Origin of the sequence: Streptomyces sp. NPDC012466, assembly GCF_042955215.1 — a bacterium.
Lineage (GTDB): Bacteria > Actinomycetota > Actinomycetes > Streptomycetales > Streptomycetaceae > Streptomyces.
Genome location: NZ_JBIBEQ010000001.1, coordinates 278,224 through 334,713, shown reverse-complemented (window position 1 = coordinate 334,713; position 56,490 = coordinate 278,224). Strand labels below are relative to the sequence as shown.

Annotated in this window: 50 protein-coding genes and 6 pseudogenes (1 of these 56 only partly in view); 35 read left to right on the top strand and 21 right to left on the bottom strand. The window is 72.0% G+C overall.

Going from position 1 to position 56,490, the window contains the following annotated elements; translation table 11 throughout:
* Nucleotides 1–291: 291 nt before the first annotated feature.
* Nucleotides 292–888: a transposase gene (locus tag ACFY9E_RS01580; RefSeq protein ID WP_390978263.1), complete on the bottom strand. Its 597-nt coding sequence runs from the start codon at nt 886–888 to the stop codon at nt 292–294.
* 109 nt (nt 889–997) lie between these two features.
* Between ACFY9E_RS01580 and ACFY9E_RS01575 the strand changes: the two genes are divergently transcribed.
* The 3 genes from ACFY9E_RS01575 to ACFY9E_RS01565 all read left to right on the top strand — a co-directional run bounded on the left by ACFY9E_RS01575 (nt 998) and on the right by ACFY9E_RS01565 (nt 2,971).
* A complete protein-coding gene (locus ACFY9E_RS01575) occupies nt 998–1,402 on the top strand; it encodes a type II toxin-antitoxin system PemK/MazF family toxin (RefSeq protein ID WP_390978261.1) in 405 nt (134 codons plus the stop codon).
* A 764-nt stretch (nt 1,403–2,166) separates the two neighbouring features.
* Nucleotides 2,167–2,586: an aspartate 1-decarboxylase gene (gene panD, locus ACFY9E_RS01570; protein ID WP_390978259.1), complete on the top strand. Its 420-nt coding sequence runs from the start codon at nt 2,167–2,169 to the stop codon at nt 2,584–2,586.
* Between the two features lie 25 nt (nt 2,587–2,611).
* On the top strand, nt 2,612–2,971 hold the full coding sequence (locus tag ACFY9E_RS01565; protein ID WP_390978257.1) for a GNAT family N-acetyltransferase: 360 nt from the start codon (nt 2,612–2,614) through the stop codon (nt 2,969–2,971).
* 490 nt (nt 2,972–3,461) lie between these two features.
* Here the strand turns inward: ACFY9E_RS01565 and gndA are convergent, their stop codons facing one another.
* Nucleotides 3,462–4,901: an NADP-dependent phosphogluconate dehydrogenase gene (gndA, locus tag ACFY9E_RS01560; RefSeq protein ID WP_390978255.1), complete on the bottom strand. Its 1,440-nt coding sequence runs from the start codon at nt 4,899–4,901 to the stop codon at nt 3,462–3,464.
* A gap of 351 nt (nt 4,902–5,252) precedes the next feature.
* Here gndA and ACFY9E_RS01555 point away from each other — a divergent pair, with 351 nt between their 5' ends.
* Entirely contained in the window at nt 5,253–6,461 is a 1,209-nt protein-coding gene (locus tag ACFY9E_RS01555; RefSeq protein WP_390978253.1) for a transglycosylase family protein, read from the top strand.
* Here the strand turns inward: ACFY9E_RS01555 and ACFY9E_RS01550 are convergent.
* Entirely contained in the window at nt 6,451–7,917 is a 1,467-nt protein-coding gene (locus tag ACFY9E_RS01550; protein WP_390978251.1) for a DMT family transporter, read from the bottom strand. The genes ACFY9E_RS01555 and ACFY9E_RS01550 overlap by 11 nt on opposite strands.
* A gap of 209 nt (nt 7,918–8,126) precedes the next feature.
* Between ACFY9E_RS01550 and ACFY9E_RS01545 the strand changes: the two genes are divergently transcribed.
* From ACFY9E_RS01545 to ACFY9E_RS01505, 9 genes are all read left to right on the top strand, one after another.
* A complete protein-coding gene (locus ACFY9E_RS01545) occupies nt 8,127–8,882 on the top strand; it encodes a (2Fe-2S)-binding protein (protein WP_390978249.1) in 756 nt (251 codons plus the stop codon).
* Between the two features lie 39 nt (nt 8,883–8,921).
* Nucleotides 8,922–10,073 (top strand): glycogen synthase, encoded by a 1,152-nt coding sequence (gene glgA / locus ACFY9E_RS01540; RefSeq protein WP_390978247.1) that lies wholly within the window; start codon nt 8,922–8,924, stop codon nt 10,071–10,073.
* Between the two features lie 51 nt (nt 10,074–10,124).
* Nucleotides 10,125–11,345 carry a glucose-1-phosphate adenylyltransferase gene (gene glgC / locus ACFY9E_RS01535; RefSeq protein ID WP_390978245.1) on the top strand — a complete coding sequence of 407 codons (1,221 nt, stop codon included), beginning with the start codon at nt 10,125–10,127 and terminating at the stop codon, nt 11,343–11,345.
* Between the two features lie 102 nt (nt 11,346–11,447).
* The gene (locus ACFY9E_RS01530) at nt 11,448–14,066 is read left to right on the top strand and encodes a PA14 domain-containing protein (RefSeq protein ID WP_390978243.1); all 2,619 of its coding nucleotides are present in this window, start codon (nt 11,448–11,450) and stop codon (nt 14,064–14,066) included.
* A 144-nt stretch (nt 14,067–14,210) separates the two neighbouring features.
* Nucleotides 14,211–15,554 (top strand): wax ester/triacylglycerol synthase family O-acyltransferase, encoded by a 1,344-nt coding sequence (locus ACFY9E_RS01525; protein WP_390978241.1) that lies wholly within the window; start codon nt 14,211–14,213, stop codon nt 15,552–15,554.
* 104 nt (nt 15,555–15,658) lie between these two features.
* Nucleotides 15,659–17,161: an SDR family NAD(P)-dependent oxidoreductase gene (locus ACFY9E_RS01520; protein WP_390978239.1), complete on the top strand. Its 1,503-nt coding sequence runs from the start codon at nt 15,659–15,661 to the stop codon at nt 17,159–17,161.
* Between the two features lie 654 nt (nt 17,162–17,815).
* Nucleotides 17,816–17,989, top strand: coding sequence for a hypothetical protein (locus ACFY9E_RS01515; protein ID WP_102913158.1), 174 nt, complete (start codon nt 17,816–17,818; stop codon nt 17,987–17,989).
* Nucleotides 17,990–18,043: 54 nt separating this feature from the next.
* A complete protein-coding gene (locus ACFY9E_RS01510; RefSeq protein WP_390978237.1) occupies nt 18,044–18,526 on the top strand; it encodes a GNAT family N-acetyltransferase in 483 nt (160 codons plus the stop codon).
* A gap of 115 nt (nt 18,527–18,641) precedes the next feature.
* Nucleotides 18,642–19,148 carry a GNAT family N-acetyltransferase gene (locus tag ACFY9E_RS01505; RefSeq protein WP_390978235.1) on the top strand — a complete coding sequence of 169 codons (507 nt, stop codon included), beginning with the start codon at nt 18,642–18,644 and terminating at the stop codon, nt 19,146–19,148.
* Here the strand turns inward: ACFY9E_RS01505 and ACFY9E_RS01500 are convergent.
* The 3 genes from ACFY9E_RS01500 to ACFY9E_RS01490 form a co-directional block, all read right to left on the bottom strand.
* Nucleotides 19,120–19,539, bottom strand: a complete 420-nt coding sequence (locus tag ACFY9E_RS01500; RefSeq protein WP_390978233.1) for a VOC family protein — start codon at nt 19,537–19,539, stop codon at nt 19,120–19,122. The genes ACFY9E_RS01505 and ACFY9E_RS01500 overlap by 29 nt on opposite strands.
* Nucleotides 19,540–19,755: 216 nt before the next feature.
* Nucleotides 19,756–21,099 carry an amidase family protein gene (locus ACFY9E_RS01495; protein ID WP_390978231.1) on the bottom strand — a complete coding sequence of 448 codons (1,344 nt, stop codon included), beginning with the start codon at nt 21,097–21,099 and terminating at the stop codon, nt 19,756–19,758.
* Between the two features lie 133 nt (nt 21,100–21,232).
* Entirely contained in the window at nt 21,233–22,264 is a 1,032-nt protein-coding gene (locus tag ACFY9E_RS01490) for a prolyl oligopeptidase family serine peptidase (RefSeq protein WP_390978229.1), read from the bottom strand.
* Between the two features lie 309 nt (nt 22,265–22,573).
* On the opposite strand from ACFY9E_RS01490, the gene ACFY9E_RS01485 reads away from it, so the two are divergent.
* Complete coding sequence (locus ACFY9E_RS01485; protein ID WP_390978226.1) at nt 22,574–23,047, top strand: carboxymuconolactone decarboxylase family protein; 474 nt, start codon at nt 22,574–22,576, stop codon at nt 23,045–23,047.
* Nucleotides 23,048–23,075: 28 nt separating this feature from the next.
* Here the strand turns inward: ACFY9E_RS01485 and ACFY9E_RS01480 are convergent.
* Nucleotides 23,076–23,408: pseudogene (locus tag ACFY9E_RS01480) on the bottom strand (FadR/GntR family transcriptional regulator); the annotation flags it as partial.
* On the opposite strand from ACFY9E_RS01480, the pseudogene ACFY9E_RS01475 reads away from it, so the two are divergent.
* The 5 genes and pseudogenes from ACFY9E_RS01475 to ACFY9E_RS01455 all read left to right on the top strand — a co-directional run.
* Nucleotides 23,409–23,519: pseudogene (locus ACFY9E_RS01475) on the top strand (ABC transporter permease); the annotation flags it as partial.
* A gap of 52 nt (nt 23,520–23,571) precedes the next feature.
* A pseudogene (locus tag ACFY9E_RS01470) lies at nt 23,572–23,879 on the top strand (enolase C-terminal domain-like protein); the annotation flags it as partial.
* Nucleotides 23,876–24,625 (top strand): SDR family oxidoreductase, encoded by a 750-nt coding sequence (locus ACFY9E_RS01465; RefSeq protein ID WP_390978224.1) that lies wholly within the window; start codon nt 23,876–23,878, stop codon nt 24,623–24,625. The pseudogene ACFY9E_RS01470 and the gene ACFY9E_RS01465, both read left to right, overlap by 4 nt.
* Nucleotides 24,622–25,614: an aldo/keto reductase gene (locus ACFY9E_RS01460; protein WP_390978222.1), complete on the top strand. Its 993-nt coding sequence runs from the start codon at nt 24,622–24,624 to the stop codon at nt 25,612–25,614. The genes ACFY9E_RS01465 and ACFY9E_RS01460 overlap by 4 nt, the downstream gene beginning before the upstream one ends.
* Nucleotides 25,614–25,793 (top strand): annotated as a pseudogene (locus ACFY9E_RS01455) (L-rhamnose mutarotase); the annotation flags it as partial. The gene ACFY9E_RS01460 and the pseudogene ACFY9E_RS01455, both read left to right, overlap by 1 nt.
* Here ACFY9E_RS01455 and ACFY9E_RS01450 read toward each other — a convergent pair.
* Together ACFY9E_RS01450 and ACFY9E_RS01445 are read right to left on the bottom strand one after the other, a co-directional pair.
* Nucleotides 25,792–26,001: pseudogene (locus ACFY9E_RS01450) on the bottom strand (AMP-binding protein); the annotation flags it as partial. The pseudogenes ACFY9E_RS01455 and ACFY9E_RS01450 overlap by 2 nt on opposite strands.
* A 25-nt stretch (nt 26,002–26,026) precedes the next feature.
* Nucleotides 26,027–27,448, bottom strand: a complete 1,422-nt coding sequence (locus ACFY9E_RS01445; protein WP_390978220.1) for a lipase maturation factor family protein — start codon at nt 27,446–27,448, stop codon at nt 26,027–26,029.
* A gap of 144 nt (nt 27,449–27,592) precedes the next feature.
* On the opposite strand from ACFY9E_RS01445, the gene ACFY9E_RS01440 reads away from it, so the two are divergent.
* The 3 genes from ACFY9E_RS01440 (at nt 27,593) to ACFY9E_RS01430 (ending at nt 31,786) form a co-directional block, all read left to right on the top strand.
* Complete coding sequence (locus tag ACFY9E_RS01440) at nt 27,593–28,735, top strand: DUF6777 domain-containing protein (protein WP_390978219.1); 1,143 nt, start codon at nt 27,593–27,595, stop codon at nt 28,733–28,735.
* A 77-nt stretch (nt 28,736–28,812) separates the two neighbouring features.
* Nucleotides 28,813–30,900, top strand: coding sequence for a SpoIIE family protein phosphatase (locus tag ACFY9E_RS01435; protein WP_390978217.1), 2,088 nt, complete (start codon nt 28,813–28,815; stop codon nt 30,898–30,900).
* Nucleotides 30,901–30,922: 22 nt separating this feature from the next.
* Nucleotides 30,923–31,786, top strand: coding sequence for a DNA-formamidopyrimidine glycosylase family protein (locus ACFY9E_RS01430; RefSeq protein WP_390978215.1), 864 nt, complete (start codon nt 30,923–30,925; stop codon nt 31,784–31,786).
* A gap of 12 nt (nt 31,787–31,798) precedes the next feature.
* Here the strand turns inward: ACFY9E_RS01430 and ACFY9E_RS01425 are convergent.
* The 4 genes and pseudogenes from ACFY9E_RS01425 to ACFY9E_RS01410 all read right to left on the bottom strand — a co-directional run.
* Nucleotides 31,799–32,356, bottom strand: a pseudogene (locus ACFY9E_RS01425) (PP2C family protein-serine/threonine phosphatase); the annotation flags it as partial.
* A 144-nt stretch (nt 32,357–32,500) separates the two neighbouring features.
* Nucleotides 32,501–33,154, bottom strand: a complete 654-nt coding sequence (locus tag ACFY9E_RS01420) for a zf-HC2 domain-containing protein (protein ID WP_390978213.1) — start codon at nt 33,152–33,154, stop codon at nt 32,501–32,503.
* Nucleotides 33,155–33,305: 151 nt separating this feature from the next.
* Nucleotides 33,306–33,818, bottom strand: coding sequence for a hypothetical protein (locus tag ACFY9E_RS01415; RefSeq protein ID WP_390978211.1), 513 nt, complete (start codon nt 33,816–33,818; stop codon nt 33,306–33,308).
* Nucleotides 33,819–33,970: 152 nt separating this feature from the next.
* Complete coding sequence (locus tag ACFY9E_RS01410) at nt 33,971–34,516, bottom strand: sigma-70 family RNA polymerase sigma factor (RefSeq protein WP_390978209.1); 546 nt, start codon at nt 34,514–34,516, stop codon at nt 33,971–33,973.
* A gap of 222 nt (nt 34,517–34,738) precedes the next feature.
* On the opposite strand from ACFY9E_RS01410, the gene ACFY9E_RS01405 reads away from it, so the two are divergent.
* Nucleotides 34,739–35,893 carry a CapA family protein gene (locus ACFY9E_RS01405; RefSeq protein ID WP_390978207.1) on the top strand — a complete coding sequence of 385 codons (1,155 nt, stop codon included), beginning with the start codon at nt 34,739–34,741 and terminating at the stop codon, nt 35,891–35,893.
* Nucleotides 35,894–35,896: 3 nt separating this feature from the next.
* On the opposite strand, the gene ACFY9E_RS01400 is transcribed toward ACFY9E_RS01405, so the two are convergent.
* Entirely contained in the window at nt 35,897–37,327 is a 1,431-nt protein-coding gene (locus ACFY9E_RS01400) for an amino acid permease (protein WP_390978205.1), read from the bottom strand.
* Between the two features lie 108 nt (nt 37,328–37,435).
* On the bottom strand, nt 37,436–37,897 hold the full coding sequence (locus ACFY9E_RS01395) for a universal stress protein (RefSeq protein ID WP_390978203.1): 462 nt from the start codon (nt 37,895–37,897) through the stop codon (nt 37,436–37,438).
* Between the two features lie 87 nt (nt 37,898–37,984).
* Between ACFY9E_RS01395 and lysX the strand changes: the two genes are divergently transcribed.
* Together lysX and ACFY9E_RS01385 are read left to right on the top strand one after the other, a co-directional pair.
* Complete coding sequence (gene lysX / locus ACFY9E_RS01390; RefSeq protein ID WP_390978201.1) at nt 37,985–41,275, top strand: bifunctional lysylphosphatidylglycerol synthetase/lysine--tRNA ligase LysX; 3,291 nt, start codon at nt 37,985–37,987, stop codon at nt 41,273–41,275.
* Between the two features lie 89 nt (nt 41,276–41,364).
* The gene (locus ACFY9E_RS01385) at nt 41,365–42,210 is read left to right on the top strand and encodes a polysaccharide deacetylase family protein (RefSeq protein ID WP_390978199.1); all 846 of its coding nucleotides are present in this window, start codon (nt 41,365–41,367) and stop codon (nt 42,208–42,210) included.
* Nucleotides 42,211–42,249: 39 nt separating this feature from the next.
* Here the strand turns inward: ACFY9E_RS01385 and ACFY9E_RS01380 are convergent, their stop codons facing one another.
* The gene (locus ACFY9E_RS01380; RefSeq protein ID WP_390978197.1) at nt 42,250–42,918 is read right to left on the bottom strand and encodes a class F sortase; all 669 of its coding nucleotides are present in this window, start codon (nt 42,916–42,918) and stop codon (nt 42,250–42,252) included.
* Nucleotides 42,919–43,269: 351 nt separating this feature from the next.
* Between ACFY9E_RS01380 and ACFY9E_RS01375 the strand changes: the two genes are divergently transcribed.
* Nucleotides 43,270–43,845, top strand: a complete 576-nt coding sequence (locus tag ACFY9E_RS01375) for a hypothetical protein (protein WP_390978195.1) — start codon at nt 43,270–43,272, stop codon at nt 43,843–43,845.
* Nucleotides 43,846–43,958: 113 nt separating this feature from the next.
* Here the strand turns inward: ACFY9E_RS01375 and ACFY9E_RS01370 are convergent, their stop codons facing one another.
* The 3 genes from ACFY9E_RS01370 to ACFY9E_RS01360 all read right to left on the bottom strand — a co-directional run bounded on the left by ACFY9E_RS01370 (nt 43,959) and on the right by ACFY9E_RS01360 (nt 45,641).
* The gene (locus ACFY9E_RS01370; protein ID WP_390978193.1) at nt 43,959–44,495 is read right to left on the bottom strand and encodes a hypothetical protein; all 537 of its coding nucleotides are present in this window, start codon (nt 44,493–44,495) and stop codon (nt 43,959–43,961) included.
* A 224-nt stretch (nt 44,496–44,719) separates the two neighbouring features.
* Complete coding sequence (locus ACFY9E_RS01365) at nt 44,720–45,454, bottom strand: DUF4239 domain-containing protein (protein ID WP_390980236.1); 735 nt, start codon at nt 45,452–45,454, stop codon at nt 44,720–44,722.
* Between the two features lie 55 nt (nt 45,455–45,509).
* On the bottom strand, nt 45,510–45,641 hold the full coding sequence (locus ACFY9E_RS01360; protein WP_390978191.1) for a hypothetical protein: 132 nt from the start codon (nt 45,639–45,641) through the stop codon (nt 45,510–45,512).
* Between the two features lie 184 nt (nt 45,642–45,825).
* Between ACFY9E_RS01360 and ACFY9E_RS01355 the strand changes: the two genes are divergently transcribed.
* The 4 genes from ACFY9E_RS01355 to ACFY9E_RS01340 all read left to right on the top strand — a co-directional run bounded on the left by ACFY9E_RS01355 (nt 45,826) and on the right by ACFY9E_RS01340 (nt 50,680).
* Nucleotides 45,826–46,122 (top strand): hypothetical protein, encoded by a 297-nt coding sequence (locus ACFY9E_RS01355; protein ID WP_390978189.1) that lies wholly within the window; start codon nt 45,826–45,828, stop codon nt 46,120–46,122.
* Nucleotides 46,123–46,413: 291 nt separating this feature from the next.
* On the top strand, nt 46,414–47,394 hold the full coding sequence (locus ACFY9E_RS01350; protein WP_390978187.1) for an SCO0930 family lipoprotein: 981 nt from the start codon (nt 46,414–46,416) through the stop codon (nt 47,392–47,394).
* A gap of 332 nt (nt 47,395–47,726) precedes the next feature.
* Entirely contained in the window at nt 47,727–48,539 is an 813-nt protein-coding gene (locus tag ACFY9E_RS01345; RefSeq protein ID WP_390978185.1) for an SAM-dependent methyltransferase, read from the top strand.
* A complete protein-coding gene (locus ACFY9E_RS01340; protein ID WP_390978183.1) occupies nt 48,536–50,680 on the top strand; it encodes an EAL domain-containing protein in 2,145 nt (714 codons plus the stop codon). Before ACFY9E_RS01345 ends, ACFY9E_RS01340 begins: the two co-directional genes overlap by 4 nt.
* 99 nt (nt 50,681–50,779) lie before the next feature.
* On the opposite strand, the gene ACFY9E_RS01335 is transcribed toward ACFY9E_RS01340, so the two are convergent.
* Nucleotides 50,780–51,664: a LysR substrate-binding domain-containing protein gene (locus ACFY9E_RS01335; protein WP_390978181.1), complete on the bottom strand. Its 885-nt coding sequence runs from the start codon at nt 51,662–51,664 to the stop codon at nt 50,780–50,782.
* Between the two features lie 83 nt (nt 51,665–51,747).
* On the opposite strand from ACFY9E_RS01335, the gene ACFY9E_RS01330 reads away from it, so the two are divergent.
* The 3 genes from ACFY9E_RS01330 to ACFY9E_RS01320 are packed head-to-tail and all read left to right on the top strand — an operon-like array spanning nt 51,748 to nt 55,149.
* Complete coding sequence (locus ACFY9E_RS01330) at nt 51,748–52,455, top strand: succinate dehydrogenase (protein ID WP_390978179.1); 708 nt, start codon at nt 51,748–51,750, stop codon at nt 52,453–52,455.
* Between the two features lies 1 nt (nt 52,456).
* Nucleotides 52,457–54,403: a fumarate reductase/succinate dehydrogenase flavoprotein subunit gene (locus ACFY9E_RS01325; protein ID WP_390978177.1), complete on the top strand. Its 1,947-nt coding sequence runs from the start codon at nt 52,457–52,459 to the stop codon at nt 54,401–54,403.
* Nucleotides 54,400–55,149 carry a succinate dehydrogenase/fumarate reductase iron-sulfur subunit gene (locus ACFY9E_RS01320; RefSeq protein WP_390978175.1) on the top strand — a complete coding sequence of 250 codons (750 nt, stop codon included), beginning with the start codon at nt 54,400–54,402 and terminating at the stop codon, nt 55,147–55,149. The genes ACFY9E_RS01325 and ACFY9E_RS01320 overlap by 4 nt, the downstream gene beginning before the upstream one ends.
* On the opposite strand, the gene gvpO is transcribed toward ACFY9E_RS01320, so the two are convergent.
* Nucleotides 55,094–55,399 (bottom strand): gas vesicle protein GvpO, encoded by a 306-nt coding sequence (gvpO, locus tag ACFY9E_RS01315; protein WP_390978173.1) that lies wholly within the window; start codon nt 55,397–55,399, stop codon nt 55,094–55,096. The genes ACFY9E_RS01320 and gvpO overlap by 56 nt on opposite strands.
* A 278-nt stretch (nt 55,400–55,677) precedes the next feature.
* On the opposite strand from gvpO, the gene ACFY9E_RS01310 reads away from it, so the two are divergent.
* On the top strand, nt 55,678–56,445 hold the full coding sequence (locus ACFY9E_RS01310) for a GNAT family N-acyltransferase (RefSeq protein ID WP_390978171.1): 768 nt from the start codon (nt 55,678–55,680) through the stop codon (nt 56,443–56,445).
* On the top strand, nt 56,445–56,490 hold the 5' end (the start) of the coding sequence (locus ACFY9E_RS01305; protein WP_390978169.1) for a 1-acyl-sn-glycerol-3-phosphate acyltransferase. 770 nt of this gene lie beyond the right edge of the window; the window shows 46 of its 816 coding nt (coding positions 1–46); its start codon is at nt 56,445–56,447; the stop codon falls past the right edge of the window. The genes ACFY9E_RS01310 and ACFY9E_RS01305 overlap by 1 nt, the downstream gene beginning before the upstream one ends.

The window sequence follows — 56,490 nt, the reverse complement described above, 5'->3', positions numbered from 1 at the left end:
GGGCATGCCGTCGCCGCCGGTCGGTCGCCTTGGCGAGGGCGGCCCACGTCGACTTCGCCGCCTCCCGCTACGGGTCGCAGGATCGCGTCATGGCTTCCAGCGCCGTGGCGTACCGGGCGCCCATGCGGCATGGGCAGGTCCCGATGAGCTGAGCCCTCGGGTGGAGTGCGGCGGGGGAGGCGTATGGGCTGGTTCTGGACACTTTCGCGATGCCTGGTGACGAACAGCGAGTCGTGCGCGGTTGGTCTGAATGGCCTGTATCCCTAGTGCTACAGCCGTAGATCGTGATCTTCATGCTTGAGCGGCTTGACGCCGGGTCCCAGTCGTAGAAGCGGTGGCCCTCGGCTCCGGTCCCTGCGGACAACTTCTGCCGGCCCTCTTGGGCACCTTCCTGGCCGACATGTCGGCGCGAAACCTCCCGGCGCCTGGGGTGACTTCGTGCGAGCAGGCCACCGCGAGGACGTAGCCGGTGCCGCGTTCCTCCAGCGCGGTGCGCAGGCTCGGGGTGCCGCCGTAGACCTCGTCTCCCGCGACCCAGGCGGCGCGATGGCCGGCGTCGAGGAATCGGGTGACCATGCGAGCGGCCAGCTCCGGCTTGGTCGCGCACTCCGTATCGTCACCGAGGCCGGCGGCCCGGCAGCGGTCGGGATCGGAGGTCCAGGAACCCGGAACATGGAGTTCCCGATCCCCTGCGGCGTGCCCGCGGCGGCCGACGTAGACCAGGTAGACGGCGACCTGGGCGTTCTCGAGGTCCGACAGCAGGCCGAGTACCAACTTCCGGGCCCGGCGTCGGGATTCGACCCGTGTGAAGCGTCCCGCTATCCGGCTCATCAGGCCCTCGAACGCCTCCTGCCAGCAGGCAGGGTCTACGCTGTGACCTGTGGCCACCGCATGATCGTTTGTCTTCACACGCCGATGATCAACGGTGGCCGCACCCGTCTCCACACCGCGTCAGGTCGCGCAGCGTCTGCCTGCCGTCCTGTGAATCGGAGGGCTTGTGCAACGTGGCGAAGTCTGGTGGGTCCAGTTCGACGAGCGGAGGTTGGTCGTACTGCTGTCAGGAGACGACGCGTCCGGGTTCCAGGCGATGCAGGTCGTCGCTCCGGCGGGCCTCGACATCAGCGGTCTGGGCATCGAAGTGACGGTCGGCGCCGGTGAAGGGCTGCCGCTCGAAGGCGTGCTGCGGCTCGCGTTCCCGAGTCCAGGCTTCACCCCGTGCACGTGGCTGACCACCGTGTCCCGGGACGACCTGATGGAGCGGGCGGCCGTCCTGTCCTCCGGGAAACTCAGCGAGATCGACGAAGCCCTCCGACTCGCTGAACAAGCACAGGAGCGGACCCCGGCAACGACCGCGAAGCTCAGCGAGATGAGGGACGCCCTCCGTCGCGGTGAACTCGGGTAGACGCAGAAGGAGCCGACGCCCGCGACGGCATGGGCGATCTCGGGCGAGATGATCCACGCTGGACACCTGCCGCCTCGACGCCCCTCACCATCGAGATCACGATCTACGGCCGGAGTACTAGCCGCAGGTAGATCGGAGCGTTCTGGTGAAGGCGGTTATTGGGGGATGAGTGAGAGTCTTGCCTTCTGATCAAGGAAGGTTGGAGCTCGCCGGAGGCCGGAACCTGGGGATGGCTCACCATGAGGGAATCCCTGGTGTGAGCGTTCATGGAATCCGTTCCACGGCATAGGCTCCATGCCCGCCTTTCCACGGGAACTCTCCCGCTGTGGCGGCTTGCCCTGGAGATCACCGCACGCGCCTCACTCGGGGTGAACCGGGAATTGCTGGCGTTCAGGGGCAACCCGCCCTCTTAGGGAAAGGCGCATGCCCCCGTGATACCGCAGCAGACGACCAGCCATCAGCCCCTACGACACCACGAGTTCAATCTCGGTAGCTCCTTGCTCCGGTTCCCTCGACTTGCCCGCTGAGTCATCAGGAAAGTCGGCATCCGATCAGCATCAGGCCGGGACAATCCTCCGTACCTGCTCCTGTCCGACGGCTCTGCGGCAGCTTGATTCGCGCAGACCGCGCAGGTGATAAGCCTGCTCGCCACCTGAGTGCACGATGCTGTGAAAAGTCTTCGAGTCGAAGGCATGCCGATGTACAGTGAACGACGCCCCTGACCTGCAGAAAGCCGGCGGGGAGCCGTCTTCTAGGAGTCCAAAGTGCTGCGTACTCTGTTCAAGTCCAAGATCCACCGCGCCACCGTCACCCAGGCCGACCTGCACTACGTGGGATCGGTGACCATCGACGCCGACCTGCTCGACGCCGCCGATCTGCTGCCCGGCGAGCTCGTGCACATCGTGGACGTCACCAACGGTGCCCGGCTGGAGACGTACGTCATCGAGGGCGAGCGCGGATCCGGCGTGATCGGGATCAACGGGGCCGCGGCCCATCTCGTCCACCCCGGCGATCTGGTGATCATCATCAGCTACGCGCAGGTGACGGACGCCGAGGCACGGGCACTCACCCCCCGGGTCGTGCACGTGGACCGCGACAACCGGATCGTGGCCCTGGGCGCCGACCCGTCCGAGCCGGTGCCCGGCTCGGACCAGCAGCGCAGCCCGCAGGCCGTCGGGGCCTGACCGAAGCAAGACGAGGAGCGTGTCCATGAGCGACCGGGAGACCAGTGCCCCGGAGATCCGTGACGACCGGGCTGCGGGCCGGCTGGAGGCCGTGTCCGGCGGCGAAGTCGTCGGCCGCATCGAGTACTTCGTGCTCGACAGCCCCGAGCGCGCGCTCGTGCCCGTCCACACGATCGTCGAGCCGGCCCACGAGGGCCAGGGCATCGCGGGTTCACTCGCCCGTGAGCTCTACGCCCTGGCCGGCCGCGAGGACCGCGCGGTTGCGTCTCTCTGCCCCTACGTCACCAAGTGGGCCGAACGCCATCCGGACGAGGCGAAGCCGGCCGATCAGGCCCTCCTCGCGGCGGCGAAGGACTGGCTGAGGGCCCACCCCGGCCGCTTCTGACGGCCGTTCCCGCCACCCCGGCCCCCGTTTACCCCCACCTGGTCCCGTCCCCGTCCTGCGGGGGAGTGACTGCGCAGGGGCGGGCCGGGTAGGCGGGGCAGTAGTCCAGAGCCGGAGTCGTCCCACTGGCTGGAGGACCTGATGACGAACCCGATTCCCGACCCCGTGCCGCCGGCCCCGACACCGGGACCGGACCCCCGGCGCCCGGAGCCGCACCCCGACCCCGTCCCGAACCCGCAGCCCCCGCCGGGCCCGGAGCCGACTCCGCCGCCGCCCGCGCCCACCCCGCCGCCGGGCCCGACCCCGCCGGCACCCCCGGGCCCCGACCCCGTGCCGGGCCCCGACCCCTCGCCGATCCCCCCGGGACCGGACCCCGTACCGAGCCCGGAGCCCGGCCCGCCCCTGTCCTGACAGACCCCCGTACGCGAACGGGGCGGTGGACGGCACACCTGCCGTCCACCGCCCCGCGTACCGCCCTCGGCGGCAGCGCTTACGCGGAGGTCTCCGACCGGTCCCCGCCCCACAGCGTGTGGAACGAACCGTCGCGGTCCACCCTGCGGTAGGTGTGCGCACCGAAGTAGTCCCGCTGCCCCTGCGTCAGCGCGGCCGGAAGCCGCTCCGCGCGCAGGGCGTCGTAGTAGGCGAGCGCCGCGGCGAAGCCGGGCGTCGGCACCCCCTGGCGGGTCGCGGCGACCAGCACCTCGCGCCAGTCGTCCTGGGCGTCCGCGATCTCCCGCGCGAACGTCGCGTCCGACAGCAGGCTCGGCAGGTCGGGCCGGGCGTCGTACGCGGCGCGGATCCGGTCCAGGAACGCCGCACGGATGATGCAGCCGCCCCGCCACAGCGCGGACACCGCGCCCAGGTCGATGTCCCAGCCGTACTCACCACGGGCCGCGTCGATCTCGTGGAAGCCCTGCGTGTACGACACGATCTTCGACGCGTACAGCGCCTGCTCCACCCGGTCGGCGAACGCCCGGGCCTCCGCCTCGCTCAGCGGCTGCGCCTTCGGGCCGGCCAGCCCGCGCGAGGCCTCCCGCAGCTCCGCGTGGCCCGACAGCGACCGCGCGAAGACCGCCTCGGCGATGCCGGACACCGGAACGCCCAGGTCCAACGCGATCTGCACGGTCCAGCGGCCGGTGCCCTTCTGCTCGGCCTGGTCGACCACCACGTCCACGAACGGCTTGCCCGTCTCCGCGTCCACGTGCGACAGCACCTCGGCCGTGATCTCGATCAGGTACGAGTCGAGACGGCCCTGGTTCCAGGTCCGGAAGATCTCCGCGATCTCGGCGGGGGAGTACCCGGCGACGTCCCGCAGCAGCTGGTACGCCTCGCCGATCAGCTGCATGTCCGCGTACTCGATGCCGTTGTGCACCATCTTCACGAAGTGCCCGGCACCGTCCGGACCGACATGGGAGACGCACGGCGAACCGTCGGCCGCCTTCGCCGAGATCTTCTCCAGCATCGGGCCGAGCGAGTCGTAGGACTCCTTCGGGCCGCCCGGCATGATGCTCGGCCCGTTCAGCGCGCCCTCCTCACCACCGGAGACGCCCATGCCGACGAAGTGGATGCCCTGCTCGCGCAGGTCGCGCTCCCGGCGCCGGGTGTCCGCGAAGTGCGCGTTGCCACCGTCGATGATCATGTCGCCGGGCTCAAGCAGCGGCGCGAACTCCTGGATCACCGCGTCCGTCGGCTCTCCGGCCTTCACCATCACGACCAGCCGGCGGGGCCGCTCCAGCGCCGCCACGAAGTCCTTCGCGCTCTCACACGCGACGAACTCCCCCTCGCCTCCGAACTCCTCCACCAGGGCGTGCATGCGCGAGGGCGTCCGGTTGTGCACCGCCACCGTGTAGCCGTTGCGGGCGAAGTTGCGGGCGAGGTTGCGGCCCATGACCGCGAGACCCGTGACGCCGATCTGCGCTGTACTGCTCATTCGGTTCGCTCCTAAAGACCTCGGTATCGGTGCTGCCGGTGGGTGGTGCCCAGGGGCATCCCCCGTCGACCATCCTTACGTGCCGCTACTGCGTCCGCACGCGCGGGTCGCACGGCGTGGCGCAGCCTGATACGGAACAGAGCCCCGTCGCACTCAGCCGATGTACGCGTCCCCGCGCACGGCGCACCCGCGCACCGCGTGCCGTACACGGTGCACCGCCGGGGCGCACGTCGCGCAACAGGGGCCTCATACCGGCCATTTGGACTCCCGGGCGGCTGATAGCCGTCTTGTTCTGGCCGGTTCGCTGCGCTTACTTTTGCCCCTCCAGACGCATGCCCAGGGGGGCTTTCGATGGCCGTACGGGGCCGGCACCGCCGGTATCAGCCGAACAGGATCAACCGCGCCTCACTCACCGTCACGGCGGGCGGCGCGGGTATGGCGCTGCCGTTCATGGGCACCGGCGCCGCCCAGGCGGCGGACGTGGACACCTGGAACAAGGTCGCCGCCTGCGAGTCCACCAGCAACTGGAACATCAACACCGGAAACGGCTTCTACGGCGGGCTGCAGTTCACCCAGTCCACCTGGGAGGCCTACGGCGGCCGGGCCTACGCGGCCCGCGCGGACCTGGCGAGCAAGGACCAGCAGATCGCCGTCGCGGAGAAGGTGCTCGACGGGCAGGGCCCGGGCGCCTGGCCGGTCTGCTCCGTACGGGCCGGACTGACCCGGGGCGGCGGCGAGCCCGACATCCGGCCGGCCGCCGAGCGCACGAAGCGGAAGGACGCCAAGAAGACCTCGCTCGAGGACGTACGGCCGCAGTCCACGCCGCAGTCCCGGGCGGGCAACGCCGAGATGTACACCGTGGTGCACGGCGACACGCTCTCCGGCATCGCGGACGACCAGGACGTACGGGGCGGCTGGCGGGGCCTGTACGCCGCCAACCGGTCGGCCATCGGCTCCGACCCCGATCTGATCGTGCCCGGCCAGCGCCTCGCGCTGCGCGGCGAGGGCGCCACGAAGACGCGTCCCGCGCACCGGCCGGCGCCGTCGGCCAAGCCCTCGACGAAGAAGCCCGCCCAGGACCGCGCCAAGGAGCGGCCCAAGGAGCGGACGAAGGACGAGAACAGGGAGCGCGCCGACCGGTCCACGGCCACCCGGCAGGGACTCGTCGCCCCCGTCAGCGCCTCTCTCGGGACGCCCTACCGCAAGGCGGGCTCCGCGTGGTCGAAGGGCTACCACACCGGCGTCGACTTCCCCGTCCCCACGGGCACGACCGTCAAGTCGGTCGCGGCGGGCAGCGTCGTCAGCGCGGGGTGGGGCGGCTCCTACGGCTACCAGGTCGTCATCCGGCACGGCGACGGCCGCTACAGCCAGTACGCCCACCTGTCGGCGATCTCCGTGCGGGACGGGCAGTCGGTGAGCGCCGGCCAGCGCATCGGCCGCTCCGGCTCCACCGGCAACAGCTCGGGCCCGCATCTGCACTTCGAGGTGCGGACGGGGCCCGGGTTCGGCTCGGACGTCGACCCGGTGGCGTACCTCCGGGCGGGCGGCGTCAGGATCTGACACGTACGCGGTGCCGGTCGACCATGGGCAGCGGTACGTACGGGATGCCGTAGAAGGGCACGTAGGAGAGCGGGCGCTCGTCGTCGAAGACCGACACCGACGGCTCCCCGCTCTCGCACGGGGCCTCCGCCACGGACGCCGCCACCACCGCTGCCCCTGACCCGGGCCCTGTGCCCGGCCCGGGCACGAGCACCGCTGCCTCCGGTACCGGCACCAGTACCTCCGCCGGTGCCTCCGGCCCGGGTACGAGCACCACGGCCTCCGCGCCCGGCCCGGGCACGAGCACCGCTGCCGCTGCCTCCGGTACCGGCACCAGTGCCTCCGCCGCCTCCGGCCCGGCCTTGAGTCCAGTCGCCTCCAGCCCCGGTACGAGCACCGCCGGTGTCCCCGGCCCAGGTACGAGCACGGCCGTGGCCGTCCCCCTCTCCGGCCCCGCCGCGAGCACGTCCTTCACGAGCGGTCGCCGGCCCGCGGGCAGCGCCTCGGCTCCGACGGTCACCGGCTCGGGCAGACCGCCCGAGTGCTCGGGGGCCCCGCCCGCCGGTGCGGGCAGCTCTCCGGAACCACCGTCCACGGCCTGCGACGCACGCCCCGCTGCCGACAGGGCACCCGCGGTCGACGGCTGCCCGTGTGTGAGCCGCTCCGTCGTCAGCAGGATCAGGCCACCCGCCGCCACCACGGCACAACTCAACGCGAGCGCCGTGCCCGTCGTGCCGTAGCGGAAGGTTTCCCCGAACATCGTGATGCCGACCGCGGCCGCCACCACCGGGTTCACGACCGTCAGCGTGGCCAGCGGGGCCGCGAGGCCGGCGCCCCGGTAGGAGGCCTGCGAGAGCAGCATGCCGGCCGTGGCCAGGACACCGATCACGGCGAGGGACGGCACGTCCGCCGCCGACACACCGCCGGTCCAGTCGACCGCGACGGTCTTGGTGAACACCGAGGACATGCCGAACGCGATCCCGGATGCGGTGGCCAGCAGCATGCTGCGCACCGCCGGGTGCCGGTGCGCCGCCCGCGCGGCGATCATCAGCGCCACGACCACGCCCGCGGTGACGAGGGCGACGGCCACCCGCTGCGCCGAGCTCAGCGACCGCGCGTCGGACGCGGCGACCAGGGACAGCAGACCGGCGAGCCCCACCGTCGCCATGATCGCGCCCCGCCACGCCGTGGCACCGGCCTTGCGGCCGACGAACAGCGCCGCCATCGGCAGAGCCACCACGATGGTCAACGCGCCCAGCGGCTGCACCAGGCTCAGCGGACCGTAGGCCAGCGCCACCACGTGCAGCAGCCCACCGAGGCCGTTCAGCGCGACCGCCGCCCACCAGCCCGGCCGGCGCAGCGGCGCGTACTGCTCGCCCGGCGAGGACTCCGCCACCCGCTCCTGCACGATCGCCCCGCCCGCGTAGGCGAACGCGGAGACGAGGGACAGCAGGACGGACAACGCGAGGGCGCTCATCGGCTGCTCCTCTGCGTCAGGCGGGGGCGCTCGGCCCGGCGCGGCGAAAGGTGGGCTTTCATGACCAACACCCTGCCGTGTCCAGGTCTTCCCGTCGTCGTCCCTGAGCACTCATTGGGTCCTACTGCCGATGGAGTACGAGGGGAGCCCCGTCATCCCCAGGGTGGGCGCCTCCGGTCGGGGCCACCGGGTCGCATCCCTTAGGGGCCTTGGTACTACTGCTCTTCGTGGACCTCGACCCCGACCTCGCCGCGCTCCGCCCGCTCGCCGGCTTCTTCGTGCTGCGCACAGAAGGAGCATCGGCCGGGTCTCTCCCCACTCTCGCACAGGCGTACGTCGCAACGTCACGGGATGTGTCAGGAAATCCTCTGATTTTTCGTGTGCGGAAGGTCGCGACCGCGCTGCGCGCCCCGGAGCCGCGCGTCGCCGCGTCCGTGACCCACCAGGGGCTCGCGGCCCGGCTCTGGTCGGTCGCCCTCGGCTGCGCCGCGCTGTACGGCTCCGTCCCCGACCTCGACGCCCGGCTGTTGCACTGGGACGCCGACGGCAGTGCACCCGACGACCTGTGGCTCACCGGCGTACGGCCTCTGCCCGGCACCGCGCCGACCGTCGCGGACGTCGTCCTGCACGGCCACCTCGTACCGCTGGCGGCGGCCCTGCGCGTCCACCACCGCCTGGCGCCGGGCCTGCTGCGGGGCAACGCCGCCTCCGCGCTGGCCGGCGCCGCCCGGGAGCTCGACCGCTGGGCACGGCGGCACGGCCGCACGGACGTCGCCGTCCGGGCCCGCTCCCTGACCGCGGAACTCCTCGCGCACCCCCTGCTCGCCGGCGCCGGAACCCTCACCGGATCCGCCTTCCGCCGCCGCAGTTGCTGCCTGTACTACCGGGTGCCCGGCGGGGGCGTCTGCGGTGACTGTTGCTTCACACGGCCGCCTCGCTCTTCCCCACGCGCCTCTTCTGGGTGACCATGAAAGGGAACGGCCGCTGAGAGCAGGGAGTTGCGGGTGCGCGTCGGACTGCTGACCCGGGAGTACCCGCCGGATGTGTACGGCGGTGCGGGCGTCCATGTGGAGTTCCTCGCCCGTGAGCTCAGACCGCTCGTCGACCTGGACGTGCACTGCTGGGGCGAGGGCCGCGCCGACGGTGTGCGGCGCCACCGGCCCTGGTCCGCGCTCGACGGCGCCAACGACGCGCTGCGCACCTTCTCCGTCGACCTCGCCATGGCCGCGGCCCTCGAGGGCCGCGAGCTGGTCCACTCCCACACCTGGTACGCCAACCTGGGCGGTCACCTCGCCAAGATGCTGTACGGCATCCCGCACGTGATGACCGCGCACTCCCTGGAGCCCCTGCGCCCCTGGAAGGCCGAGCAGCTCGGCGGCGGCTACGAGCTGTCCAGCTGGGCGGAGCGCACCGCGGTCGAGGCCGCCGACGCGGTGATCGCCGTGTCCGCCGCCATGCGCGAGGACATCCTGGGCTGCTACCCGGCGCTGGACCCGGAGCGGGTCCACATCGTGCACAACGGCATCGACACCGGGCTGTACCGGCCCGACCACGGCACGGACGCCCTGGACCGCATCGGCCTGGACCGCTCCCGCCCGTACGTCCTCTTCGTCGGCCGGATCACCCGCCAGAAGGGCGTGCCCCACCTGCTGCGCGCGGTGCGGGACATCGACCCGGCCGCGCAGGTCGTGCTGTGCGCGGGGGCGCCGGACACACCGGAGATCGACCAGGAGTTCCGCGAGCTGTTCGGGCAGCTGAGCGAGGTCCGCGACGGCGTGTTCTGGATCCCGAAGATGCTGCCGCGCCCGGAGGTGATCCAGCTCCTCACCCATGCGGCCCTGTTCGTCTGCCCGTCGGTGTACGAGCCGCTCGGCATCGTGAACCTGGAGGCGATGGCCTGCGGCACGCCCGTGGTGGCCTCGGCGGTCGGGGGTATCCCCGAGGTCGTGGACGACGGCACCACCGGCCTGCTCGTGGCACCCGGCGACGGCTTCGAGGCGGGCCTCGCCCGGGCCATGGACACCGTCCTGGGCGATCCGGCGGCCGCCCGGCGGATGGGCGAGGCCGGGCGGGAGCGCGCGGTCGGCGAGTTCGGCTGGGACGCGGTGGCCCGCCGCACGGTCCGGCTCTACGAGGAGATCGTCAAACAGGCTTAGTGGGTACTGCTCAGGGGCAGGCATCGGGAAATCGGCGTGAGGGGAGCGGCCATGCGAGGTGGTGGTCCTTCGGTCCTGGGGATCGTGCTGGCGGGCGGTGAGGGCAAGAGGCTGATGCCCCTGACCGCCGACCGTGCCAAACCGGCGGTGACCTTCGGCGGTACGTACCGCCTGGTCGACTTCGTCCTGTCCAACCTCGTCAACGCCGATGTCCTGCGCATCTGCGTCCTGACGCAGTACAAGTCGCACTCGCTGGACCGGCACATCACGACGACCTGGCGGATGTCCAACCTGCTGGGCAACTACGTCACGCCCGTGCCCGCCCAGCAGCGCCTCGGTCCGCGCTGGTACCTGGGCAGCGCGGACGCGATCCTGCAGTCGCTGAACCTGATCTACGACGAGCGCCCCGAGTACGTCGCCGTGTTCGGCGCCGACCACGTCTACCGCATGGACCCGCGCCAGATGCTCGCCCAGCACATCGAGAGCGGTGCCGGCGTGACGGTCGCGGGGATCCGGGTGCCGCGCACCGAGTCCTCGTCCTTCGGGGTGATCACGCCGGGCTCGGACGGGCAGACGGTGGAGCGCTTCCTGGAGAAGCCGTCGGCCCCGCCCGGTCTGGCGGACGATCCCAACTGCGTGTTCGCCTCCATGGGCAACTACATCTTCACCACCAAGGCCCTCATCGAGGCGCTCAAGCGGGACGCGGAGGACGAGTCCTCCGTGCACGACATGGGCGGCTCGATCCTGCCTCAGCTCACCGAGCGGGGCGAGGCGGCGCTGTACGACTTCAGCGCCAACCACGTGCCCGGCGAGACCACCCGCGACCAGGGCTACTGGCGGGACGTCGGGACGCTGGACGCCTACTACGAGGCCCACATGGACCTCATCGCCGAGCGGCCCGCCTTCAACCTGTACAACCGCAGCTGGCCGATCTACACGCACTCGTACCAGCTCTCGCCGGCCCGCTTCAACGCCGGCGGCATCGCCAGCGAGTCCATCATCAGTGCCGGCTGCCTGGTGCGCGGGCAGGTCACGCGGTCGGTGCTGTCGCCGGGTGTGGTGGTCGACCCGGGCGCCGTGGTGCAGGGCTCGGTGCTGCACGACAACGTGCACATCGGGCGGGGCGCGGTGGTGCGCGGTGCCGTGCTCGACAAGAACGTCGAGGTGCCGCCGGGCGCGACCATCGGCGTCAACCCGGAGCGGGACACGGAGCTGTACACGGTCTCCAAGGGCGGGGTCATCGCCCTCGGGAAGGGGCAGTTGGTCACCTGACGCGGGGCGGCCCCGGGGACTTTGTCCTGCCTCTGGACGAAGCCCCGGATCCGTGTTGTCATGCCAACGTCTTGTACATGACAACGTTGGCATGGAGGTTCCGTGCGTCCCCGACGCCCCAGAAACCGCCTCGCGTTACTGCTCGCCGCGCTCCTCGCCCTCACCGGCCTCGCGTCCGCGCCCGCCCTGGCGGACGAACCCGCCGAGATCCACGGCCTCAAGGGCGAGTACTACACCCACTCCGCCCCGGGTGCCTTCGACTTCCACACCCTCAAGGCGACGACCTTCGACCAGGACCTCGATTTCGACAACCTGGAGCCGCGCCTGAACTTCACCACCGGCCGGTCGGACGACGTCAGCGTCCGCTGGACCGGGAAGATCGTCCCGGAGAAGACCGGTCCCCACACCTTTTCCGTCTCCGCGGACAACGGCTTCCGCCTCTGGATCGACGGCACACTCGCCATCGACCACTGGGTCGACGACTGGGACCGTGAACAGACCGCCGAGCCCGTCGACCTCACCGCCGGCCGGGCCCACGACATCAAGGTCGAGTACTTCGAGCACTACGGCGGGTCCAACTTCCACCTGCGCTGGACGCAGCCCGGCGTCGCCAAGGCCCCCGTCCCGCAGTCGGCGTTCCGCATCCCCGACGGCTTCGACTACGACGGCGCCCTCGCGGCCACCGTGCAGTCCACCGGCCGCACCCTGAAGCTCGACTTCGCCCAGGCCCTCGCCACACCCCCGGCGGACTTCACCGACCATCTGGCCGCCGTGATCGGCGGCGCCACGTGGCCCCTGGGCGCGGCCCGCCCGGACCCGTCCGACCCCACCGCCCTCCTGGTCGCCCTCGACGAGCCGGTCGTCGGCAACAAGACGGGCACCGCCCGTGGCACGGCAGACGTCCGCTACGACGGGGAAGGCGGCCTGACCGACGCCGAAGGCAACGTTGTCAAGGCGTTCTGGACCAGCGGCCCCAACCACTCGACGCACCAGCTGCGTACCCGCTGGGCCGACGAGGTCGGACCCGGCAACGCCCACCCCGAGTACCCGCGCCCGCAACTCACCCGGGAGGCGTGGCGCAACCTCAACGGCCGCTGGCAGTTCGCCGCCGCCGAGCCGGGCGAGCAGCCGCCCGTCGGCAGGACGCTGAAGGAGCGCGTCCTCGTCCCGTACCCGGTGGAGTCCCAGCTCTCCGGCATCGAACGGCACGAGGACCGCATGTGGTACCGCCGCACCTTCACGGTCCCCGCCGACTGGCGCATCGGCGCCGGACAGCGGCTCCGGCTCAACTTCGGCGCAGTCGACTGGCGCTCCGAGGTGTACGTCAACGGCACGAAGGTCGCCACGCACGAGGGCGGCTACGACAAGTTCGGCGCCGACATCACCGACGCGCTGAAGCCCGGCCGCACCCAGGAGCTGATCGTCGGCGTCTACGACCCGACCGACGCGGCCTCGGGCGAGAACCCGCCGCTCGGCAAGCAGCGCCTGGACCCCAGCGGCATCTGGTACACCCCGTCCTCCGGCATCTGGCAGACGGTCTGGATGGAACCGGTGGCCCGCGACCACGTGGACTCGCTCAAGCTCACCCCCGACGTGGCCGGCGAGAAGCTGACGGTGGAGGCGCGGGGCGTCCGGGACGGCGTACCGATCACGGCGACGGCGTACGACGGACGGCGCAAGGTGGCCACGGCGAGCGGCCGCACCGGCCGGGTACTGACCCTGACCCTGAACGACCCGCACCTCTGGTCGCCCGACGACCCCTTCCTCTACCGGCTGGAGGTGAAGGCCGGCGCCGACCGGGTCGGCAGCTACTTCGGGATGCGCTCCATCGCCGTCAAGAAGATCGGCGGCGTCCCGCGCACGGTCCTCAACGGCGAGCCCGTCTTCATGATGGCCACGCTCGACCAGGGCTTCTGGCCCGACGGCCTGCACACCGCGCCCACCGACGAGGCCCTGGCCCACGACCTGAAGGCGCACAAGCAGCTCGGTTTCAACTCGGTGCGCAAGCACATCAAGGTGGAGCCGGACCGCTGGTTCTACTGGGCCGACAGGCTCGGGCTGCTGGTGTGGCAGGACATGCCGGCGATGACGGCCGGGGTGAACCCGAGCGCCACCTCCCGGGCCCGCTACGAGCGTGAGATGAAGGAGATGATCGATGAGCACATCAACAGCCCGTCGGTCGTCATGTGGGTGACCTTCAACGAGGGCTGGGGCCAGTACGACGTGGGCCGGGTCGCCGAGCAGGCCAAGGCCTGGGACCCGACCCGGCTGGTCAACGGCCAGTCCGGGCTGAACCTCGGCGCCGACGGCGGCACCGGCGACCTCATGGACGAGCACGGCTATCCGAGCCCGGCCCTGCCGCCCCACCCCGACGGCGAGCGCGCCCTGGTCAGCGGAGAGTACGGCGGCCTGGGCCTCGCGGTCCCCGGCCACGCCTGGTCGGTGCAGCAGTCCTACGTCGACGTCGACCCGGCGACCTACACCGAGGACTACCTGAGGAAGCTGGACGAGGTCCGGGCGCTGGTCTGCAAGGGCGGCAACGGTGCCGTGTACACCCAGATCGCGGACGTGGAGGGTGAACTGAACGGCTTCCTCACCTACGACCGGGCGGTGCTGAAACCCGACACGGCCAAGCTGAAGGCCGCACACGAGGCGCTGATCCATGACGCCTCCCGGGTGACTCCCACCGGGTGCCCGGCGGCGCAACCTGTGTTGGACTGACCGCACATGCACCATGAGTCCCGCCCCTTTCATCGGGGCGGGGCTTAATCTGCTGTTAACTGTACGTAGCGTGATCGTACTTGACCGTAATCGGCGGGGGGCGGTTGACTGCTGGCCCACCCGTCGTCCACGCGAGGCAAGCCCTTGACTGCTGACCTGCTAGCCCCCCTCGACCTGGCGTTCTGGAACATCGAGTCCGCGGAACACCCGATGCACCTCGGCGCGCTCGGGATCTTCTCGGCTCACTCACCCGCCGCGGGCGCCCATGCGGCGGACCTGCTCGCGGCCCGGGCCGCCGGTGTCCCCGGGCTGCGGATGCGTATCCGCGACGTGTGGCAGCCGCTGCCCTCCGCCCTGCGCAGGCCGCTCGCCTTCGGCGGTGCCGCCCGCGAGGCGGACCCGGACTTCGACCCTCTGAACCATGTGCGGCTGCACGCCCCGACCGCCGACTTCCACGCGGTCGCGGGCCGGCTCATGGAGCGTCCGCTGGAGCGTGGCAGGCCGCCCTGGGAGGCCCACGTGCTGCCGGGCGAGGACGGCGTCTGCTTCGCGGTGCTGTTCAAGTTCCACCACGCCCTGGCCGACGGGCTGCGGGCGCTGACGCTCGCCGCGGGCGTCATGGACCCGATGGACATGCCCGCGCCCCGGCCCCGCCCCGCCGCGCCCCCGCGCCCGCTGCTTCCCGACGTGCGCGACCTGCCCGGGATGATGCGCGGCGCCCTGTCCGACGTGAGCCGCGCCCTGGACATCGGCGCCTCCGTCGCCCGCTCCTCCCTCGACGTGCGCTCCACCCCCGCGCTGACCTGCGAGCCGAGCGGTACCCGCCGCACCGCCGGAGTGGTGCTCGACCTCGACGACGTGCACCGGGTCCGCAAGACCGTCGGCGGCACCGTCAACGACGTGCTCATCGCGGTCGTCGCGGGCGCTCTGCGCCGCTGGCTCGACGAGCGCGGCGACGGCAGCGAGCACGTCGCACCCCGCGCCCTGATCCCCGTCTCCAAGCGCCGCCCGCGCACCGCCTACCCGCAGGGCAACCGGCTCTCCGGGTACCTGATACGGCTTCCGGTGGACGACCCGGACCCGCTGGCACGCCTCGCCTCCGTCCGGGACGCCATGGATCGCAACAAGGACGCCGGCCCCAACCGGGGCGCGGGCGCCGTCGCCCTGCTCGCCGACCACGTCCCCGCCCTGGCCCACCGGCTCGGCGGCCCCCTGGTCGGCCAGGCGGCCCGGCTCTGGTTCGACATCCTGGTGACCAGCGTGCCCCTGCCCAGCCTCGGCCTGAAGCTCGGCGGCCACCCGCTCACCGCCGTCTTCCCCTTCGCCCCGCTGGCCCCCGGCCACTCCCTGGCCGTCGCCGTCTCCACCTACCGGGGGAGCGTCCACTACGGCCTCGTCGCGGACGGTGAGGCGGTCCCTGACCTCGACCTGTTCGCCACGGCCGTCTCGAAGGAGGTGGCCACGCTGATCAAGGCCTGCCGGTCGTGATCAAGGCGAGTTTGGCGGTGCGGCCCGACGCTCCGTAAAATTCGCCGTTCGAAAGCGGGCGCGACCGGCGCGCCGCGACGGCAGAGCAGGGAACGACAGCGGCGATGACGGTGACAGAGGACGGCCCGCAGGCCATGGACGAGGCCGGCGGGCTCTCGTACGGACCCGGCATCGACCCGGAGCGGCTGGCCGTCTGCCTCGGCGTGCTCGAGGAACTCGACAAGCTGGAGGTCGACCACCCGGACGCGATCGCGGTGCGCCGGGCCACGGCCGGCATCTACCGCACGGTCAAGCAGCGCCGCCGCCAGGAGCGCCGGGCCGCCAAGACCGCCCACGACAAGGCGGTCACGGAGGCCACCGCGACCGGCTCCGCCCAGCGCATCGACGACGAGACCGAGGGCCTGCTGCCGTCGTCGAACACCGAGGAGGGCAGGATCGCGGGGATACTCCAGCGCCCGCGCTCCTGCTACACCTGCAAGGCCCGGTACGTGGAAGTCGACTACTTCTACCACCAACTCTGTCCCGACTGCGCCCGCGTGAACCGCGAGAAGCGCGACGTCCGCGCCGACCTCACCGGCAAGCGCGCCCTGCTCACCGGCGGCCGCGCCAAGATCGGCATGTACATCGCGCTGAGGCTGCTGCGCGACGGCGCGCACACCACGATCACCACGCGCTTCCCGAAGGACGCCATCCGCCGCTTCAAGGCCATGGACGACTCCGCGGACTGGATGCACCGCCTGGAGGTCGTCGGCATCGACCTGCGCGACCCGGCGCAGGCCGTGGCCCTCGCCGACCAGGTCGCCGAGGCGGGCCCGCTGGACATCCTCGTCAACAACGCGACGCAGACCGTGCGCCGCCTGCCCTCCGCCTACGCCGCGCTGGTCGAGGGCGAGAGCGCGCCGCTGCCCGCCGGTGAGCTGCCCGCCCACCACGTCATCGGCGCCTTCAACTCCGGCGCCGTCGACGGCATCGCCGCGCTGCCCCTCGGCACCAGTGGCCTGGACGCCCAGCAGGTCGCCGACCTCGCCCTGGTCGCGGGCAACGCCAGTGTCGAGCGGCACCTCGACGGCACGGCGATCGACGCGGGCGGGCTCGTGCCCGACGTGGTCGACTCCAACACCTGGGTGCAGACGATCGAGCAGATCTCGCCCGTGGAGCTGCTGGAGACCCAGCTGTGCAACTACACGGCGCCGTTCATCCTGATCAGCAAGCTGCGGCCGGCCATGGCCGAGGCCGCGAAGAAGGCGGCGAGCGGACGCGCGTACGTCGTGAACGTCTCGGCGATGGAAGGCGTCTTCGGGCGTGGCTACAAGGGGGCGGGCCACCCCAACACGAACGCCGCCAAGGCCGCGATGAACATGGTCACGCGCACCAGCGCCCAGGAGATGTTCCAGACCGACGGCATCCTGATGACCTCGGTCGACACGGGCTGGATCACGGACGAGCGGCCGCACTACGACAAGCTGCGCCTCGCCGAGGCGGGGTTCCACGCGCCGCTCGACCTGGTCGACGGCGCGGCCCGGGTCTACGACCCGATCGTGCGGGGCGAGGCGGGGGAGGACCTGTACGGGGTCTTCATGAAGGACTACGCGCCCGGGAAGTGGTAGGGCCCGCACCTCCCGTGACGAGCCGTCAGTCGACGGCTCGGAAGCGGGAGTTGTGCGTGCGAGCGGTTCCAGGACCGGGCGCCGGTCCTCCAGGACCGGCGCCGGAACCGGCCGTGCGGCCCTCCTCGGATGCCTGGCGCAGGGCGAGGAGATCGCCGTCGGCCGGTGGGCTGGCGTGGTCCCGGAAGCCCCCGCAGGCGCACCAGCCGCGAGGCGGCCGTCGCCGTACGGCAGTGGGGCAGGGCGGCGAGCCCGCGACTCGGCCGACGGCACTCGAACTGCGCGACCGGCTGGAAAGCGCCGTCGCCGCCGTACGCCGTTCGAGTGATTCGTAAAACGCCCTTCTGCCTGCAAACCCGTACGGAAACGCCAGTTGAACGACAGATGACGCGCGATTGTTACCGGCTGTTTCCAGCCCCATCGAGCGGGGCTCCGCTCATCTGGTTAGTCTGATGCGGACGGACAGCACCACGGGGTCCTACCCACACCCACGGTCCGTCATGGGACCAGCCGGTTCACCACGGCCTGCTCTCCCGTGAGTCGACCGGCGCCACCGCGTCCGAACTGCATTTGGCATAGAGGCCCGAGCGGGCGTCAGGCGCAGCAGGACCGGCGCGTACGTCCCGAGGGTGACCGACACATAAGGAGTGCGCGGTGACACCGGAGAAGACGAATCGCGATCAGCGCCCCAAGGAACGCGGCGAGCGCGCCGGCCGACGGGTCGACGAGCTCGGCAGCCTCGACGTGTGGGCCCGTTCGGCCCCGATCCGCCTGGCGGGCTACGAGGAAGACCTCGCGGAGCCCCACATCCTGCCCAGCGTCGACTGACAGCGGGCAGACCCCAGCGCGATCGCAGCGCATGGGCGTGCCAGACTCACGACCATGCTGATCAGGGAAGCGACAGCTGACGACTGGCCTCGCATCTGGCCGTTCTGGCACCGCATCGTCGCCGCGGGCGAGACCTACGCCTGGGACCCGGGTACCTCCGAGGAGGAGGCCCGGGTCCTGTGGATGAACCCGGCGAAACGCGTCTACGTCGTCGAGGACGACAGCGGCGTCCTCGTCGCCTCCGCCTACCTCACCCCCAACTACGGCGGCCCCGCGGCCCGTATCGCCAACGCCGGCTTCATGGTCGACCCCGACCAGGGCGGCCGGGGCTACGGCCGGGCCCTCGCCGAACACCTCCTGACCGAGGCCGGGGCCGCGGGCTACCGGGGCATGGTGTTCAACGCCGTCGTCGAGACCAACCCGGCCGTGAGCCTGTGGACCTCCCTCGGCTTCACCATCCTCGGCACCGTGCCCGACGCGTTCGACCACCCCCGGCACGGCCGGGTGGGACTGCACATCATGCACCGGGCGTTGTAGAGCAACGGAGGAGACCCGTGACCGGTCTTCGCGCACAACCCCTGGACGTGGCCACCTGGCCGGATTTCGCCGCTCTGGTCGAGCGGCACAAGGGCGTGTGGGGCGGTGCTGGTGCATGGCCTTCCACCCCGAGGGCCTGAGCCGCGACAAGTCACCGGAGCGGAACCGTTCCGTGAAGGAGCGGCGCGTCCGCGAGGGCGGCGCCCCTGCCGCCCTCGTCCACGACGGGCAGGACTGCGTCGGGTGGTGCCAGTTCGGGCCGCCCACCGAACTGCCCCGCATCAAGCACCGGCGCGCCTACGAGAAGGACCTCGGTGCCCTTCCGGACTGGCGGATCACCTGCTTCTTCGTCGATCGGGCCCGCCGCCGCGGGGGAGTGGCCGCGAGCGCCCTCGAAGGCGCCCTCCAGGAGATCGCGCTGCTCGGCGGCGGATCCGTGGAGGGCTACCCGGAGGACACCGAGGACCGGTCGGTCTCCGCGTCGTTCCTCTACAGCGGCACGGTGGCGCTGTTCGAGAACCAGGGCTTCGAACGGACCCGGCGCCTCGGCAAGCACCACCGGGTGGTCTCCCGGAAGGCCCCGGGGGAGGCGGTCAGGGCCGGGCGTACGGGCGGGTCATGATCTCCAAGTTGTGGCCGTCCGGGTCGTCGAAGTAGGCGCCACGGCCACCGAACAGGTCGTTGACCCGGCCGGGCCGGGTGTGGTTCGGGTCGGCGTAGTAGGTGACGCCGAGCGCCTCCAGGCGGTCGATCATGCCGTCGAACTGTTCCTCGGGCACGAGGAACGCGTAGTGCTGCGGCTGGATCGGCTCGTCGGTCTTCTCGTAGTAGTCGAGGGTCACGCCGTTGCCCAGGTCGACGGGGAGGAACGGGCCGAAGGGGGTTCCCACCCGCAGGCCCAGGACGGCCGCGAGGAACTCCGCGGACAGTTGGCGGTCGCAGGCGTAGACGGCGGTGTGGTTCAGGTGGGCGATCGTGGTCGGCAGTTCGGTGGTGTGCTGGGTGCGGGACATGGGTGGGTTCGTCTCCGGTCTCGGTGTCCACGGTGAAGCGCCGCTGAGGGGCGCGGGGATGAAGACAGATGAAGTCACGGAGACGAGAGGCGGGGCGCGTGCCCTCTCCGGCTCTCGGGCGGGCCCGGGCGGGGTCACCCCCGCCGCGCTCACGCCGAGGCCGGGCGCCTCACTCGTGCATGGCCTACGGCCGACCCGGCAGTCACCCGGCCGACCTTAGTTCATCGGCGCCGTACGCTGCCACGGGTTTCGTTCCTCCAACTGCCCTGCCAGCTCCAGGAGTCGGGACTCCATGCCGGGGCGGCCCACCAGTTGCACGGCGCACGGGGCACCGGACGGGAGCGTCCCGCAGGGCACGGACATGGCGGGCCAGCCGGTCAGGTTCCACGGGGGCGTCAAGGGGGAGTAGTTCGTGTTCGCCAGTACGTTGCTCAGCCAGCCCCGCTCGTGCCAGGGCCCGGCCTTCGGGGAGCGGCGGGCGAGCGCGGGCGTGAGCAGCACGTCGTGCTCGGCGAAGAACGGCTCCAGCCGTCGGCGCAGCCGCTCCCGGCTCGCCCCGGAGCCCACGGTGCGCAGGAAGGGCCGGCCGAGCCGGGCGTGGACGCGGGTGCGTCGCGTCAGCAGTCGGGGGTCGAGGGGCCGCGCGTCCGCGGCGGTGCCCGCCGTCCAGTGGGCCAGGGAGGTCGTGGCGAGGGACATCGGGTAGGGCGGGTCGGCGCGCCGGACCTGGTGGCCCGCCCTCATCAGCAGCCCGGCCGCCTCCCGGGCGGCCGCCGCGTACGGGCGGCTGATGGTGACGCCGGCCAGCGGACTGCGCAGCGACACCGCGACCCTGAGGACACCGGGCCCGGACCCGGGGCCGGGCTCGACGCCGGCGAGGACCGAGAACATCAGGCGGGCGTCCTCGACGGTCGTGGCGAGCGGCCCGTTCTCCGACATGCCGAACCAGGTGCTGTCCCCGTCACCGGTCGGAATCACCCCCCGTCCCGGCTTGAGGGTGACCAGACCGCAGTTGGCGGCCGGTATGCGCAGGGAGCCCATGCCGTCGTTGCCGAGGGCGATCGGCACCATCCCGGCGGCGACGGCGGCCGCGCTGCCGCCCGACGAACCGCCCGCCGAGCGCGACGGGTCCCAGGGGTTGCGGGCGATGCCCAGCACGCCGTCCGTGGTGCCGAAGACGCACAGTTCGGGCACGTTCGTCAGCCCCACGACCACCGCGCCCGCCGCCCGCAGCCGGGCCACCGTCACATGGTCCCGCGCGGCCGGTGTCTCCGGTGTGGCGGCCGAGCCGACGCGCCGGGACTCGCCGCGCACGGCCAGGTTGTCCTTGACGGCCACGGGCACCCCGGCCAGCGGCAGTTCGGCGACGTCGCCGCGCGCCGCCACCTCGTCGGCCTCGGCCAGGGCCGCTTCGGCGCGCACCGCGCGGAAGGCCCCCACCCGGCCGTCGAGCCGCTCGATCCGGGCGAGATGCTCGGCGACGACCTCGCGTGGCGTCACCCGCTTCTCGCGGACGGCGGCGGCTGTCTCGGCGGCGGTGCGGCCGGCCCAGGTGGTCACAGGGGCTCCTCGGGATGCGGAAGGACGGGCTTACTGGCGAGTACGTACGGAGAACTGTGCACCCGGTGAGGACCGTGCGTCGAGGTCGCCGGCGGTGTCGGGACGGGGACGATGCCGCGGGAGAGGGCCCGGCTCAGCGCAGATGCCGCTCGAAGAAGGCCTCGGTGACGTCCATCGAGGCCGCCCACTTCGGCCCGAACGTGTGCCCCTCACCGGGGACGGCACGGAGCTCGACGTCCTTGCCCGCCTTCTCGAATGCGGCGGCGGCCTCCCGTGACCAGGCCGGCGGGCAGGTGTCGTCCGCGGTGCCGTGCTGGATCAGCAGGGGCTCGGTCACGCGGTCGAGGTAATGAAGGGGTGTGACACCCCGCCAGAAGGCCGGGCTCTGCTCGGGCGTGCCGTGCCGGTCCTCGATCTCGGCCACGACGGGATCACCGTCGGGCCGCTGGAAGTGGTCGATGTTCTGCTCCGGCCGTGCGCTGACCGGGGCGTACGCGACGGCCGCGTCGAACAGGCCCGGCGCCACGACCAGCGTGTTGTACACGACCCCGCCGCCCATGGACCGGCCGAACAGCCCGATGCGGTCGCCGTCGATCTCGGGACGTCCGGAGTCGCGCAGGGCCAGGGCGGCGCCGATGACGTCCTCGGTGTAGCCGAGGCGCAGATTCACGTCGTTGTCCGGGTCCTTGTCGGAGCGGGCGTGGTTGCGGTAGTCGGTGTGCAGGACGGCGTAGCCGCTGCGGGCCAGGCGGTCCTGCTCGCGGGGCATGCCCTGGCCGCTGACGTACACGTCGGGGTCGATGTAACCGTGCGCCAGCACCAGCGCCGGGAAGGGGCCCCTGCCCTCCGGGATGTTCATGATCCCCGAGACGGTCAGGCCGTCGGCCTCGTAGGTGACGGCGTAGCGGGTGTAGGCGGAGGTGCGGTCGAGCACCGCGCCGAGACGCAGTCCGGAGCCGGTGTGCTCGCGCCGCATCAGGGCCGGGAGGGAGACGGGGTCGACCGGGGTGGGAGTGGGGGTGGGTGTGGCGCGGGGGCTCTCTCCGGTGGCACGGGCCGGTGCCGGGGAGACCTGTGGCGTGTCGTCGTCCCCACCGCCGGTGCAGCCCATCGCGACGGCCAGCAGCACTCCGGCGGCCGCGCAGGCGCTGCCCCGAAGCCGCATACGGCCCAGTGTGACCCCGTCGGCCACGGGAGACCAGGTCCGGCCTTCGCCGAGTCCCGCGCCGCCCCCGTGCTGCCGCGCTCGATCAGTCCCGGCACCGGCACCCGCACCGTGCGGGCCGGGCCGCCGCCCCGCGCCGCGGCCGTGACAGCGCGGACAGCCACGGCTTGACCAGGCGGCCTGGTGGCGCCCCGGCTGCGGCGCGCCTGGCGGACAGGGGGAGACGCAGGTCACCTTCGTCCATGTCACATCGTGACGAGCCGCTGCCTCATAGGGGTGCACGCACCGACAACGGCAGAGGAGCTCACCATGAGCGCACGACTGGACATCTTCGGCAGCCCCAGCGCGAGCAAGCTCGTCAAGCAGTTCACCTCCGTGGGGCGGCTGGTGGTGGAGTCACCCTTGCCGGCCGCCACCCGGGAACTGGTCTCGCTGCGGGTGAGCCAGATCAACGGATGCGCGGTGTGCATCGACATGCACACCAAGGAAGCCACCGCCGCGGGCGAGAGCGCCGTACGCCTTCATCTGGTCGCGGCATGGCGTGAGGCGACGGTCTTCACCGAGGCGGAGCGCGCCGCGCTGGAACTCGCCGAGCAGGGGACCCGGATCGCGGACGGCGCCGGCGGGGTGCCGGACGAGGTGTGGGAGCGGGCGGCCAAGCACTACGACGAGGAGCAGCTCATGGCGCTGGTGACCCTGATCGCCTTCATGAACACCGCGAACCGGCTGAACGTCATGCTCGAACAGCCGGCGGGCGACTACCGGCCCGGTCAGTTCAAGTAGCGGTGCGGCGCCGGGCCCTGGGTCTGACCTAGGGCCCGAGCTGCGCCCGCAGCCACTGCTCCACCTCGCCCACGTGCGCGGCCGCCGCACGGGCCGCCTCCGGGTCGTGGGCCGCCAGGGCCCGGTGGATCGCGGCGTGCTCGCGCCGGGTGCGGGCGAAGGCGCCCTCCTCCTGGTAGCCGCGCCAGACGCGGGCGCGGAACGTCCGCGACGACAGGCCCTCCAGGATCGCGGCCATCGTCTCGTTGCCCGCGGCCACCGCGCTCTCCCGGTGGAAGGCCAGGTCGTGGGCGCGGATCTCCTCCGGATCGTCCGTGGCGTTCATCGCCGCCAGGTGCTTCTCCACCTCGGCCAGCTGGTCCTGCTCACCCTCGCGCAGGTCCCGTCGTTCTGGATCCAGGCCATCTACGGCGGGATCATCCTGGTCGCCCTCATGATCGCCCGGGTCACCACCGGCCGCGCCCAGGACTGACCCGCCCGCCACCCGCACCCGAATCGAAAGGCCCTCCGTGTCCCCGACCCCCGCCCGCATCGGCGTACCGGTGTGCCCGCACGCCGGGGCGTCGGCCTGTGCGAGCTCGTCCAGCACCTGTCGATGTTCGACTACGTGGCCCTCACCGGCACCACCGAGAACCGCGTCATCGAATACGTCGATCATCTGCACGACCACTTCCTCGACCCGGTGGTGATCCGCGAAGGTCACTACACGGCACCCACCGCGCCGGGCTTCTCGGCGGCCATGCGGCCCGAGTCGCTGGCGCGGTACGGCTACCCGGCCGGCGAGTTCTGGGCCGCCGACCTCGACGAGACCAAGAAGGAGCAGGTCGCATGAGCGACTTCGAGGGCCTGAAGGCCCTGGTGACGGGCGGAGCCTCCGGTATCGGCCGGGCCACCGCCGAGCTGCTGGCCGAGCGCGGCGCCCGCGTCGCCGTCCTCGACCCGTCGCCGGCCGGCAAGCCGCTGCTCGGTCACCGCGCGGACGTCACCGACGACGCGTCCGTGCGCGAGGCCGTCGCCGCCGCGGTCGCCGACCTCGACGGCCTCGACATCCTGGTCAACAACGCCGGCATCGGCGCCCAGGGCACCGTCGAGGACAACCCCGACGACGAATGGCACCACGTCTACGACGTCAACGTCGTCGGCATGGTCCGCACCACCCGCGCCTGCCTGCCACACCTGCGCGCCTCCGCACACGCCGCGATCGTCAACACCTGCTCCATCGCCGCCACCGCCGGCCTGCCGCAGCGCGCCCTGTACAGCGCCACCAAGGGCGCGGTGTACTCCCTCACCCTCGCCATGGCCGCCGACCACGTCCGCGAGGGCATCCGCGTCAACTGCGTCAACCCGGGCACCGTCGACACCCCGTGGGTCGGGCGACTCCTCGACGCCGCGCCCGACCCGGCCGCCGAACGCGCCGCGCTGGAAGCCCGCCAGCCCACGGGCCGGCTCGTCTCGGCGGCCGAGGTCGCGGGTGCCGTCGCCTACCTGGCGAGCCCGCTGTCCGGCGCCACCACCGGCACCGCACTCGCCGTCGACGGCGGCATGCAGGGCCTGCGGCTGCGCCCGGTGGCCCGGTGAACCGGCTCGGCCGCAGCGCCGTCGAGGTCAGCGCCCTGTCCTTCGGTGCCGCCGCCATCGGCAACCTGTACACCGAGGTCGGCGAGGAACAGGCGCACGAGGCCGTGGAGGCGGCCTGGCAGCGGGGCATCCGCTACTTCGACACCGCCCCGCAGTACGGTCTCGGCCTGTCCGAACGGCGCCTCGGGGCCGCCCTGCGCGAGCACCCCCGGGACCGGTACACCGTCTCCACCAAGGTGGGCCGCCGCCTGGAGCCCTCGGGCAGCGCCGGTGACGACCTGGCGAGCGGCTTCGCCGTGCCCGCGACGCACCGCCGCGTGTGGGACTTCACCGCCGACGGCATCCGCCGCACCCTGGAGGCCAGCCTGGAACGCCTCGGCCTCGACCGGGTCGACGTCGTCTACCTCCACGACCCCGACGACCACGCCGAAGCGGCCTTCCGGGAGGGCTACCCGGCGCTGGAGAAGCTCCGCTCCGAAGGCCTGGTCGGCGCGATCGGCGCCGGCATGAACCAGGCGGAGATGCTCACCCGCTTCGTCCGCGACACCGACGTGGACGTGGTGCTGTGCGCCGGCCGCTACACCCTGCTCGACCAGAGCGCCCTCACCGATCTGCTGCCCGCTGCCCAGGAACGCGGCACGTCCGTCGTCATCGGCGGCGCCTTCAACTCCGGTCTGCTGGCCAACCCCGAGCCCGGGGCGACGTACAACTACACCGTTGCCCCCTCCGAACTGGTCGAGCGCGCCCTGCGTCTGAAGTCCGCCGCCGACCGCCACGCAACCACCCTGCGCGCCGCCGCCCTGGCCTTCTGCGCCGCCCACCCGGCCGTGGCGAGCGTCCTGGTCGGGGCCCGCTCGGCCCACGAAGTCCGCGACTGCGCCCACCAGTTCGCCGCCCGGGTGCCCGCCGCCTTCTGGCAGGACCTGCGCGCCGAGGGCCTGCTGCCCGCCGAAGCACCCGTCCCCGCCGAGGCGCCGAAGGAGCCGTGATGAGAGTCGCCCTGCACACCAAGGTCCGCGCCGACCGCATCGACCAGTACGAGGCGGCCCACCGCGAGATCCCCGAGGAACTCACCGACGCCATCCGCGCGGCCGGCGCCACGTCCTGGACGATCCGGCGCAGCGGCACGGACCTGTTCCCTGTCCTGGAGTGCGAGGACTACGCCCGCCGGCCGCGAACAGGGTCTCCAGGTAGGAGGGGTGGTTCGGGCCGAGGTAGGCGATGCGGTCGCCGCGGCGCACGCCCCGGGCGCGCAGGGCGTGCGCCAGGCGGGTGGTGCGGGCGTGGAGCGTGCCGTAGTCGGTGGCGGACTCGCCGTGGATCAGGGCGGTGCGGTGCGGGGTCTTGCGGGCCCGGCGTGCGGGCCATGACCCCAGTCCTGGAAACCACGGCCACCCGCGTCTACGGCCTGTGAACCGGCTCCGCCAGCCGCGTCGGCGGCAGGAACTGCCGCACATACGTCCGCTCCCAGCACGCGCCCGTCTCCCGCAGCTCGCGCCACGTCGTGTAGCGGTAGCGGAACAGACGGGCGCGCACGTACCGCGGGGGCTCGTCCGGCGGGAACGGCGAGCGGCGCAGCAGCCTCAGGGTGTCCCGGTCGTTCTCCAGCAGCCGCTCCACCAGCGCCCCGAACCAGGGCTCGGCGTAGGCGGGGGACAGGGCCGCGAACCACATCAGCCAGTCGAGCCGCAGATGGTAGGGCGCGAACTGCCGCGGCCAGCGCCGCGGATCGCCCGGCTTGCCCTTGAACTCGTACTCCCGCCAGTCCGATTCGGCACGCGGCACGTCGTCCGCCGTGCCCTCCACCACCACCTCGTAGCGGACCCGGCTCACGCTGCCGAACGCCCCGTACGTGTTGACGAGATGGAGCGGGTCGAAGGAGCGGTTCATGACCTGGCGGCGGGAGAGCATGTTGCGGACCGGCCGGTAGCTGAGGCCGGCCAGCCCGCCGGCCACCGCCAGCACCACGACGACGTACCAGAGCGGTGCGTCGGGAACGTCCGGCGGATCGGCCGGGAACCGCACCGCCGACAGCGCCAGCACGATCGTGATCCAGTTCAGCCAGGAGAAGTTGCCCGACAGCACCAGCCACAGCTGGGTGACGATCATCAGCGAGGCGGCGGCCGACGCGACGGGCTGCGGGGTGAACAGGGCGAACGGCACCACGAGCTGGGTGACGTGGTTCGCGGCCACCTCGACGCGGTGCAGCGGCTTCGGCAGATGGTGGAAGAACCAGCTGAGCGGGCCGGGCATCGGCTGCGTCTCGTGATGGTGGTCCAGACAGGTGAGCTTCCGCCAGCACGCGTCGCCGCGCATCTTGATCAGGCCCGCGCCGAACTCCACGCGGAACAGGATCCACCGCAGCAGGAACAGCACCACGACCGGCGGCGCCACCTCGTCGTTGCCGAGGAACACGGCGAGGAAGCCGACCTCCAGCAGCAGCGACTCCCAGCCGAACGAGTACCAGGTCTGCCCGACGTTGACGATCGACAGGTACAGCACCCACGGCACCAGCCACAGCAGCATGCCGCCCCACAGCGGCAGCAGTGAGTCCAGCCCGGCCAGCAGTGCCGCCGACACGGCGCAGCCCGTCCAGGCGCAGAGCGCGAAGAACCGGTCCGAGTAGTGCAGCTGGAACAGGCTCGGCGCTCGCTTGAACGGCACCCGCTCGACGAACCGCGGCACCGGCAGCATGCCGCGCCGTCCGATCAGCGCGCGGAACTGAAGGGCCGCCGTCAGGAACGCCACCAGGTAGACGGCGGCCAGCGCCCGCTGGAACACCAGCCGGGTCAGCCAGTAGTCGGATGCGGTGAACCAGTCCACGGCCGTGCGGCCCTCCTCCCTGTGCGGCTCCGGACCCGGGCGTCACGCTCCGTGTGCCGCCGCTCCGGTTGCGTAACCCGGGTGAACGAAGCAAACAATAGTGACGCAGTGCCCGGAAAGGGCCGAGGTGAGCGGGAGGACGAGGTGCGGACACCCACCGGGACCCTCCTCCTGGCCTGCGTGCTCTCGGTGGCGCTCCTCCTCTCGGGCTGCGGCGGCGACACCCCCGGACACGGCGACGACGCGGGCACCCGGGAAGAGCTCCTCCTCCAGCCGGCCGCCGACCCGGGACCCGATCCCTTCACGGACTCCACGGCCCTCACGGCGGCTACCCCGTCCCCCGCCCCGCGAACGCCGCGGGGCACGGACCGGGCCGTGCCCGCCCGCAGCGGGCCGCGCTCCCTCTCCGGCGCGACGCCCGGCCTGTACGCCGGCGCCGAGCGGACGGGCAGCTGCGACATCGGCCGGCAGATCGGCCACCTCACCCGCGACCGCGCCAGGGGCCGTGCCTTCGCCCGGGCCGCGGGCGTCTCCCCGGCGTCCGTGCCCGACTACGTGCGCACGCTGACCCCGGTCGTGCTGCGCGCCGACACCCGCGTCACCGGCCACGGCTTCCGGGCCGGACGCCTCACCCGCCACCAGTCCGTCCTCCAGGCCGGTACCGCCGTCCTGGTCGACGACCGGGGTGTACCGCGCGTGCGCTGCGCCTGCGGCAACCCGCTCCGCCCGCCGACGGCACTGCGCGGGACACCGGTGACGAGGGGCACCCCCTGGCCCGGCTACCGGCCCGGCGAGGTGATCGTCGTGACGCCCGCCCCGCGGCTCCTTGCGGACCTCACGATCATCGACCTCACCGGGCGGATCTGGATCGAACGCCGTACCGGTCACGACGTCCGCCACGACCGGGCCCTGCCGCCACCGGTCTGGTCGACGACACGACCGGAGCCGTCCCGGCCGTCGCCTCCACCCGTGCGCCGGCCCTCTGTCCCCCCGGAGCCGGAGCCGGACCCGGGCACCGCGTCCCCCGGGGACGCCCCGGCCGACACGAGCCGGCAGGGCACGGAGCCGGACCCGGAGACGGTTACGGACCCGGCCGTGCCACCGGCCGACGAGAGTGCCCCGCCTCCCGACGGACCCGCCGCCCCGGAGGACCCCGGCGGTCCCGACGAGATCGGCCCCGACGCCGTCCCGGACAACCCCGATCCGCCCGACGGAGCCGGGCTGATCCCCGACGAGCGGGCCGCCGACCGCACCCCCGGAGGCCCCGCAGACGTCTTCACCCACTGAGCGCCGGTCCGGCGGAGCGGCTCGTACACTCGGCACATCCGGTCGAAGAATCGGACGAATCCTGGCAAGGTGGGCCCATGGCTGATCGGGGAGCGAGCGCCCTGTCCCTCCCGGACGACTGGCCCGCCCACCCGGACCCGATCCTCGCGCTCAACCGGATGGGCAGCTTCGACTGGGATCTCGACACCGGCCTGATGCAGATGGACGCCCAGGCCCACGAAGTCTTCGACGTGCGCCCCGACGAGTACGACGACCGCCCCGAGACCCTGTCCAAGCGCGTCCCGCCCGGTGAGGCCCGCCGCCTGGACACCGCGGTCTCCCAGGCCCTGAAGGACGGCAGCGAGAACTACGGCGCCTACTTCCGCATCCGCCGCCGCGACGGCGCGCTGCGCTGGACCCACACCCAGGGCTACATCCGGCGCGACGAGACCGGACGCCCCCGCCGCATCATCGGCATCGTCCGGGACGCCACCCAGGAGCTCGGCGAGAGCGACGCCCGCCGCGACCAGGCCGCCCAGGACGAGGCCCGGCGGGAGCAGACCAGCGTCGTCGAACTGACCACGGCCGCCCTCGCCCACGCCCGCACCGTCCAGGACGTCATCGACGTCCTCAAGGACACCCACGGCCTCGTCCACCTGGGCGCCACCAGCCTCGTCATGGGCCTGGTCGAGGCCGGCCGCATCCGCCTGGTCGCCGAGGGCCCCGCGGACAGCTTCGTGCCCGGCACCCGCGTCACGCGGATCGACGAGCCCTACCCGATGAGCGAGGCCGTACGGACCCTCGGGCCGTGCTTCATCGAGTCACCGCAGGAGTTCGCCGAGCGCTACCCGCTCCTGTGGCCGCACATCACCGACCTCGACATCACCTCGGCCGCCTATCTGCCGCTCATCGTCCAGGCCCGGCCGATCGGCGTGATGGGCCTGCTCTACAGCGACCGGTACGGCTTCACGTCCGAGGAGCGCAACATCCTCGTCGCCCTCGGCAGCAGCATCGCGCAGAGCCTGCAGCGGGCCATGTTCTTCGAGCAGGAGACGGACCTCGCGCAGGGCCTCCAGCAGGCCATGCTGCCCCGGACCATCCCGAGCGTGCCCGGCGCCGACGTGGCCGTCCGCTACCGCGCCGCCACCATCGGCGGCTCCGTCGGCCGGGACATCGGCGGCGACTGGTACGACCTGATCCCGCTGCCCGGCGGCCGGGTGGGCGCCGTCATCGGCGACGTCCAGGGCCACGACACCCACGCGGCCGCCGTCATGGGCCAGTTGCGCATCGTGCTGCGCGCCTACGCCGCCGAGGGGCACCCCCCGGCCACGGTGATGGCCCGGGCCTCCGTCTTCCTGCACGAACTCGACACCGACCGCTCCGCGACCTGCCTCTACGCCGAGGCCGACCTGTCGACGGGCGTGCTCCAGATGGTCCGCGCCGGCCACATCGATCCCCTGGTCCGCCACACCGACGGCTCCTGCCGCCGCGTCACCGTGCCGGGCGGGCTGCCGCTCGGGCTGTCCGCCGAGTTCGGCCGCCTCGAGTACCCGGTGGGCACCATAGAGCTCGACCCCGGCGAGACGCTGCTGCTGTGCACCGACGGCCTGGTGGAACAGCCCGGCGCCGACCTCGACGACGGCATGCGCACCCTGAGCGCGCTCGTCGACACCGGGCCCGACGACGTACGGGACCTCGCCGACCGGCTCATCGAGGTGGCCGCCGAGCGCGGTGGCGACGACGACGTGGCGCTGCTCCTGCTGCGCCGGCGCGGCCCCGACAGCCCGCAGTCCGGCCGCCGGCTCCAGCAGCACGTCGCCCCCGGCGACCCGGCGGCCCTGACCGGGGCCCGCCACATGATCCGCACCGCGGTCGCCGCCTGGGGAGCGGAGGACCGCGCCGACGAGATCGAACTGGTCGCCGACGAGCTGATCACCAACGCCCTGATGCACACCGAGGGGGCCGCGGTCGTCACCCTGCGGGCCTTCACCGGCTCCCAGCGCCGGCTGCGCGTCGAGGTCGAGGACTCCTCCAGCGCCCTGCCGCGCCGCCGTGAGGCGGGCGAGTCGGGCGTCTCCGGACGGGGCCTGCTGCTGGTGGAGCTGCTCACCGACGTGTGGGGCGTGGAGGCCCGGGGCGGCGGCAAGGCCGTGTGGTGCGAGTTCGTGGTGCCCGGCCACGACTGATCCCACGTGGCACTCTGGACCTATGCCGGAACTCCCCGAGGTCGAGGCGCTCAAGGACTTCCTGACCGAGCACCTCGTCGGCCACGAGATCGTACGGGTGCTGCCCGTCGCGATCAGCGTCCTGAAGACGTACGAACCGCCCCTGTCCGCGCTGGAGGGCCACGAGGTCACCGCCGTACGCCGGTACGGCAAGTTCCTCGGCCTCGCGACCGCGGACGGCCCGCACCTGGTGACGCACCTGGCCCGCGCGGGCTGGCTGCACTGGAAGGACCGACTGCCCGACGGGCCGCCCCGCCCCGGCAAGGGGCCCCTCGCGCTGCGCGTGGCCCTGGAGACCGGCGCCGGGTTCGACCTCACGGAGGCCGGCACCCAGAAACGGCTCGCGGTGTACGTCGTGGGTGACCCGCAGGAGGTCCCCGGCGTGGCCCGGCTCGGCCCGGACCCGCTCGCCGACGACTTCGACGAGCGGAGCCTCGCGGAGCTGCTGGCCGGTGAACGGCGGCAGCTCAAGGGCGCGCTGCGGGACCAGGGCCTGATCGCGGGCGTGGGCAACGCCTACAGCGACGAGATCCTGCACGCGGCGAGGATGTCACCGTTCAAACTGGCGGCGTCCCTGAGCGAGGAGGAGACCGGGCGGCTGTACGCGGCCCTGCGCGACACGCTCACCGAGGCCGTCGAACGCTCCCGGGGCGTGGCGGCCGGGCGGCTGAAGGCCGAGAAGAAGAGCGGACTGCGTGTCCACGGCCGCACCGGCGAGCCCTGCCCGGTGTGCGGGGACACCGTGCGGGAGGTGTCCTTCAGCGACTCCTCGCTCCAGTACTGCCCGACCTGCCAGACGGGCGGCAAGCCGCTCGCGGACCGCAGGATGTCCCGCCTGCTGAAGTGACCCCGGCCCGGGTCACCGGGGCGGCGGTGTCCACTCGAACATCAGGATGGTGGCGTCGTCCCGCAGCCGGCTGGTGGGCGAGTCGAGGATGGAGTGGATGAGCCGCCGCAGCGCCTCGGGTGCCAGCTCGCCCGCCGCCATCGCCCGGATGATGTAGTCGGCGAACCGTTCCAGGCCGAACTCGCCGCCGTCACCCGCCCGGGCCTCGGTCACCCCGTCGGTGTACATCAGCACCCGGTCGCCGGGCCGCAGCGCGATCTCGTGGGTCTGCCGCTGTCTCCCGGCGAGCAGGGACGGCTGCCCCATCGGCTCCGGCTCACGCCGCAGGGCGTCGACGAGCAGCCGCTGGCCGCGGACGAGCAGCGGGGCGGGATGCCCGCGGTTGCTCCACCGCAGCACTCCGGAGGCCAGGCCCAGCTGGGTCAGGACGCCCGTGCAGAACTGGTCGGGCAGCCAGTGCGCCAGCGCGTCGTCGACGCACTCGACCAGCTCGGGCAGGTCCGCCCCGGTCCGCCGGGCGTTGCGGCACGCGGCCAGCGCGACGGCCGTGGTGAGCCCCGAGGTGAACTCCTCGAGCCGGCCCTCCGCGGCCTCTGCCGTCGTCACCCCTCCCCCTCACCGGGACCGTGGACACCCGGCGGTCTCCCGGGTGTGTCGTCCAGCAGTCTCACACCGGGGCGCGGGGAGCGCCCGGCGGCAGGGGCGGACGGATGGTCAGCTCGGCCGGAGTCTCCACAGGACCTCGCCGGCCGCCGAGCGGATCTCGTAGCGGGCGATGTCCTCCGGATGCATGGAGGAACTGGCCATCATCGTGTCGGGCCGGTCGTCGTGGCCGGGCGCGTGCCAGCTGGTGGCGGTCTCCTCGGTGCCGTCGTGGCCGACGATCACCAGGTGGCAGGGGCGCGGGCCCGAGGCGTCCTTCACCTTCAGTTCGACCTGGCTGCCCGAGGCCTCGTCCTTTGTCGTGACCTGCGCCCACACCCCCGTGCGCGCGTCGGTCGCCGCGACCGTCAGGCGCTCCTCGGCGCTGCCCTCGGCCATCATCGCGATGCCGGGCACCGACGCCGCGAAGACCACCGAGGCGGCGAGGGCGAACATCAGGCGCCGGCGTCCGGCCCGGCGCCGGTTCGCCACCTCGGCCAGCAGCCCGTCCAGCATGCGCGGCCCGGGCTGTGCCATCGGGTGCACGAACCGTGGCGTCGCCCGCCGGTACAGCATCAACTGCCGTGTGGTCGCGCCGAATTCCGTCACCTCTGCAGCGCACCGAGGGCACTCCATGAGGTGGTCCTCGAAGCGGAAGGCCTCCGCCTCGTCCAGCACGCCGAGCGCGTAGGCCGCGACGTCGCGATGCCTCTCCAGGGACCTCATGCCGAATCCTCGTGCCGTTGGGTGCGGGTGGGGTTACTCCTTGCTCCCACCGGTACGGACCAGGCAGCGGAATCACTCAAGCCGGTGACACAATCGCAACCAAAGGATTCGGAGCCCTCCGGCCCCCGGATTGGTCCGGGGCCGCGGAAATCTAAAAAAGATGGATCGCGAGGTGTCCCAGCGGCAGTCCGAGCTGCCAGGCGGGCGTCCAGACCTTCGGCCCCTCGTCCTCCCCGATCACCGGAGCGCCCCCCGGCACCGCGTTCAGATCGGGTGCGAGCAGTTCCGTCTCCTGCAGCCAGCGCCAGGCCTCCTCGGCGAGGTCCAGGTCCGGTGCGGGCCGGCCCGCGCGTGCGGCGGCGACGGTGAGCTCGGCCAGCCGCTCGCGCACCCACTCCTGCCACGGCTGGTCGTACGCGGTCAGCGACAGCCAGGTCTCCAGCTGGGTGACGACCCGGATGCCGGACAGCTCCCCGTCGGTGTCGGACAGGAAGATGGTGAGCGCCAGGGCATCGCGCCCGGCGCGGAACTCGAAGGACGTCGGCGGCATCAGATCGCCGGTCCGCAGCAGCTCGTCGGCGATGTACTCGGCGTACAACCACGCCATGGGGACGGTCAGTTCACCGTCGGCACCGTCCGTGCTCCCCTGCTCTCTGTCCAGCATCCCTTCCTGCCTTCCTCCGGTACGTGCGCGTCGCCCGACACCGGGCCCCGGGAGCGCTGACGGCCCCCTCCGGAACACGGATGAGAACAGCCGATTACTCAACCGGGGTCATCGGCAAGGCGCTTTACGGAGGCTTGACCCACCCATTGGTTTCACCGCAGGTCGGCGGCGTATCCCGGTAGCACCCTGCGCAGGGCACGCAGCGCGTAGTACGCGCGGGACTTCACGGTACCGGGCGGGATCCCGAGGGTCGCCGCGGCTTCCGCCACACTCGCCCCCTGGAAGTACACCAGCACCAGGACTTCACGGTGCTCCGGAGTGAGTGTCTTCACAGCCTGGCGGACGTCCAGCATCGCCGCGGCCCGCTCCGCGTGGTCGGAGATGACCCGCGCGTTCTCCAGCACCGCGTCGCCGACCTCGGCCGGACGGGCCTGACGGGCCCGCCGGGCGTCGATCGCGAGCCGCCGCGCCACGGTCATCAGCCAGGGCCGCACGGAGTCGAAGTCGTCGGCGCGCAGGGCCTCGGGATGCTGCCAGGCACGCACCAGAGTCTCCTGCACCAGGTCCTCCGCGCGCTGCCGGTCGCCGTCGCAGAGCCGGAGCAGCAGCGCGAAGAGGGGCCGGCCGTGCTCCCGCTGCAGTGCGGCGAGCTCGTGCTCGGCGGTCGTCCCGTTCATGAGTGTGGATCCGGCCGTCATGGCCGTATGCCACCGCAGGGCGCGGCCGGGGCACAGGGCACGTACCCGGCTGTGCGGCGGACGGTCGATCGCGTCGACGAACGGTTCGACGAACGGTCAGGGCGCCCGGCCATGCGGGTGCCGGACGGGCCGATGAGCGTGTCGGAGCCGCGTGGGGCGGCATGCGCCTTCTTTCCTGTTTGTGTGTAAATACGACCACAACGCCCACAGTGGGGTGAATGCATGCTCGCACGCAGCCGACAGGTCGCCCTGGCCCTGACCGTCGTCCTCGCCGCAGGCGCCGCCTGCCAGGCCCGAGACCACGACAAACCCGACCGCGGACGCCCGGCACCGGCCGCCGCCGGGCCTCGCGGCTTCACGCTGGTCGCCTCCGGTGACGTCCTCCCGCACAGCCCGATCATCGACCGGGCCCGCTTCGACGCAGGCGGCACCGGCTACGACTTCCGGCCGATGCTCGCCGGGATCCGCTCCGTCGTCTCCCGCGCCGACGTGTCCCTGTGCCACATGGAGACCGTCTACGGCGCGAACGGCGCCTACACCGGCTACCCCACCTTCAAGTCCCCGCCCGAGGTGGCCCGGGCCCTCGCCGCCACCGGCTACGACGGCTGCTCCACCGCCTCCAACCACACCCTGGACGACGGTGCCGACGGCATCCGCCGCACCCTCGACGCCCTCGACCGCGCGGGCGTCAGGCACGCCGGATCGGCCCGCACCGAGGAAGAGGCGGGCACGGCGACCGTCCTGCGGGCCGGCCCGGCCGAGGTCGCCCACCTCGCCTACACCTACGACACCAACGGCCTCCCGCTCCCGGACGGGCAGCCCTGGGCCGTCAACCTCATCGACGAGGCCAGGATCGTCGCAGACGCCCGGGCCGCGCGCCGGGCCGGCGCCGACGTGGTCCTGGTCTCCCTGCACTGGGGCACCGAGTGGCAGGACGCCCCCGACGACCGGCAGCTGGCCCTGGCCCGGAGCCTCACCGCCGCGCGCACCGGGGGCCGCCCCGACATCGACCTGATCCTCGGCACCCACGCGCACGTCCCGCAGGCCTACGAGAAGGTCAACGGCACCTGGGTGGTCTACGGCATGGGCGACCAGATCGCCGGCGAGATGACCAACCACGAGGGCGCCAAGGACCCGCGCGGCAACCAGTCCACCCTCGGCCGCTTCACCTTCGCCCCGCCCGCACGGCCGGGCGGCCGCTGGGAGGTGACGAAGGCGGAGTTCGTCCCGCAGCTGTTCGACGTCGACGCTGGCCGGGTCGTGAACCTCAACCGGGCGATCGCCCAGGGCGCCGACGTCCGGGCCGTCCGCGACCGCATCCGTGACGTCGTGCTCAGCCGGGGCGCGGCCGGGGACGGCCTGGTGATGGGGGAGTAGCGCCTACCCCGGTTCCCCGGACCCGCGCCGCGCCATCTCCGAACTGCGGTACGAGTAGGCGAAGTAGACCACCAGCCCCAGCGCGAACCAGACGGCGAACCGCACCCAGGTCTGCCACTGCAGGAACGTGATCAGCCAGATCGAGAAGACGACGCCCACCGCGGGCACCACCGGCATCCACGGCGTACGGAACGTGCGCGGCAGCTCCGGCTGCCGGTAGCGCAGCACGATCACCGCCGTGCACACCACCACGAACGCCAGCAGGATGCCGATGTTGGTCAGTTCGGCCGCCTCGCCGATCGGCAGGAACCCGGCGATGGCGGCCGAGGCCACCCCGACGATCCAGGTGACCCGCGTCGGCACGTGCCGTGTCGGGTGCGTCTTCGCGAACCACTTGGGCAGCAGCCCGTCCCGGGACATCGAGAACCACACCCGGGTCACGCCCAGCATGAACGTGAACATCACCGTGAGGATGCCGATGATCGCGCCCACCGCGATGATGTCCGCCAGCCCGCTCAGCCCCACCGACTTGAACGCCGTCGAGAAGCCGCTCTCCTTGTCGATGTCCTTGTAGTCCTGCATGCCCGTCAGCACCAGGCAGGCCGCCACGTACAGCACCATCGAGATGACGAGCGAGTAGATGATCGCCTTCGGCATGTGCCGCTGCGCGTCCTTGGACTCCTCGGCCGCCGTCGACATGGCGTCGTAGCCGAACACCGCGAAGAACACCGTCGCCGCGCCCGTGAACGCCCCGCCCACGCCGTACGGGAAGAAGGGGTCGTAGTTCGCCGTGTCGATGTGGAACACGCCCACCCCGATCACCAGCAACACGACCAGGACCTTCAGGATCACCACGACCGTCTCGAAACGGGCCGCGTTCTTGATGCCGAGGTTCAGCAGGTAGGCGGTGAGCAGGCACAGCAGCGCCGCGAACAGATCGACCCGGTGGCCGTCTCCGGTGCCGGGGGCGCCCAGCATCCAGGCGGGCAGATCGGCGCCCATCTCACCGACCAGGAAGCTGAAGTAGCCGGAGATGCCGATCGCGACCACCGCCACGATCGCCGTGTACTCCAGCAGCAGGTCCCAGCCGATGAACCAGCCCGCCAGCTCGCCGAGCACCGCGTAGCCGTAGGTGTAGGCCGAGCCGGCCTTCGGGATGAGCCCGGCGAACTCGGCGTACGACAGGGCCGCGGCGGCACTCGCGACACCCGCGATGAGGAAGGAGATGAGCACGGCGGGCCCCGCCGTACCGTTGGCGACGGTTCCCGCGAGCGTGAAGATGCCCGCGCCGATGATGCCGCCGACCCCGATCGCGGTCAGCTGCCACAGCCCCAGCGACCGTTCCAGCCCACCGCCCTCGCCGGCTTCCGTCTCCTCGATCTGCTCGATGGGTTTGCGACGGAGAATCCCCTCACCCGTCCGGAGCCCGGCCATGCGCCTCACCTCTTCGCGATCGGCAAACGCTGACGGCGGATCATGATGGCCCAGGCGACCGCCGGACGGAAGACACCACGCACGGATCGGGCAGGACCCCGGCCCGGTCTACGGCACGACCGTCACCGGCCACCGGCCCGCCTTCACCAGGCGTACCGCCACCGAGCCGACGATGCGGTGACCCGCCTGTTCCGAGGCGCCCACGACCACCGCGTCCGCCTTGAGTTCGTCGGCCGCCTTCACCAGGCCGTTGTACGGATCGCCGCGGAACGTGTGGAACTCCCAGCGGACCTCGAATATCCCCTTCAGCCGCTCGGCGGCGTCCCGGATCTGCGCCACCAGGTCCTCGGCGATCTCGTCCGTCGTCTCCGCGACCGGCGCCCCCAGCGCCGCGCCCGCCGCCAGCACCGGCTGCACGTACACCACGGCGAGCAGCGCGCGCTGCCGCCGGGCCAGGCCGCCGGCGTAGGCCGCGGCCCGCAGGGAGGAGTCGGAGCCGTCCACCCCGACCACGATCACCTTCGGACCGTCCGTGCCCCGCTCGAACTGTCGGGAGTGCTGTTCCGTCACGCCGCGAGGCTATCGGAACCGCGTGATCCGGCGGCCGGGCGGGCGCTCGACGGGCGAGGAGGCCCGGGGGTTCCTACAGTCGAAAGCATGAGCGTCATCGCGGACACCGGGACGGCCGAGGACACCGCGGGCCCGATACGGCCATCCCGCCGGGCGCACGGCCTCCTGAGCCGGGTGCCCGAGGGTTTCGCGATCTTCTTCGGGGCTCTCGGTCTGCTCTGCGCCCTGCTCGCGCTGATCCCCCCGCTGCGCACCGGCCTGCGCCCGCTCGTGCGCTTCCTGGACCTGCTGCTCGTCCCCGTCAGCGCCAACCTCGCCTACGCCGTCTTCCTGTTCCTGCTCGCCGCCGCGACCGGCGCACGCAAGAAGATCGCCTGGTGGCTGGTGGTCGTCTACCTGGGTCTGCTGGTCCTCACCGACATCCTCGGCATGGCCGTCGGCGAGTTCGCCGAGTCCGTCCCCTCCTTCGTGGTGTGCGGCCTCGCCCTGATCCTGCTGGTCATCGCCCGCAAGGAGTTCTATGCCGCCTCCCGCCGCGCCGCCGTACGCCGGGCCCTGGCCGTCCTGGTGGCCGGCCTGGTCGTGGCGATCCTGGCCGGCTGGGTCCTGGTAGAGGCGTTCCCGGGCAGCCTGCCGAGCGGTCAGCGCCTGGCCTGGGCGGCGAACCGGGTCTGCGGCGGCCTCGTGCCCGCCGGCAGCTTCGACGGCCGCCCGCCGCACGCCCTGTTCTTCCTGCTCGGCCTGTTCGGCGCGCTCGCCCTGCTGAACGCCGCCGCCACCCTCTTCCGCTCCCAGCGCCTCGAAGCCGCCCTGCACGACGACGAGGAGGCCCGCATCCGCGCCCTCCTCGGCCGCTACGGCGACCAGGACTCCCTCGGCTACTTCGCCACCCGCCGCGACAAGGCCGCCGTCTTCTCACCCAGCGGCAAAGCAGCCGTCACCTACCGCGTCGAGGCCGGGGTGTGCCTGGCCAGCGGCGACCCGGTGGGCGACCGGGAGGCCTGGCCGCACGCGATCGCCGCCTGGCAGGAGGTGGCACGCCGCTACGCCTGGGTCCCGGCCGTGATGGGCGCCTCCGAGGAGGGGGCCCGGGCCTTCGTCCGCGCCGGGCTCGGCGCGCTCCAGCTCGGCGACGAGGCGATCCTGCACGTCCTCGACTTCGACCTCGACGGCCGCGACATGCGTATCACCCGCCAGGCCGTCAACCGCGTCCGCCGCCAAGGCGTCACCTGCCGGGTCCGCCGCCACTCCACCCTCTCCGAGGAGGAGATGCGGCAACTCGTCGAGCGGGCCGACGCCTGGCGCGACACCGAGACCGAACGCGGCTTCTCCATGGCCCTGGACCGCCTCGGCGACCCGGCCGACGGCGACTGCCTCCTCGCCGAGGCCCTCGACCCGGAGGGACGGCTCCTCGCCATCCAGTCCTTCGTGCCCTGGGGCAGGGACGGCGTCTCCCTGGACCTGATGCGCCGTGACCGCACCGCCCCCAACGGCGTCATGGAGTTCATGGTCGCGGAACTGTGCGCCGCCGCCCCGAAACTCGGCGTGCGCAAGGTCTCGCTCAACTTCGCCGTGTTCCGGTCCGTGTTCGAGGAGGGCGCCCGCATCGGCGCGGGACCGGTGCTCCGCCTCTGGCGCCGCCTGCTGCTGTTCTTCTCCAAGTGGTGGCAGCTGGAGGCCCTGTACCGCTCCAACGCCAAGTACCACCCCGAGTGGTACCCCCGCTTCCTCTGCTACACGGAGGCCGCCTCCCTCGCCCGGGTCGGCCTCGCCTCCGGCATCGCCGAGGGCTTCGTCTCCGTACCGTCGATGCGCACGTTGTGGGGAAAGGGAAAGGGGCACCCGAAGGGCGGACAGCGGCCCGCCACCACGGAGGGGCTGCCGTCGTTGGCGGCGCTCGGCCTCGCCGGAGGGGACGGGACCGAGCCCGCCGACCCCCTCTCCGGCCTGTCCGACCAGGTCCGTGTCCGGCACCACAAGCTCGACCGGCTGCGCGCCGACGGCACCGACCCCTACCCGGTGGGCATCCCGGCCCGCACCCACACCCTCGCCGAGGTCCGGCCGGGCGAGCAGGTCACCGTCGCCGGCCGGATCATGCTCGTCCGCGACTTCGGAGGCATCGTCTTCGTCGTCCTGCGCGACTGGTCCGGCGACCACCAACTCGCCCTCACCCGCGACCGCTCCGGCCCCGCCCTGGACCGCTTCACCGCCGACACCGACATCGGCGACCACATCACCGTCACCGGCCAGGCGGGCGTCAGCGACCGGGGCGAGCCGACCGTCTTCGTCACCTCCTGGCAGCTCACCGGCAAGTGCCTGCGCCCCCTGCCCGACAAACGCCGGGGCCTGGCCGACCCCGAGGCCAAGGTCCGCCGCCGCTACCTCGACCTGGTCGCGAGCCCCGACGCCCGCGAGGTGATCCGCGCCCGCTCCACCGCCGTCCAGGCCCTGCGCCAGGGCCTGCTGGACCGCGGCTACCTCGAGGTCGAGACGCCGATGCTCCAGCAGATCCACGGCGGCGCCAACGCCCGCCCCTTCACCACCCACATCAACGCCTACGACCTCGACCTCTACCTGCGCATCGCCCCCGAGCTGTACCTGAAGCGGCTGTGCGTCGGCGGCCTGGAGAAGGTCTTCGAACTCGGCCGCACCTTCCGCAACGAGGGCGTCTCCTACAAGCACAACCCCGAGTTCACGATGCTGGAGGCCTACCAGGCCTTCGCCGACTACGACGTGATGCTCGACCTGGTCCGCGAACTCGTCCAGGGCGCCGCGACGGCCGCCTTCGGCAGACCCGTCGCCCACAAGGACGGCACGGAGTACGACATCTCCGGCCGCTGGCCCGTCAAGACCGTCTACGGCGCCATCAGCGAGGCCCTCGGCGAGGAGATCCACCCCGGCACGGAACTGCCCGCGCTGCTCCGGCTGTGCGACCGCGCCGACGTGCCGTACACCCCCGACGACGGCCACGGCGACGTCGTCCTGGAGATGTACGAGCGGCTCGTCGAGGAGAAGACCCGGCTGCCCACCTTCTACAAGGACTTCCCGACCGACGTCTCCCCGCTGACCCGGCAGCACCGCACCGACCCGCGCCTCGCCGAACGCTGGGACCTCGTCGCCTTCGGCACCGAACTCGGCACCGCCTACTCGGAGCTCACCGACCCCGTCGAACAGCGCCGCCGTCTCACCGCACAGTCCCTGCTCGCCGCCGGGGGAGACCCCGAGGCGATGGAACTCGACGAGGACTTCCTCGACGCCCTCGAATACGCCATGCCGCCCACCGGCGGCCTCGGCATCGGCGTCGACCGGCTGGTCATGTTCCTCACCGGCCTGACGATCCGCGAGACCCTCCCCTTCCCCTTGGTGCGTCGCCGCTGACCCGTCTGCGGGGGCCGAACGGGTGAATGTGTGCCGCCACACCGGTGTTGCTCAGGTGCGCCGGGCGTCCGCCGGGCGACTGATGAGTCATGAAGAAGGATCAGTTGCTCTCCCGGCCGCTCACCCGGCGCCGGGCGTTGATCGCGGGCGCCGGAGCCGTGGGAGCGGTCGCGACGGCGGGAGTGCTCACGACGGTCACCGGGGACGGGCCCGTCGCCTCCGCCCCGGCCGCGGGCCCGCAGCGCCGGCGGCCCCCCAAGTCCTCCGCGTACCGCCTCCAGCCCATCACCGGCTACGGCCCGCCGCGCGCCGTGCCCCGCCGGACCCTGGTACGCCGCGAACCGCTGCTGCGCGTGTCCGGCCGCGGCCGGACCATGGTGCTGACCTTCGACGACGGCCCTGATCCCCGCTACACCCCGGACATCCTGGACACGCTGGCCGAGTACGACGTGCGCGCGATGTTCTTCGTGTGCGGCGAGATGGCCGCCGGCAACAAGAACCTGCTGGCCCGGATGGCCGACGAGGGCCACGTCGTGGGGAACCACACCTGGTCCCACCCGTTGCTCACCCGGCTCACCCGGCGGCAGATCCGCTCCGAGATGGAACGCACCTGCGACGTCATCGAGGACGCCTACGGGGAGCGCCCCGAGTGGTTCCGCGCCCCTTACGGCGCCTGGAACCGGGCCGCCTTCCAGCTCGGTGCCGAACTCGGCATGGAACCGCTCGCCTGGACGGTCGACACCCTCGACTGGACCACCCCCGGGATCCGGTCCATCACGAAGCGGGTCGAACGCGGCGCCGCCCCCGGCGTCGTGGTGCTCTCGCACGACGCCGGGGGCGACCGCTCGCAGAGCGTGCGGGCCCTGCGGCGCTATCTGCCGGAACTGCTGGACTCCGGCTACCACGTCACCGTGCCCCGGCGGCACGACGCGTGAGGGACGCGTCGGGGCTCTCGCCCGTCCGGCCGGGAACGCTCAGCGCACCTCGACCAGGCGGGCGAACGCGACGACGTTCCCCGCATAGCCCTCCTGCTGGGAGAAGCCGCCGCCGCAGGTGATGACCCGCAGTTCCGGCGCGCCCTTGGAGGCGTAGACACGGTCGCCGGGGAAGTTGTTCTTCTCGAACACCTCGACGCCGTAGATCTCGAACACGGCGGTCTTCTCGTCCTGCCGGGCCACCTCGACGCGATTGCCCTTCTTCAGGGCCCCGAGCCCGTAGAACACGGCGGGGCCCTGCTGGTTGTCGACATGGCCGACCACGACCGCGGTGCCCTTCTCGCCGGGGGTGACGGCACCGGTGAACCACCCGGCCAGGTTGGGGTCCTCCGGCGGCGGCGCGCCGACCCAGCCGTCCGCGTCCAGACCCACCGGGATGATCGGCGCGTCGACCTGGATCGCCGGGATCCTGACCCGGTCCGGGAGGGCGTAGGGCAAGGGGCGTACGGTCCCGGCGAAGGTGTCGCCGGGCACCCGGCTGTCCGCCGCCGCCGCGGTCGCCGGCTGCGGCGGGCCCTCGTCGAACTCCCCCGAACCATTCCGGATGAGCGCGAGGCCGGTCAGCAGAACAAGCGCTATCACGCCCCACGGGGCGCGCTTCTTCCGCCGTGCCTCCTCTTCCGCCTCGGCCAGCTCGGACGCAGACATTCGCCATCCCCTCTCGACGCGGCCGTCGCCGTGTCAATCGCGCATATCAGCACGCTAAGCGGCACGTCCGAAACCGGCGACGGGGCGGGGGCGAACGGGTGGCCCGGGGCCGGAAGGGGCGGAGCGCGGATAAGAGGTGCGCCATCCGAGTTGCCGCCGCGAGGAAATTTCTGACGGCCCGTGACCTGCGGCGATATCCGATTGTGTGGTTTTGCCGCGCCGTCCTCTCTCACCAGGACGGACCATTCCCGAAATGCGGCTTGCCGCACGGCAACTGACTGTCTTTCTGGGAGGCGCTTTCTCGCCGATCGACCGGGGACGGGTCCCGGGGCGCCTTCCGCGGAGGTTCACATGCGTAACACTCGTGCCCTGGCGGTCGCCGGCGCGGCGGTCGCCGCCCTCGGCCTCTCCGCCCCCGCGGCCATCGCGTGGGACACGCCCACCAACATCACCGCCCTGCCCGGCGTGATCGCCCGCGGCGGCCAGCTGACCATCACGGTCGACGGCTGCCGCAACGGCGGCACGGCCACGTCCAACGCGTTCGCGCCGACCCGGCTGTCGCCCGCCCACCACGCCGGCAAGGGCAACGAGGGCGACAGGGGCGGCGCCGGCAACGAGGGCGACAGGGGCGGCGCCGGCAACGAGGCCGGCAGGGGCGGCGCCGGCAACGAGACCGCGCGGGGCACCGCCATCATCAACAGCAACGCCCGTCCTGGCTCGTACGACATCACGGTCACCTGCAACGGCAGGACCCTGACCAAGCCGCAGGCCTTCACCGTCATCGGCGGTGTCCGCGGCGGCCTCGGCGGCAGCAGCACCACCGGTGCCACCCCGACCGACATGGCCATCGGCGGCGGTCTGGTGGCCGCGGCGGTCGTCGGCGGCGGCGTGTTCTGGATGCGCCGCCGGGCCGAGCGGCGCATCTGACGCCTCGCTTTGCCGCTGCCTCGACGAGGTGTCGCCGCGCACGTGAACGGCCCTCGCCCCGGCCCCCCTCTCACCCGGGGGAGCCGGGGCGAGGGCCTGCGGCCGGGAGCATGTCAGCCGGCGTCCTCGTCGGCGCGGCGGCGCGAGAAGTGGTAGGCGACACCGAGCGACCCGGCGATCAGCGCGGCACCCAGGCCGATCTCCTTGAGGTCGAAACCGGCGACCGTGCCGCCCTCACCGGCGTGCACACCCTTGTGCGGGTGGTGCGCCTTGTGATGGGTGGGGTGATGCGTGGGGTGATGCGTCGGGCGGCCGTCCGCGATCGTCAGGAGCGCGCTGCCGCTCGACCTGTCACACTCGAACTCCACGTCGTACACGGCGCCGGGCTTGGCGTCCCAGTCCACGACGGCCGTCGCCCAGGACTCGTGCGGCGCGATGGTGACCATGTCGAAGACCGGTGAGTTGACCGCCGCCTCACCGCGGCACGCTCGGTTGCGCTCCACCCGCAGCGTGACCTCGCCCCCCGGCGCGACGGTCGAGGGCTCGACGCCGAAGACGAAGTCGGTACGGATCGCCGCGTCGGCGGGCACGCAGGAGGTGAGGGCGCCGGCACCCAGCAGTGCGGCCGAAGCGAGGCATATCGCGCGCATGGTGAATCCTCCGGGTCCCCGAGGAGCAATCGCGGACCTGTTCCGCTCACGTCACAAATGCACCTCGATGCCCGAAACGCTAGAAAGGCGCGCACGATGGCGCGATCGCAGTAGCGCGAATGGGGCACGGGTGTGGGCCGCCCGGGGGAACGACGTTGCGCGGCCGGGGGACGTCGACGGTGTGTCGCTCGCCCCCCGGACGGAATCCGTGCTCGGGAACGCCGTCAGTCCTTGACGCCCGGGAAGAGGTTGAGGAACGGGTCCGCCGACGCGGTCACGCCCCGGCTGTAGGGCGAGTCGAAGTCCCAGATGAGGAACAGCAGGAAGGCGATCAGCGCCGAGAAGAGACCGGCGAGGACCAGTTCACGGGTCGTTCTGCGGATCTGCAGGGCGAAGATCATCCCGATGGTGACGACGGCCCCGGCGATCAGCCCGAACCACACCACGCCCGGCATGGTCTCCCCGGTCGACTCCGCCCGGGCGATCCGGGCCTGGTTCGCCGCGGTGACCTGGTCCAGCAGCGGCTGGTAGGCCTGGGCCTCGAAGTCGGTCGCCGGCTCGTAGTCGGTGACGTCCTGGCGGATCCGCTCGAAGAGCTCGGTGCCGCGCTCGGTCATCTCGCCCTTGTCGGCCATGGTGTCCCACTCGGTGGTGACGACATGGCTGACATAGGTGTGGATGTCGTCCCGGATGCGGTCGCGCTCGCCGGCCGGGTAGACCCGCACCCGCTCCGAGATCTCGTGCAGCGCGGTGGCCTCGGCCTGGACGTGGTCCTGAGCGGCGCTGCGCCCCTCCCAGACACCGGCGATCGCCAGGCCCAGGACGATCGCGTAGATCACGCCGATCCACATCGTCATGTACTCGATGACGTCCGGGGTCTCACTGGGGTCTTCCTCCTCGGACGCCGTGCGGTGGCGTACGAAGGTGATGACGACCACCACGGCACAGGCGGCCAGCATCGCGAGGGTGAGAACAAGCCATTCCGGCAAGAGGTGCCTCCAGGGGCTTCAGGGATCAGCGCGCGCGCAGCGCGGCGACGGCCACCACCGCGGGCACCGTGACGAGCAGGACGAAGGTGAGCGGCGACATCGTGCCGTTCGCCGGCCGTGGCCGCGGCGGCGTGGCGCGGTACCGCGGGTAGTGCACCGGCGTCGCGGACGGACGCGGTGCCGGTGTGGCCGGCGGGGCCGGTGCGGGGGCCGGCGGAACGGGTCCTGGCGGCACGGGTCTCGGGGCCGGCCGGAGCGGGGGTGGCGCCGGGCGTGGCGCGGGCGGCGGGGGAGGTGGCGGCTCGGGTCTGGCCGTGGGGGCCGGTTCCGGGGGCGGGGGCTTGGGTGAGGGCGGCGGTTTCGGAGTCGGTGTCGGCTTCGGCGGGGGCGTCGGCTTCGGCGGTGGCGGTGGCGGCGGAGTCGGGGTCGGGGTGGGTGTGGGGGTCGGCGTGGGTGGCGGGCACGGCGGTTTGGTCGGCCAGGTCTTCCTGCTTCCGGCGTACGCCACCGCCTCGGTGCCGTCCGGCCCCGTCGAGGCGTACGCGCAGGCGTCGGCCACCGCCACGCCGGCCGGTGCGCCGACGAGCGCCCAGGTGAGCGTCGCCACCGCCAAGACCCGTGTGGCAAGGGCGGTTTGAGTCGCGAGGGGTCCATGCACGACGAAGATCATGAGCCCTCTGCCGCCAGGACGTGCCGGGACGCAAGGGGATTGCCCCGAAAGAGGGATATCGGGGTGCCGTCGGTTTGATCGGCGGTAGTCCGCAGGTGCTCGGCGCGCACGCGTGTGCGACGGGGCGCGGTGCCCGCCACGGGTCCCGGAAAGAAATGTGGCCGACGGTTGAACACAATGGCCACCCCCATGCGTACTCATGGTCGTGCGGCGGCGCAGCAGGGCGCTGCAACACCCTTGCGATTATGGGGAGTTGACGATGAAGACCTCCTGGCGGAGCGCCTCACTCGTGGCGAGCGCCGCGGCGGTCCTGGCGCTGACGACGGCGTGCGGTCAGGACAGCCCACCGGCGGCCAGCCAGAACGTGGGCGCCACGGCCGCGCCCGGGGACTACGGAAACATCGGTGCGGGCACCGGGACGGGAGCGAGTGGCACCGCGAGCGGCCAGCCGGCCGCGCCGAGCCCCTCCAGCCCGTCCAGCCCCGCGGGCAAGTTGTCCGTCTCCACCGCCGAAGAGGTCGGCAAGGTGGTCACCGACAGTCTCGGCCTCACCCTGTACCGGTTCGACCAGGACACGGCCGAGCCGCCCAAGACGAACTGCGACGGCGACTGCGCCAAGACCTGGCCGCCGGTCCCGGCCGACGACGCCGAGGCGGGCGAGGGAATCGACAAGGCGCTGCTCGGCTCGGTCACCCGGGCCGACGGCACCAAGCAGCTGACGGTCGGCGGCTGGCCCGCCTACCGCTACGCCAAGGACGTCAACGCGGGTGACGTCAAGGGCCAGGGCGTGGGCGGCAAGTGGTACGCGCTCGCCCCCGACGGCAAGAAGGCGCAGGGCGGCGGGGAAGCCGGCGGCGCTGGCGAAGCGGTCGAGGCCGGGCTGTCCACGCGCAACGACCCCAAGCTCGGCGAGATCGTCGTCGACAAGAACGGCATGACCGTCTACCGGTTCAAGAAGGACGAGGCCTGGCCCAAGCCCGTCTCGAACTGCAGCGGTGCGTGCCTGGAGAAGTGGCCGCTGGTGGAGCCCGTCGACTTCGCCGACACCAAGGGCATCCAGAAGAAGGGCTACATGACCTTCGACCGGACCGACGGCAAGGGCAAGCAGCAGACGATCAACTGCTCGCCCATCTACACCTTCGCCGGCGACAAGGCTCCCGGCGACACCAACGGCCAGGGCGTCGGCGGCACTTGGTACGCCGTCCGGCCCGACGGAAAGCTGGTCGGCGCGTCGGAGTAGCAGAGAGACCTCCCCAGGGTTGATCATCGCGTCCACCCGAAGCGCAGACCTGGTCCGCCCCTCCGTGCCCCCACGGAGGGGCGGACCGTTGTGCGTGCCTCACCTGAACCCATTCACCATGTGACGGTTTTCCCTTCCGGACGCGAACTCTCCGGAACGCCTCGGACACTGATCGTCATATGTTCGGGGGGTCTGCGGAGGGGTATCAATTCGGCACGTGCCGCAGGCAGTGACCGGGAACGGATGGTCAATTTCCGTTTCGGGTCGCTCCGTTGGCGGGCGATCAGTAGCCTCTGCTCGAACACCGGATCGCCTACGCCTTGGAGAGATAGATGGAGCGTCCCGCCTGGGCCCCACGGAGCATCGACATCTCGGTGCCCAGCGTCTCCCGGATGTACGACTACTACCTGGGCGGATCGCACAACTTCGAGGTCGACCGGGAAGCGGCCCGCAGGGCCATGGAGTTCATGCCGGGGCTCCCCAAGATCATGCAGGCCAACCGCGCCTTCATGCGCCGCGCCGTGCGTTACGCGGCCGACCAGGGCATCTCCCAGTTCCTCGACGTCGGTTCCGGCATCCCCACCTTCGGCAATGTGCACGAGGTGGCCCAGTCCGCTCGCCCCGGCGCGCGCGTGGTGTACGTCGACCACGACCCGGTGGCCGTGGCGCACAGCGAGGCGGTCCTGGAGGGCAACGAGGACGCGGGCGTCGTCGCCGCGGACCTGCGCAAGCCCCAGGAGATCCTGAGCAGCCCCGAGGTGGAGCGGCTGATCGACCTGAATCAGCCAGTGGCCCTGCTCCTCGTTGCCATACTGCACTTCGTGGAAGACGAGGACGATCCGTACAGGGCCGTGGCCGAACTGGGCGAGGCGCTCGCGCCCGGCAGCCTGCTCGTCCTCACCCACGCCTCCTACGAGGGGATCCCGCTGCCGCCGGAGCGGGCCGGGGGCGCGGTGGACGTGTACGAGGACATCCGCAACCCGCTGATCATGCGCTCGCGCGAGGAGATCGCGCGGTTCTTCGAGGGGTACGACATGGTGGAACCCGGACTGGTGGCGATGCCGCGCTGGCGGCCCGACACCGCACCGGACGACGAGGATCCGTACGCGTTCTCCGGGTTCGCGGGCGTGGGGCGTACGGCGTGATCGCGGAACCGGACGGGCCGGAGGACAGACTGCGCCGGTTCGCGACGATCTGGAGCCGGGCCGTCTTCCCGGTGACCTCGACGTCGTCGACCCGCCCCGAGTTCGAGGCGCAACTGCTGCCCTTGGCCCGCCGTCTGAGCGAGGCACTGCTGGCCCGGACCTTCGACGCCGACGCGGGCAGGACGGTCGGCGCCGCCTTGGTGGACGTGCACTGCACCGACCCGGAGGCGCTCAGCCGCACCCTGGACTGCGTCGACGCCTACCTGGTCCTGTACTGCGGCGGCGACGGTGACCAGGAGGGCCTGCGGGCACGGTGCGCGCGGCTCCAGCACGCGATGGCGGCCGGTTTCGCCCGGGCGCTGCGCGAGCGGACCCTGACCGAGCAGGAGGCCATCGCGCAGGCCGCGCTCCAGGCACAGGGCGTGGTGGCGCAGGCCCTGCACGCGAGCGAGGCGCGTTTCCGCGCCGTCTTCGAGGGCGCGGCCATAGGCATCGGCATGGCCGACCTCGAGGGCAACATACTGCAGGTCAACGGGGCGTTGCTGCGCATGTTCGGGGTCTCCGAGCAGACGCTGCGCAGCCGCAACGTCCGGGACTGGACCCACCCCGACGACGCTCCGCAGACCTGGCGCCTCTACGACGAACTCGTACGGGGCGAGCGGGAGCACTACCACCTGGAGAAGGCGTTCTACCGCCCGGACGGCACCGTCCTGTGGACCAATCTGACGGTGTCCCTGCTGCGTGACGCCGACGGCGATCCGCAGTACCAGCTCGCCCTCATGGAGGACACCACCGAGCGGCGGCTGCTCAACCTGCGCCTGCGCTACGAGGCCACGCACGACGCGCTGACCGGGCTGCCGAACCGCACCTTCTTCTTCGAGCGCCTGGAGAAGGCACTGGGTGCCGGGGAGGGCCAGCGGTTCGGGCTGTGCTACCTGGACCTCGACGGTTTCAAGACCGTCAACGACAGCCTCGGCCACGCGGCCGGCGACCGGCTGCTGGTGGAGGTCGCCGACCGGCTCCAGTCCTGCGCCACACGCCCCGGCGAGATGGTCGCGCGGCTCGGCGGTGACGAGTTCGTGGCGCTGACCACCGGGCCCGACACCCAGCGCGAGGTCGACGAACTCGCCGGGCGCATCATGAACGCGCTGCTCGCGCCGATCAGTGTCGACGGCCGGGAGCTGACCGTGCGCGGCAGCATCGGCATCGTCGAGGGCCCGGCCGGGGAACGCAGCCCCGCGGAGGTGCTGCGCAGCGCCGACATCACCATGTACCGGGCCAAGTCGGCGGGCGGCAACCGCTTCGAACTCGCCGATCCGGAGGCGGACGCCCGGGCCATCACGCGGCACGGACTGACCACGGCGCTGCCGACGGCGCTGGACCGGGGCGAGTTCTTCATCGAGTACCAGCCGCTGGTGCATCTCGGGGACGGCAGCGTCCGGGGCGCCGAGGCCCTGGTGCGCTGGCTGCATCCGCAGCACGGCGTCCTCGGGCCGGACCGGTTCATCCCGCTCGCGGAGCACACCGGGTTGATCGTGCCGCTGGGGCGCTGGGTGCTGGAGCAGTCGGTGCGTCAGGCCCGTGAGTGGCGGGAACTGCACGGCGGCGTCGAGGCGTCGGGGCCGCTGCGGATCAACGTGAACCTCTCCCCGTGCCAGTTGACGCACCCGGGCCTCGTCCAGGACACGATCGACATCCTGGAACGGACGGGCATCGAGCCGGACGCGCTGTGCCTGGAGGTCACGGAGTCGGCGCTGATCGGTGCCGACGACGATCTGCTGAAGCCGCTGCGGCGGCTGGCGGAGATGGGGGTCGACATCGCCCTGGACGACTTCGGGACGGGCTACTCCAACCTCGCCAACCTGCGCCGGCTGCCGGTCAGCATCCTGAAGCTGGACCGGTCCTTCACCCAGAGCATGCAGCAGTTCCCGGCGGACCCGGTCGACCTGAAGATCGTCGAGGGGATCGTCTCCCTGGCCCACAGCCTGGACCTCGCGGTGACGGTGGAGGGCGTGGAGACGGGGGCGCAGGCCGAGCAACTCCGCATACTGGGCTGCGACACGGCCCAGGGCTGGTACTACGCCCGCCCGGGCCCCCCGGAGAGGCTGCACGAACTGGCCTTGGTCGACGCGACGGGCTAGGGGGTCATGCCTTAGGGGGCGCGGGGAACTGCGCGACAAGCCCCAGTCGACTCGCACCCCTCAACGGTGCTCGCATCCGGTGGCACCCCCGAAACCGCCTCACCGCTCCAACAGCATCCGCTGCAACTCCCGAGCGGCCCGGGGCGGCGCCACATCGCTCCGGTGTGCCAGCGCGATCACGCGATGCAGTCCGGGCCGGGCCAGCGGAGTCACCCGCAGCCCGCGCCCGGACCGGGCCGCCACCATCCGAGGCACCACAGCGACCCCCAGCCCGGCCCGCACGAACCCCAGCACCGCGTCCATCTCCCCGCCTTCCACGGCGAAGTCGGGTTCGAAGCCCTCGGCCCGGCACGCCGCCACCGTCAGTTCCCGCAGGTCGTACCCGTGCCGGAACATCACCAGGCGTTCGCCCTCCAGGTCGGCGACGCGTACGGTACGCCGGCCCCGTCCGGGGCTCGGGGCATCCGGTGAGGAGACGACGACCAGGTCCTCCCGCAGCAGCTCCACCGTGGTCAGCGCCGGGGAGGGCGTCGGCAGCGGCAGCACCACCAGGGCGAGATCCAGCGCCCCGCGAGCCAGCTCCCGTACCAGGTCGTGCGAGCCGCCCTCCTCGATCAGCAGCCGGATGCCGGGGTAGCGGTCGTGGAAGGCGCGCAGCACGTCCGGCAGCAGACCCGTGCACAGACTCGGCGTCGCCCCCAGCCGCACGCGTCCGCTGCGCAACTGCACCAGTTCCTGCACCTCGTGCCGGGCCGTGTCCGCGTCGGCCAGGATGCGCCGGGCCAGGGGGAGCAGCGCCTCCCCGGCGTCCGTGAGCGTGATGTTGCCTCTGGCACGCAGGAAGAGATCCGCACCCAGCTCCCGCTCCAGGGCCTTGATCTGCTGCGACAGCGACGGCTGCGCGACGTGGACCAGATCGGCGGCCCGGGTGAAGTGCCGGGTCTCGGCGACGGCCACGAAGTACTGGAGCTGCTGGAACTGCATCCTCCTATGATAGCCCCAGGCTATGGAATCAAGCCGGACCATGTCTTGGACCGATCGGCCGTGGGTCCGTAGCGTGCTGTTCCATGGCTCTGGCAACGCGGACGGACAGGCGGCCGTCCTTCGCACGCACCGTGTGGGACTCCACCGTCGGCAAGAAGACCGTGATGGCGGTCAGCGGTCTGATCATGCTGCTGTACCTGGTCGCCCACATGATCGGGAACCTGAAGATCTACTTCGGCGCCGGCGAGTTCAACGCGTACGGGCACTGGCTGCGCACCGTCGGCGAGCCGTTCATGCACTACGAGTGGACGCTGTGGCTGATCCGCGTCGTGCTGGTGGCCGCCGTCGTCGCGCACGCCGTCGCCGCGTACCAGCTCAGCCGCCGCGACATCCGGGCGCGCCCCAGCAAGTACGTGCACAAGAAGCCGCGTGCGAGCTACGCGACGCGGACCATGCGGTGGGGCGGGATCATTCTCGGGCTGTTCATCGTCTGGCACGTCCTCGACCTGACCACCGGCACCGTGCACGCGGGCGGCTTCCAGGAGGGCCACCCGTACCAGAACGTCGTGGACACCTTCTCCACCTGGTACGGCAACGTCATCTACATCGTCGCGATGCTCGCGCTCGGCCTGCACATCCGGCACGGCTTCTGGAGTGCCGCCCAGACCCTCGGCGCCGGCAGCCGCACCCGCGACCGTGCCCTGAAGGCCGTCGCCAACATCCTCGCGCTGCTGCTCACGGCCGGATTCATCGCCGTCCCCGTGGGCGTCATGACCGGAGTGGTGAGCTGACATGACCTACACCGACTACGCGACCGGTGAGCCGGTCGCCGACACCAAGGCCCCGTCCGGGCCGATCAACGAGCGCTGGGACAAGCGCCGCTTCGAGGCCAAGCTGGTCAACCCCGCCAACCGGCGCAAGCACACCGTGATCGTCGTCGGCACCGGCCTGGCCGGCGGGTCCGCCGGGGCCACCCTCGCCGAACAGGGTTACCACGTCGTCCAGTTCTGCTACCAGGACTCGCCCCGCCGCGCCCACTCCATCGCCGCGCAGGGAGGCATCAACGCGGCGAAGAACTACCGCAACGACGGCGACTCCGTCCACCGGCTGTTCTACGACACCGTCAAGGGCGGCGACTTCCGGGCCCGCGAGTCCAACGTCCACCGCCTCGCGCAGATCTCCGTCGAGATCATCGACCAGTGCGTGGCGCAGGGCGTGCCGTTCGCCCGTGAGTACGGCGGCCTGCTCGACACTCGTTCCTTCGGCGGCGTCCAGGTGTCGCGGACCTTCTACGCCCGCGGCCAGACGGGCCAGCAACTGCTGCTCGGCGCCTACCAGGCCCTCAGCCGGCAGATCGCCGCGGGGAACATCGAGATGCACCCGCGTACGGAGATGCTCGACCTGATCGTCGTCGACGGGCGGGCGCGCGGGATCGTCGCCCGGGACCTGATCACCGGCAGGATCGACACGTACTTCGCGGACGCGGTGGTGCTGGCGAGCGGCGGCTACGGCAACGTCTTCTACCTGTCGACGAACGCCATGAACTCCAACGCCACGGCGATCTGGCGGGCGCACCGGCGCGGCGCGTACTTCGCCAACCCCTGCTTCACCCAGATCCACCCCACCTGCATCCCGCGCACCGGCGACCACCAGTCCAAGCTCACGCTGATGAGCGAGTCGCTGCGCAACGACGGCCGCATCTGGGTGCCGAAGGCGAAGGGGGACCGCAGGCCCCCCGGCGAGATCCCCGAGGACGAGCGCGACTACTACCTGGAGCGCATCTACCCGTCCTTCGGCAACCTCGTCCCCCGGGACATCGCCTCCCGTGCCGCGAAGAACGTCTGCGACGAGGGCAGGGGAGTGGGTCCCGGCGGGCAGGGCGTCTACCTGGACTTCGCCGACGCCATCGACCGCATGGGCCGGGGGGCCGTCGAGGCCAAGTACGGCAACCTCTTCGACATGTACCAGCGGATCACCGACGAGGATCCGTACGAGGTGCCGATGCGGATCTACCCCGCGGTGCACTACACGATGGGAGGCCTGTGGGTCGACTACGACCTCCAGACCACGATCCCCGGCCTGTTCGCGATCGGCGAGGCCAACTTCTCCGACCACGGCGCCAACCGGCTCGGCGCCTCCGCGCTGATGCAGGGACTCGCGGACGGCTACTTCGTCCTCCCCTCGACCATCAACGACTACCTGGCCCGCAACCCGCACCACGAGGCGGTGACCGACGAACACCCCGCCGTCCAGGAGGTGCTGGCCGACACCCAGGACCGGCTCAACCTGCTGCTGTCCGTCGACGGCGACCGCACTCCCGACTCCTTCCACCGCGAGGTCGGGGAACTCATGTGGGAGTTCTGCGGCATGGCCCGCACCGACTCGGGGCTGCGCAAGGCGCTGGAGCGCATCCCGCAGATCCGCGAGGAGTTCTGGCGGCGCATCAAGGTTCCCGGCACCGGTGAGGAGTTCAACCAGTCGCTGGAGAAGGCCAACCGCGTCGTCGACTACCTGGAGCTGGCCGAGCTGATGTGCCTCGACGCGCTGCACCGCGAGGAGTCCTGCGGCGGCCACTTCCGCGAGGAGTCCCAGACGCCCGACGGCGAGGCCGCCCGCAAGGACGAGGAGTTCGGGTACGCGGCCGCCTGGGAGTTCACCGGCACCGGCGAGGCTCCCGTCCTGCACAGGGAAGACCTCGTCTTCGAGTACGTCCACCCCACCCAGCGGAGCTACGCATGAAGCTCACCCTGCGCGTCTGGCGGCAGCGGAACGCCGACGCCGACGGCACGATGTCCACGTACGAGGTGGACGGGATCTCGCCCGACATGTCCTTCCTGGAGATGCTCGACACGCTCAACGAGGAACTCATCGTCAGGGGCGAGGACCCCGTCGCCTTCGACCACGACTGCCGCGAGGGCATCTGCGGGGCGTGTTCGCTCGTCATCAACGGTGACGCGCACGGGCCCGAGCGCACCACCACCTGCCAGCTGCACATGCGGTCGTTCCAGGACGGCGACACGATCGACGTCGAGCCGTGGCGGGCAGCGGCGTTCCCGGTGATCAAGGATCTGGTCGTGGACCGGTCGGCGTTCGACCGGATCATCCAGGCCGGCGGATACATCACCGCGCCCACCGGGGCGGCTCCCGAGGCGCACGCCACGCCGGTACCGAAGCCGGACGCCGACTTCGCCTTCGAACATGCCGAGTGCATCGGCTGCGGGGCGTGTGTGGCGGCCTGTCCCAACGGGGCGGCGATGCTGTTCACCTCCGCCAAGATCAACCACCTGAACGTGCTGCCGCAGGGGGCGCCCGAGCGGGAGACGCGGGTGCTGGACATGGTGGAGCAGATGGACGAGGAGGGGTTCGGGGGCTGCACCCTCGCGGGCGAGTGCGCCACCGCCTGTCCCAAGGGGATTCCGCTCATGTCCATCACCAGCATGAACAAGGAGTGGCTGCGGGCGACCCGCAAGGCCGCCAAGCGCTGACCCCGTGGGGGGGTAGGACGTTCGCCGGCAGGTGCGGACGGGCGGGACCGGGAGTGGTGCTCTTCCCGGTCCCGTCTGGTGTCCGCGTGTCACGGGCCGGGGAAATGCGAGCCAGTTCGAGTACGTCGACATCGACGATCCAGTCGTCGTCCTCGCCCCGGCACACCGCGGAAACCCCTTCGAGGCGGTGGCTGACCAGCTCCGTCAGCGCCTCGGCGGCGCGCCGAGCGGCCTCCCCGGCGCCGCGCACGTGCGCCGGCGCTCGGTGGACGAGGCCGAGCCCCTTCGACGCTCGCCGGCTCCGGGTTCTGTCATGCGGTTCACTCTCGCCGCCGGAGCCGGTGCGCGCGTGTCCGACCAGGCCGTCCGGGCCCCGCTCGCGGGCGCGAGCCGTTCAGCAACCTCACACCCGTTCTCTCTGCACATGACACGCGAAGGTCAGTCGGCATCGGCAGAACAGAGGCGAAGGATCGCACGACACCGCTCAGCGCCCCGCCTCACCGACCGGCCCGTGACCAGGAGAGAGCCATGACCGGCGTACTGACCGTCGACCGCCCCGCGCAGCCCGCGGCCCCCACCCGCTACACCGTCGCCCTCGCCCGGAACGAGGAGGACGTGCGAGCCGCCCAGCGGCTGCGGCACGACGTCTTCGCCGGGGAGATGGGAGCCCTGCTCTCCGGCCCGCAGCCGGGCCTCGACGTCGACCCGTTCGACGCGTACTGCGACCACCTGCTCGTCCGGGAGGAGACGACCGGGCAGGTCGTCGGCACCTACCGGCTGCTGCCGCCGGAGCGCGCGGCGGTCGCCGGGCGGCTGTACTCCGAGGGCGAGTTCGACCTGACCTCGCTCGACGGGATCCGGCCGCAGCTCGTCGAGGTCGGCCGCTCCTGCGTGCATCCCGGCCACCGCGACGGCGCGGTCATCAGCCTCATCTGGGCCGGTATCGCCCGCTACATGGTCGAGCGCGGCCACGAGTGGCTCGCCGGCTGCTGCTCCGTCCCGCTCGCCGACGGCGGCACCCTCGCGTCCGCCACCTGGGACCGGGTGAGCGGCAAGCACCTCTCGCCGGAGGAGTTCCGGGTACGGCCGCTGCTGCCGTGGACGCCGGGCCCCGCGCCCGCCGCCCGCGTCGAACTGCCCGCCCTGCTGCGCGGCTACCTGCGCCTGGGGGCCTGGGTGTGCGGCGAACCGGCCCACGATCCGGACTTCGGCGTCGCCGACCTGTACGTGCTGCTGCCGATGAGCCGCGTCAACGGGCGCTACCTGCGGCACTTCCTCTCCCTCGTACCGGCCTGATGAGCGCCTGGCTGCCCACCGCGCCCTGCACCCCGCGGGCCTGTG

Bases quoted from the DNA above. Each gene is read 5' to 3' on its own strand.
- ACFY9E_RS01565 (WP_390978257.1), top strand. From the start codon at position 2,612: ATGAGCGACCGGGAGACCAGTGCCCCGGAGATCCGTGACGACCGGGCT.
- gndA (WP_390978255.1), bottom strand. From the start codon at position 4,901: ATGAGCAGTACAGCGCAGATCGGCGTCACGGGTCTCGCGGTCATGGGC.
- ACFY9E_RS01555 (WP_390978253.1), top strand. From the start codon at position 5,253: ATGGCCGTACGGGGCCGGCACCGCCGGTATCAGCCGAACAGGATCAAC.
- ACFY9E_RS01550 (WP_390978251.1), bottom strand. From the start codon at position 7,917: ATGAGCGCCCTCGCGTTGTCCGTCCTGCTGTCCCTCGTCTCCGCGTTC.
- glgC (WP_390978245.1), top strand. From the start codon at position 10,125: ATGCGAGGTGGTGGTCCTTCGGTCCTGGGGATCGTGCTGGCGGGCGGT.
- ACFY9E_RS01520 (WP_390978239.1), top strand. From the start codon at position 15,659: ATGACGGTGACAGAGGACGGCCCGCAGGCCATGGACGAGGCCGGCGGG.
- ACFY9E_RS01510 (WP_390978237.1), top strand. From the start codon at position 18,044: ATGCTGATCAGGGAAGCGACAGCTGACGACTGGCCTCGCATCTGGCCG.
- ACFY9E_RS01505 (WP_390978235.1), top strand. From the start codon at position 18,642: ATGGCCTTCCACCCCGAGGGCCTGAGCCGCGACAAGTCACCGGAGCGG.
- ACFY9E_RS01500 (WP_390978233.1), bottom strand. From the start codon at position 19,539: ATGTCCCGCACCCAGCACACCACCGAACTGCCGACCACGATCGCCCAC.
- ACFY9E_RS01490 (WP_390978229.1), bottom strand. From the start codon at position 22,264: ATGCGGCTTCGGGGCAGCGCCTGCGCGGCCGCCGGAGTGCTGCTGGCC.
- ACFY9E_RS01485 (WP_390978226.1), top strand. From the start codon at position 22,574: ATGAGCGCACGACTGGACATCTTCGGCAGCCCCAGCGCGAGCAAGCTC.
- ACFY9E_RS01465 (WP_390978224.1), top strand. From the start codon at position 23,876: ATGAGCGACTTCGAGGGCCTGAAGGCCCTGGTGACGGGCGGAGCCTCC.
- ACFY9E_RS01435 (WP_390978217.1), top strand. From the start codon at position 28,813: ATGGCTGATCGGGGAGCGAGCGCCCTGTCCCTCCCGGACGACTGGCCC.
- ACFY9E_RS01430 (WP_390978215.1), top strand. From the start codon at position 30,923: ATGCCGGAACTCCCCGAGGTCGAGGCGCTCAAGGACTTCCTGACCGAG.
- ACFY9E_RS01420 (WP_390978213.1), bottom strand. From the start codon at position 33,154: ATGAGGTCCCTGGAGAGGCATCGCGACGTCGCGGCCTACGCGCTCGGC.
- ACFY9E_RS01415 (WP_390978211.1), bottom strand. From the start codon at position 33,818: ATGCTGGACAGAGAGCAGGGGAGCACGGACGGTGCCGACGGTGAACTG.
- ACFY9E_RS01410 (WP_390978209.1), bottom strand. From the start codon at position 34,516: ATGACGGCCGGATCCACACTCATGAACGGGACGACCGCCGAGCACGAG.
- ACFY9E_RS01405 (WP_390978207.1), top strand. From the start codon at position 34,739: ATGCTCGCACGCAGCCGACAGGTCGCCCTGGCCCTGACCGTCGTCCTC.
- ACFY9E_RS01400 (WP_390978205.1), bottom strand. From the start codon at position 37,327: ATGGCCGGGCTCCGGACGGGTGAGGGGATTCTCCGTCGCAAACCCATC.
- lysX (WP_390978201.1), top strand. From the start codon at position 37,985: ATGAGCGTCATCGCGGACACCGGGACGGCCGAGGACACCGCGGGCCCG.
- ACFY9E_RS01385 (WP_390978199.1), top strand. From the start codon at position 41,365: ATGAAGAAGGATCAGTTGCTCTCCCGGCCGCTCACCCGGCGCCGGGCG.
- ACFY9E_RS01380 (WP_390978197.1), bottom strand. From the start codon at position 42,918: ATGTCTGCGTCCGAGCTGGCCGAGGCGGAAGAGGAGGCACGGCGGAAG.
- ACFY9E_RS01375 (WP_390978195.1), top strand. From the start codon at position 43,270: ATGCGTAACACTCGTGCCCTGGCGGTCGCCGGCGCGGCGGTCGCCGCC.
- ACFY9E_RS01370 (WP_390978193.1), bottom strand. From the start codon at position 44,495: ATGCGCGCGATATGCCTCGCTTCGGCCGCACTGCTGGGTGCCGGCGCC.
- ACFY9E_RS01365 (WP_390980236.1), bottom strand. From the start codon at position 45,454: ATGCTGGCCGCCTGTGCCGTGGTGGTCGTCATCACCTTCGTACGCCAC.
- ACFY9E_RS01350 (WP_390978187.1), top strand. From the start codon at position 46,414: ATGAAGACCTCCTGGCGGAGCGCCTCACTCGTGGCGAGCGCCGCGGCG.
- ACFY9E_RS01345 (WP_390978185.1), top strand. From the start codon at position 47,727: ATGGAGCGTCCCGCCTGGGCCCCACGGAGCATCGACATCTCGGTGCCC.
- ACFY9E_RS01335 (WP_390978181.1), bottom strand. From the start codon at position 51,664: ATGCAGTTCCAGCAGCTCCAGTACTTCGTGGCCGTCGCCGAGACCCGG.
- ACFY9E_RS01330 (WP_390978179.1), top strand. From the start codon at position 51,748: ATGGCTCTGGCAACGCGGACGGACAGGCGGCCGTCCTTCGCACGCACC.
- ACFY9E_RS01325 (WP_390978177.1), top strand. From the start codon at position 52,457: ATGACCTACACCGACTACGCGACCGGTGAGCCGGTCGCCGACACCAAG.
- ACFY9E_RS01320 (WP_390978175.1), top strand. From the start codon at position 54,400: ATGAAGCTCACCCTGCGCGTCTGGCGGCAGCGGAACGCCGACGCCGAC.
- ACFY9E_RS01310 (WP_390978171.1), top strand. From the start codon at position 55,678: ATGACCGGCGTACTGACCGTCGACCGCCCCGCGCAGCCCGCGGCCCCC.